Origin of the sequence: Vibrio sp. V15_P4S5T153, assembly GCF_963874485.1 — a bacterium.
Classification (GTDB): Bacteria; Pseudomonadota; Gammaproteobacteria; order Enterobacterales; family Vibrionaceae; genus Vibrio; species Vibrio anguillarum.
Map to the genome: position 1 here is coordinate 173,015 of NZ_CAWNHR010000020.1, position 57,671 is coordinate 230,685.

Genomic DNA, 57,671 nt, shown 5'->3' on the forward strand with positions numbered 1-57,671 from the left:
TTATTCGATAAATCGCAGAGATAACTCTTTTTGCCCCTGTTTTGGGGACCCAATGTTGCGTTTACGGGTTTAAGTCGCTTATCGCGAAGCGTCAATGGGTATGACTATTAGATTGGCTAAGGTATACTGACCCCAATTAATCGCCGAACTAGCGAAGAGACAAAGATGTTTGAAAATTTAACGGATCGACTATCCAAGACGCTGAAAAATATCAGCGGCAAAGGCCGTCTCACCGAAGACAATATTAAAGAAACCCTACGCGAAGTGCGCATGGCGCTGCTTGAAGCGGACGTTGCACTGCCTGTAGTGCGTGATTTTGTCGCGCGCGTTAAAGAGGGCGCAGTGGGTGTTGAGGTGTCTAAATCGCTGACACCGGGACAAGAGTTCATCAAGATTGTTCAAGCGCAGCTTGAAGCGGTAATGGGCGAATCCAACGAAGCGCTTAACCTTGCAGCCCAGCCGCCAGCAGTGATTTTAATGGCGGGTTTACAAGGGGCGGGTAAAACCACCAGTGTTGGTAAGCTTGCTAAGCTGCTTAAAGAACGCGATAAAAAGAAAGTACTGGTGGTTTCGGCTGACGTTTATCGCCCAGCGGCGATAAAACAGCTTGAAACGCTAGCTAACGATCTGGACGTTGAATTTTTTCCTTCTTCAGCCGACCAAAAACCGATTGATATCGCCAATGCGGCCATTGACCATGCGAAGAAGAAATTCTTCGATGTGCTGATTGTCGACACTGCAGGCCGTCTTGCTATTGATGAACTGATGATGGCAGAGATCCAAGATCTGCATGCGGCGATTAATCCGATTGAAACATTGTTCGTTGTGGATGCCATGACGGGGCAAGATGCCGCGAACACCGCAAAAGCCTTTGGTGATGCGCTGCCGTTAACGGGGGTTATCTTAACCAAAGTTGATGGTGATGCTCGAGGTGGTGCCGCACTTTCCGTTCGTCATATCACCGGTAAACCGATTAAATTCTTAGGGGTCGGTGAAAAAACTGACGCGCTCGAGCCTTTCCATCCTGATCGTATTGCATCACGCATATTGGGAATGGGCGATGTTCTCTCATTAATTGAAGATCTACAACGTAATGTTGATCACGAGCAAGCAGAACGCCTAGCTAAAAAATTCAAGGAAAAGAAAGGATTTGATTTAGAAGATTTCCGCGAACAGCTCGGGCAAATGCAGAATATGGGCGGCATGATGGGCATGCTCGATAAATTGCCTGGCATGGCAAACCTACCAGCGAACGTGAAAGATAAGGTCGATGATAAGATGTTCAAGCAGATGGAAGCGATCATCTGTTCGATGACCATGCACGAGCGTCAGCACCCAGACATGATAAAAGGTTCACGTAAAAAACGTATCGCGACGGGTTCTGGCACCCAAGTACAAGATGTTAACCGCTTACTGAAACAGTTCACCCAAATGCAGAAAATGATGAAAAAAATGCAGAAAGGTGGCATGAAAGGCATGATGCGTAATATGCAAGGCATGATGGGCGGAATGGGTGGCATGGGCGGCGGCGGTTTCTTTGGTCGTTAACCTAACTCATTGCGATGCTTAAAATTTACTAAAGCGTGATGCTCATCACTGCAAAAGCATAATGCTTCTGCTGGTGAAAAAATAGCTAAACCCCTTGCAAAGCCTCGGAATAAGAGTAAAATTCCGAGGCTTTATTTTGGCACGAGACCCCAGACTGTTTTTCGTAAATGGTTTTTGGGGTTAATTTTATTATTGAGAAAGCAAAGAGGACGACATGGTAACCATTCGTTTGGCACGTCACGGCGCTAAAAAGCGTCCATTTTATCAAATCGTAGTTGCGGATAGCCGTAACGCAGTAACTGGCCGTTTCATCGAGAAAGTAGGTTTCTTTAATCCTACGGCTACTGGCCAAGAAGAAGGCCTACGTGTTGATCTAGATCGCGTTAACCATTGGGTTGGTCAAGGCGCATCTCTATCTGATCGCGTAGCTAAGCTAGTAAAAGACGCTCAAAAAGCGGCTTAATTCTTACTTTTATAGAAGAACATTAGCTTATGTCGATGAAAGGTAAAGAAACAATGAGCAAAGAAAACGAAAAGATTGTTATGGGCAAGTTTGGTGCTACCTATGGCATTCGTGGCTGGCTCAAAGTTTTTTCCTACACAGACGAAGCTGAAAGTATTTTTGATTACAGCCCTTGGTTTATTAACCAAAAAGGCCAGTGGATCGAGTACAAAGTAGAGAGTTGGAAGCGCCATGGTAAGAGTATGGTGGTAAAACTTGAAGGTTTAGATGTTCGAGAAGACGCACATCTACTCACCAACTTTGAAATTGCTATTGATCCCGCATCATTACCAGAATTGTCAGCAGATGAATTCTACTGGCGTGAATTGTTCGGTATGCAAGTTATTACCACCAAGGGGTATAACCTTGGTGAGGTCACTGACCTATTAGAAACTGGCTCCAACGATGTTCTGGTTGTGAAAGCGAATTTGAAAGATGCTTTTGGCCAAAAGGAACGGTTGGTACCGTACCTTGAAGAGCAAGTGATCAAGAATGTTGATCGCGAAGCTCGACGGATCGAAGTTGACTGGGATCCGGCATTCTAACTCTAAAATTTCAGAGCGAGAGAACACATGTGGGTTGGCGTTATAAGCCTATTTCCTGAAATGTTCCGTTCTGTTACTGATTTTGGAGTAACAGGTCAAGCGGTTAAAAAAGGTTTGCTGTCTATTGAAGCTTGGAATCCTCGAGATTTCACTCATGACAAACATCGCACCGTCGATGACAGACCTTACGGTGGTGGTCCTGGAATGCTCATGATGGTTCAGCCTTTGCGCGATGCCATTCATGCAGCAAAACAAGCCGCACCGGGAAAGACGAAAGTCATTTACCTTTCTCCTCAAGGTCGAAAACTCGACCAAAAAGGAGTCGAAGAGCTGGCGACGAATGAGAACCTAGTTCTTATTTGCGGACGCTATGAAGGGGTAGATGAGCGTATCATCCAATCAGAAGTTGACGAAGAATGGTCGATTGGTGATTTTGTGATGACAGGCGGCGAACTGCCAGCCATGACGTTGATTGATTCTGTCTCTCGGTTTGTTCCGGGAGTATTAGGAGATTTCGCATCAGCAGAAGAGGATTCTTTTGCAAATGGCTTGCTAGATTGCCCGCACTATACGCGTCCTGAAGTGTTAGATGGAAAAGAAGTACCTGCGGTACTGAAATCCGGTAATCACGAGGATATTCGTCGCTGGCGACTGAAACAGTCGTTGGGCCGAACTTGGCATAGAAGGCCAGAGCTCCTGGAAAACCTAGCTCTGACTGACGAACAGGAACTATTACTGGTTGAGTTCATTAAAGAAACTCAAATACATCAGTAACCTATTTAATTTAGTATCAGTTTATTCTAGGAATTTTTAAAATGAGTAACATCATCAAGGCTCTTGAAGAAGAGCAAATGAAACAAGGCCTACCTAAATTCGCACCAGGTGACACTGTTGTTGTTCAAGTTAAGGTAAAAGAAGGTGATCGTGAGCGTCTACAGGCTTTTGAAGGCGTTGTAATCGCAATCCGTAACCGTGGCCTACACTCTGCATTCACTGTTCGTAAGATCTCTAACGGTGAAGGTGTTGAGCGTACGTTCCAAACTCACTCTCCAGTGGTTGATAGCATTGAAGTTAAACGCCGTGGTGCAGTACGTCGTGCCAAACTGTACTACCTACGTGAGCGTTCTGGTAAGTCAGCTCGTATCAAAGAGAAACTTGCTAAGAAGTAATGCTATAAACTAGCGTTCTCATAGTAATAAACAGGGGTCGAGTAATCGACCCCTGTTTTTATTGTCATCCCTAAACCACCGCCTTGGGCGGTGGTGATTGAACCTTGGGGCTATTGCCCGAAGGAGTGCCCATGCTAGAAGTAAACCACTTATTCACCACAAGTAAGAGGAAACTAAAAACATGGGCGATTATAGAAGTTCATCACATGTATATTGGCGTTGCAAATACCATATAGTTTGGACTCCGAAATACAGATTTAAGATCTTGAAAGGGAATGTAGGTAAGGAGCTTTATCGCTCAATCTATATTTTGTGCAANGTGCAGGGATGCCCCCTTATAGGGGGCTATAAACCAAAGCCGCCTTCTAAGAAGGCGGATTTTTACATGTGCGCTAATATTGATCTTCTGACCAACCATCACTGTCTGACATATCCGGTGCACCGGGAATACTTTTTTCCTCATCGGCCCACTCGCCAAAATCGATCATCTGACACTGTTTGGAACAAAAAGGACGATAAGGGCTCTGTTCTCCCCATTCGACATCGGCTTTGCACTGCGGGCATTTTACAATGGTAATTTTCTTTGACATAACGGACTTCAAGTAACGATGGATAGGCGTAAGTGTATTACCTAACGCAATGGAAAGTAAGAGTCAGTCGGGAATTGAAGCGGAATTGATTAACAGCAGACGGCGAGATCAAACTCGATATCGCGCCCTGTTGCTTGGCCTGATTGGAATTCGATAAACTTAATCGCGAAGCGATTTTTATGTCCAGAGATCATGGGGTATACCCCATACTCAAGTGGGATCGACAAGCGCAAGATATTGGCGTCTTCTGCATCGCTTTGATAAAAACCTAATCGTGCTAGGCGTGCTTTAAAATGGCCCGTTTCGCGGGTTAACTTCAACCAAAGTTGCAACGCATCTGATAACGGTCGCAGCGTTTCCATCCATTGGTGCGCATCTTGGGTCTTCTTTTCTATCGGAATGTGTAGCCAGTAGTGCAGGGCTGGCAGGTCAAAACAGCACGACCCGCCCGGTAAATTAAAACGTTGGCGAATCGTGCTTAAGAAACGATCTTCTTTGAGTGATTGACCAAAGCGTTCAGCGCTCATTAAATTACGATGGACCTCGTCGATCTCTTCAAGGAGCGATAGCAACATTTCTTGATCAACACCATCCACATTGAGCCAGCTACGGTAGTTCAAACGCTGTTTTTCAATATCTTTAGCCAACTCGCTTTTGAGTTGGATCTGTTCGAAGATTTCGAGTAAATCAAACAATGAACGAAAGAAGAGTTGGTGTTGAATACCGTCACGAAACTGAGCGGAATGCATCAACTGGTTAAGCAGCGCTTCGACTCTTAAATAGATACGAGTTTTTTCGTTCAGTGGGTGTTCAAACTTATGCGTGGTCATCTAGCTAGCCTTAGGTCCGGTCTGGGTTATTCTTACAGACTTAGGCTGCATATGGCTAGATACTTTTTGTGTAATTCTGTGATTTGAGGCAAAAGTTTTTGGTTTTCTGCGCTATTTTTAATCACATCGTCAGCGTATTGCAATCTTTGCTCACGGCTCGCTTGAGCGGCTAAGATCGAACGGACTTGTTGCTCTGATACCTTGTCTCTTGCCATAGTGCGAGCGATTTGGGTTTTTAGATCAACATCAACCACTAAGATGCGATCGACTAAGGTTTGTAGGTTATTTTCTATCAATAATGGCACAACCAATAAAGCATAAGGCGAGGTGGTTTTTGCTAAATCAGCAATCATTTTTGCACGGATCATTGGGTGAAGAAGCTGATTAAGCCAAGCCTTTTCTTGCTCATCAGCAAAGATCTTTTCTCTTAACGCGGTGCGATCTAATTGTCCATCGGGCTTTAATATGGTGAGGCCAAAGTGCGCGCAAATCGCCGTTAATCCTTCACTACCGGGTTCGACGACTTCTCGAGCGATGATGTCAGCATCCACGACATCAATCGAGAAATGCTGCTGAAATAAATGAGCAACGGTGCTTTTTCCGCTGGCAATCCCGCCTGTTAAACCCACCACTAACCCCATGACGATAACCCCATAATTGAACCTAAATACCAACTCATAATATCGTTACCCCACAACAAGGTTAGCCAGCCAGCAATGGCGAGATAGGGGCCAAAAGGAAAGGCTTTGTCGATCCCTTTTTTTTGCAAGCGCAATTGAATTAGGCCAAAGACAATGCCAACCACAGATGACATGAGAATGATGATGGGCAGATATTGCCAGCCCAACCAAGCGCCGAGAGCAGCCAGCAGTTTGAAATCGCCATAACCCATTCCTTCTTTGCCTGTGACGAGTTTAAACAGCCAATAGACCGACCATAAGCTCAGATAGCCAGCAATGGCGCCGATCACCGCATCTTGCAAACTGACTGGGCTAATGTGCATCAATGATAAGCTGAGGCCCGCCCACAGCAGTGGCAGTGTCAGCTTGTCGGGTAACAGCATGGTATCGAAATCGATAAACGTCGCCGCAATGAGCACAAAAGTGAAAAACAATAGCGCTAGTGAAAAATAACTAAAACCGAAGTGGCTAGCCACGACAAAGCTCATAGTGGCGGTGAGCAGTTCAATCAAAGGATAGCGTGCACTGATCGGGCCTTGGCAACGGGAACATTTCCCTTTTAAAAAGAGCCAACTGAGTAGCGGAATATTATCAATAATACGGATTGGCGTATCACAGTGTGGGCAGCTAGAACGAGGGACACTGAGCGTGAGTTGCCCTTCCGGTGGCGCAATGTGATGTTCGGGAAAGCAGTCAGCGCACTCTTGTCGCCATTCTCGCTCCATGATTTTGGGTAGACGATAAATGACCACATTGAGAAAACTCCCCACGATTAAGCCAAACAACGCTGCAAAAAGTGGAAAGAGCCAAGGGTAATAAATAAAAACTTCCATGCACAGACTCGATAAGTAAAAGATTAGCAGTGCTAATACTATCCTAATACACTCATTAAGTTAAAGATGGGCAAGTACATTGCCACCACCAAACCGCCGACCACCGTACCCAAAAAGACAATGATCAATGGTTCGAGAATTTTGCCTAAGTTATCGACGGTATTATCGACTTCAAATTCGTAAATGGTGGCGACTTTATTGAGCATGTCATCCAATCGGCCTGATTCTTCACCAATCATCACCATTTGCAGCACCATTTCGGGAAAGGCTTCGGTATTACGCATCGCAATATACATTGGCATACCGGCTGCCGTATCACGATAGACCTCATTAATCGCCGTCTCAAAATGGACATTGCCAGCGGTTTTGGCGGTGGTTTTTAAGCTGGCTAAAATCGGAATGCCTGCACTAAAACTGGTGGCGAGTGTGCGACTGAATTTAGCAATAGAGGCTTTGCCTATCACCCCGCCAAGAATGGGAAACTTTAATCCTAATCGGCTGGTTTTTAAGCGTATTAAAAAAGATTTTTGGCGTACTGCTTTCACGGCAATTGTGGTGAGGATTATGATGATGAGTACCCACAAACTGTAACTTTGCACCCAATGAGAGAGTTTCAATACTTGCTGTGTAAACCAAGGTAATTCGGCTCCGAATCCTTTGAACATGCTTTCAAACTCAGGGATCACCATAGTAAGCATTAAGTAAGAAACACCTAACGCGACCAACACCACCATGGTTGGGTAGATGAGCGCTTTAATGACTTTAGCGCGCAGTTGTTCACTTTTTTCTCGATAAGTCGCTAGCCGCTCAAACACTTCAGCCAAGTTACCTGACTGTTCGCCTGTGTGAATGAGATCAACATACAAGGTATCGAAATGAATGCTGGCGGTACGCATCGCTTTGGAAATTGGCGTTCCGGCTTCAACCCCTTTGGTGACTTGCGCCAAAATGGATTTCATTTCGGCTTTGCGATGGTTATCTCCGACCAGTTTTAAGGCTTGCACGATGGGCACGCCCGTGGTCAGCATGGTCGCCAATTGGCGTGTCAGAATGGTGATGTCTCTGGCCTTCACGCGATGAGTCAAGCGGGTGATAAAAGAGACGCCCCCTTTTTTGATTTTTTTGATCTGAATGTGCTGCTCTTTAAGTTTGTCACGCACTTCCAGTTCGGTTAAAGCGAGAGTTTGGCCAGATACTTTTTTGCCCGAACTATTGATGCCTTTCCAACGATAATTTTTGAGTTCTGATTTGATTTTTGTGTTCATACAATAGAGTCACTCAATGGCTAGCTAAGAGGGATCAAAGCGTTAGAAATAGAGCACGCGTTGCAGCTCTTTGAAGCTGGTTACGCCGTTTTTGAGCTTTTCAATGCCTGATTCTTGTAGTGTCTGCATTCCGTTGGCTTTCGCGATCTGCTCTATTTTATGAATGCTTGCTTTTTGCATAATCGCTTCGGCCAGCAGTGGGTTAAACGCCATCACTTCATAAATGCCGACTCGACCTGAATAGCCCCCTGTGCATTCGTTGCAACCATGCGGGTTCGCTTCATAAATGGTTTCCGTCGCTAGCAGTTGAAAATGTTGCTGCAACTGTATTGAGGGCTCGACGGCAATTTTGCAGTGCCGACAAAGGCGACGAGCCAAACGCTGGGCAATAATCAAACTGAGTGAAGAGGCTAAGTTAAACGCTTCAATTCCCATATTACTCAAGCGAATTACCGTTTCGGCGGCGGAGTTAGTATGCAAGGTAGAAAGAACTAAATGCCCGGTTTGTGCCGCTTTCACGGCGATTTCGGCAGTTTCTAAATCGCGGATTTCGCCAACCATCACAATGTCGGGATCTTGCCGTAAGAAGGAGCGTAATGCTTGCGCAAAGCCAAAGCCAATTTTTGGCTGCACTTGAACTTGGTTGATACCGGATAAGTTAATTTCAACCGGATCTTCAGCGGTAGAAATGTTCACTTCAGCAGTATTTAAAATGCGTAGCCCCGTATAGAGCGAGACGGTTTTTCCGCTGCCCGTCGGGCCCGTCATTAAAATCATCCCTTGTGGTTTTTTCAGCGCAGCTAAGTAGAGTTGTTTTTGCTGGTCGTTATAACCCAATTTGTCGATATCTAAGTTAGCGGCGCTGCTATCAAGTAGGCGCAGTACGATTTTTTCGCCCCATAAAGTGGGGAGGCTGGAAACGCGCATATCGATGGCGGTGTCTTGATTCAACCGCAGTTTAATTCGTCCATCTTGTGGTAAGCGCCGCTCGGCAATATCGAGTTTGGATAAAATCTTGAGCCGCGCGGCAAGCCGGCGACTTAAGTTGCTTGAGGGACGCTGCGTTTCCACCAAAATACCATCACAGCGCAATCGTACTCGGTAAAGCGCTTCGTACGGTTCGAAATGGATATCGGATGCGCCTTTCCGCACCGCATCAAGCAGAATTTGGTTAATAAAACGGCTGACTGGGGCGTCATCTTGACTGAGGTCTTCAATCGATTGAATCTCATCATCAGACAGCTTAACTAAGTTCGCCAGTTCATCTTGGCTGATCTCTTTCCCTGAAGGAGAGGATCCTTGAATCGTTCGGCCATACAAGCGCCGAATGGCTGCTTGCAGCGCTTTGTAGTCAGCTAAAACCAGTTCGACTTGTAAGCCTGTCGCAAAGCGAAAATCATCTTCCACTTGTAAATGGGTCGGGTCGGAAACCGCGATGGTCAGGGTTTGGCCATTATTGGCAATCGGCAGTGCTTGGTAACGGGTGATGAGATCACGCAAACCAAGCTGTTGGCAGAGCTGTGGGTAGTCGTAGCGGGTTAAGTCGGTGTCCGGTAGGCCGAAAAGGGTACTTAACTGCTCAGTCAGATCATGAGGATGGAAAAAATCCAAAGCGAGCAAAGCTTCTGGCACACTCGCACCAGACGCTTTGATATGTTCAATAACTGCGTGTTCTTGCGTCGGGCTCAATATCTGAGCCTGACGCAGAATCGCAGGTAGGTTGGTTAGCATTTATGGAATTGTCGCACCTGAGGTACAACCTTTTGGAGAAAATTCACTTAGGGCTGTCGTGTCACATGTCCACAGGCCATTTGCGTCTCGAATTAATCTGACTTTGTGAGTATTTGCCACACCAGCCTCAAAGGTATATTTAATTGTGCCAGTTAATGAGCCAGCAGACGTTGGAGTGACCAATACTTTCCCATCGCCCATATCTTCAACGGTTCCTAATCTAGTAAATCCTGTTGCTGTCCCAGCAGTAGTGGTAGGGAAGCTGCCTTCAGTTGCAATAAAATCTTCAACATTTGTTTTTAATGCCGTGATATTTGCCAAACCGACCGCTACAGATGATTTTTTTACGTAATTTTGGTATTGAGGCACTGCAATCGCAGCTAATACACCGATTACTGCTACAACAATCATCAATTCAATTAAGGTAAAACCACTTTGTTTCGTTTTCTTATTTGTGTTCATTATTTGATTTGCTCCGTTTGAACGCATAAGGATGGGCAGAGCATAAGAAGCTTGTGGGTTGGTGTGAATGAGATAAAGAGCAGTGCGCGAGCGATTTGGATTTTTTACCTGTTTAGTTGCATATATCAATCACTGAAATACGACTGACTTAAAAATGCCGTCTTGCTTTTGATACGCAAGCAATAAAAAAAGGAAGCTCGTCCGGCTTCCTTAACTATTTGAAATTTTTGATCTTTATTCCAATAATTGATGTAATTAATTACTGAAAGCGCATTGAGAGATCGAGTGCTTTAATGTGCTTAGTCAGCGCGCCGACTGAGATGTAATCGACACCGGTTCGCGCGTAATCGCCAATGGTTTCTAATGTGACGTTACCAGAATTTTCTAAAGCCGCGCGGCCTGCGTTAATTGCTACCGCTTCGCGCATCATCTCAATGCTAAAATTATCCAGCATAATGATGTCAGCGCCCGCTTGAATCGCCTCTTCTAACTCTTGCAGGCTTTCGGTTTCGACTTCGACAGGTTTACCGGGGTTGAGCTGTTTAGCGGTGCTGATGGCTTGGGTAATACCGCCACAAGCAATGATATGATTTTCTTTAATTAAATAAGCATCAAACACGCCAATACGATGGTTAAAGCCGCCGCCACACGCGACAGCATATTTCAGTGCGCTGCGCAGGCCAGGGATAGTTTTGCGTGTATCAAGTAGTCTGCATTCGGTGCCTTCTAGCTGTTTGGCATACTGAGCAGTAATGCTGGCGCAACCTGACAAGGTTTGAATGAAGTTCATCGCATTGCGTTCACCAGTCAGCAGCGCGCGAGCTGGACCTTCAAGAGTGCACAAAATTTGGTTTGGCTTAACTTGATCACCATCTTGGACATGCCAGTCAATTTTCACTTCACCACCAAGTTGTTTGAAGACTTCCTCTGCCCATGCTTGGCCACAAAATACGCCATGTTCACGGGTGATGAGAGTCGCGGTATTACGCGCATCCGCTGGAATAAGGTTTGCGGTGATATCAGCAGTTGCATCCAAGCTGCCACCGAGATCTTCTCTGAGTGCATCGCTAACGGCGCGAGTAATTTCCAATGGGAGTTGCTGTTTCAGATAATCGAGGCGTTGTTGGCTGTTATGTGTATTTTTCATCGCAAATCTAATATGGTGTTGAACAGAGTGAGAATGATACGCTGAGTTTTACTCAAATTCAGCCACTAATCTCGCATTTCCTCTGGCTAAGGTTCATTTTTGTTTGAGTGTAAGGGGTCAACTGATGATCGATAAAAAGGGTTGGTATCAAAGCGCACGTCGAGTGCCATCGCCGTTTTATGATCAGCGAAGCGATGCGCAAGATATTTCATTGCTGGTGGTACATAATATCAGCTTGCCTCCGGGCCAGTTCGGCGGCCCATATATTGAGCAGTTTTTCACTGGCACGCTTGACCCAAATCAACACCCTTTTTTTCAAACCATCCACCAGATGCGCGTCTCGGCTCACTGCCTTATTCGGCGAGAGGGAGAAGTAGTGCAATTTGTGCCATTTAATGCCAGAGCTTGGCATGCGGGCCAGTCAAGCTTCGCTGGCCGTGCAAAATGCAATGATTATTCGATAGGGATTGAATTGGAAGGGAGCGATGAGACGGCTTATACACCTGCGCAATATCAAGCCTTAGCGACTTTGACGTGTGCATTGCAGCGGCGTTATCCGCTCATCACCAATCAACGCATTACCGGGCATCAATACATTGCACCACTACGCAAAACTGACCCCGGTTTGGTATTCGATTGGCGTTGCTATCGAGCCTTGTTGGCAGCAAATGACTAACAACAAATAGCGAACAACGAATTAAATCGAATCGTGATATTCCACTAAAATTTGCTCAACCCAGCATTGAATGCGTTCGTCGCTTTGCTCGTATTGCGAATCTTCATCGAGTGCGAGACCAACAAAGTGGCGGCCATCTTTCGTTAGGGCTTTTGACGCTTCAAAATGGTAGCCTTGGTTGGGCCAGTAGCCAATCAATTGAGCGCCAATTTGTTTTAGCTCATCATGCAGCATCCCCATAGCATCGAGGTACCATTCGCCATAACCTTCTTGATCGCCTAAGCCGAATAATGCGACGTACTTGCCGTTTAGCGACACGCCACCGATTTGATCCCATATTGCGCTCCAATCTTCTTGGATTTCGCCAAAGTCCCAAGTTGAGATGCCCAGTATTAAAAGATCATAGTTGCTCATCAAAGAGAGTGGCGTTTCTTTCACATTGTGAATATCCACCAAATCCTCACCGATGAGCGCACGGATCTTCTCTGCTGCCATTTCGGTATAACAAGTTGTTGAGCCGTAAAAAAGACCGATCTTCATAATTTTGTGTTCGTTTTAAATCAAGAATAGTGAATTCTAACCATAAAATGACGCGCTTTGCAGCGATTATCCTGCCGATGATGTTTTTTTATGGTATTAAACCAGTGGCTCACATAACCTGAGCAACTCGATTTTCACCACAGAGGTTTGATGTGTCTGAATATATTTCTCCTGATCAAGGGGTAGTGGAACAGTTTTTAGATGCGATGTGGATGGAGCGTGGTTTAGCTGAAAACACGCTCTCATCGTATCGCAATGATCTGACGAAATTGTTGCAATGGATGCAGCACAATAATTATCGCCTCGATTTTATTAGTGTCACTGGTTTGCAGCAGTACCAAACGTGGCTCGCTGATCAAGACTATAAGCAAACCTCGCGGGCGCGCATGTTGTCGGCGATTCGTCGTTTATTTCAATATCTGCACCGTGAGAAACTCCGCGGCGATGATCCGAGCGCGCTCTTAATTAGCCCTAAATTGCCACAGCGTCTGCCTAAAGATTTATCTGAGCAGCAAGTGGAAGATCTATTGAATGCTCCCGATACTAATAATCCTCTAGAATTACGTGACAGAGCGATGTTGGAACTCTTGTATGCAACAGGGCTACGGGTGACCGAATTGGTTTCACTGACCATGGAAAATATCAGTTTACGTCAAGGCGTAGTAAGAGTGATTGGTAAAGGTGGCAAAGAGCGTCTTGTACCGATGGGCGAAAATGCCGTTGATTGGATTGAAACTTTTCTTGAACAAGGGCGGTCTACTCTGCTGGGCGAACAAACGTCGGATGTGGTTTTCCCTAGCCGACGAGCAAGGCAGATGACTCGTCAAACCTTTTGGCACCGAATTAAACACTACGCAGTGATCGCACAAATCGATGTGGAAAAACTCTCTCCACACGTATTAAGGCATGCTTTTGCCACGCATCTACTCAATTACGGTGCCGATTTGCGTGTAGTGCAAATGCTGCTCGGTCATAGTGACTTATCGACCACGCAAATTTATACTCATGTTGCGACTGAGCGACTTAAACAATTACATAGCGAGCACCATCCAAGGGCTTGAAAAGGTGAATTTAATGAGCGTATTACGCCAACTGACTCTTCTTACATTGCCACTTTTTGCTGTGGCGTGTAACGCCGAAACCACAGAGCAAGTGACGTCAACGGCTGTGCAAGCGGCTGCGCTTGATAAAACGGTTTTTGAACAACGTTTTTCTAAACTCGGATTGGAAGTACTGAGTGTTCAAGCCTCTGATATTCCTGGAGTGATTGAAGTGCAAACTTCCGGTGGCGTGCTGTTTTCTGCCCCTGACGCGAGCCATTTTATCGCTGGAACCTTGTATGAATTAGACAAAAATGGTGGTTATGTCGATGTGTTAGCCAAACGCCAAGCGCCCGTTAATGCGGCGAAGATCGCGCAGTTTGAATCGAGTATGATCGAATACAAAGCCGCCAATGAAAAATACGTGGTGACTGTTTTTACTGATATTACCTGTGGATATTGCACTCGATTGCATAGTCAAATGAAAGGGTATAACGACCTAGGGATTACCGTGCGCTACATGGCTTACCCACGTCAAGGCGTTACGGGGCAGGTAGCTGATCAGATGGCCGCTATCTGGAATGCAGATGATAAAATGGCAGCGATGAATGAGGCAAAAACCAATCATAAGTTGCCAGAAGCAGGGCAGAACATCCAACAAGCTAAGCAGTTGATTACCAAGCACTATCAGCTCGGGCGTGAGTTAGGCATCAACGGCACGCCTGCGATTTTCCTACCGAATGGCGAAATGGTTGGCGGTTATTTACCACCAGAGCAATTGTTGCAACGCCTTCAGCAGATTCAATAACTTTAGGAGTCGGGCTTGAGTGTTCTTGAGCCCGCTGATTTATGATTGAAATAAAACAAAGACCAGCCCCCGATCTTTCGCAACTCCCTGACACGATTCCTACACTGCTTAAACGTATCTATATCAACCGTGGTATCACGAACCTTGAACAACTCGACAAGGCCGCTAAAGCACTGCATTCCTACCAACAATTAGGTGGTATAGAGCAAGCGGTACAACTACTTTTTCACGCCATTGAGCATCAGCAGCGTATCATAGTCGTCGGGGATTTTGATGCTGATGGCGCAACCAGTTGCGCCTTATCTGTTTTGGCGTTGCGAATGTTGGGATCGCACAATGTGGACTATCTCGTGCCTAACCGTTTTGAAGATGGTTATGGCTTAAGCCCTGAAGTGGTCGATCAAGCGATTGAGCTTGGCGCGCAGATGATCATGACGGTCGATAACGGCGTCTCCTCTATCGACGGGGTGCGTTATGCCAAGCAGCAAGGGCTGACCGTCTTGGTAACTGATCACCATTTACCGGGACACGAGTTGCCAGAGGTTGATGCGATGGTCAATCCCAATTTGGCTAACTGCCCGTTTCCCTCGAAGGCATTAGCCGGCGTAGGGGTGGCTTTCTATTTGATGATGGCGCTGTGCGTGCATATGCGAAAAAACGGCTGGTTTACTCGACAAGGTATGAGTGAACCCAAGTTGATGGAGCTGATTGACTTAGTCGCACTGGGTACTGTCGCTGATGTTGTGCCGCTCGATGAAAACAACCGCATTTTAGTGTATCAAGGTTTGCAACGTATTCGCGCCGGGCATGCAAGGCCGGGTATTCAAGCTTTGATTGAGGTTGCTAAACGTGACGCGAGGCGTTTAGTTGCCTCGGATTTTGGCTTTGCGTTAGGGCCACGCATCAATGCGGCAGGGCGCTTGGATGATATGTCATTTGGCGTTGAGCTGTTAATGTGCAATGACATTCACGCTGCGCGTAGAATGGCCAGTGAGCTGGATGGCCTTAACCAAACTCGTAAAGAGATTGAAGAGGGGATGAAGCAAGAGGCGCTGGCTTTTTGTGAGCGCTTACAACTGAGTGAAAATAGCGAATTGCCGCACGGTTTAGTGCTGTTTCAACGCGATTGGCACCAAGGTGTGATTGGTATTTTAGCCTCACGTATTAAAGATAAATATCATCGCCCTGTGATTGCGTTTGCCGATGGTGGCGATGGCAGTATTAAAGGGTCATGCCGCTCTGTTGCTGGGTTACACATGCGCGATGTGCTGGATCGCATTGATACACAAAACCCCGGTTTAATCGCCAAATTTGGCGGTCACGCGATGGCGGCAGGTTTAACTATTGCCGAAAAAGCGTTTGAGCGTTTTGCTGAGCTGTTTGATCAAGCCGTACGTCGCGAGTTAGATGAAAGCGCGCTCAAGGGCGTGATTTTATCCGACGGGGAGTTAACACCTGAAGAGTTCTCGATGCACACCGCTGAAACCTTGCGTTCCGGCGGCCCATGGGGGCAGGCGTTTCCTGAACCTCTCTTTGACGGTGAGTTCAAACTATTGCACCAAAAGCTGGTGGGAGAAAAGCATTTGAAACTGATGCTTGAGCCGTTATTCAAAGGCCACCCAACCAACATTATGATCGATGGCATTGCTTTTAATATCGATTTAAGACGCTGGCCAGATGCGTCGGTGAAAACGGTGCGTCTTGCGTATAAGCTTGATATTAATGAGTTTCGCGGCAATCAGTCATTGCAATTGATGATTGATCACCTCGAAGCGAAGTAACGGCTTGATATTTCTCTTCTTTCGATGCGTGACATAACCTTCCCTCCCTTAGAAAGGGGAGATCTCAACGAATGTTTGCTCTTACATTCCCTCCCCTTCAAGGGGAGGGCTAGGGTGGGGTATATCTTTTGATTGATATTGTGTTTTTCGAATTACACCTCCTCCCAGCCTCCCCCTAGAAGGGGGAGGAGCCAAAGAATGTTTCCTCTAGAAAGGGTAGATGACAACGAATGTTTCCCCATTTCTAGCCCATCATTTCCCCATCTGTATTCATTTTGTAATTGGTCTGACCAATTATATTGCTGTTTTAATCGACTATTGTTATCAAAGTGTTTAGGCGTGGGCTGTTCTATGATTTAGGTCAACTTTTGGCTGGACAGCTACGTTTTAATTATGTTAATTTCTGCACCAACTTGAAATTGGTATTACCAATTGACTGCAAAGAGTAGAAGAATAATAAATTATGGCTTATCAAAGGATTCGTCAGCCAAAACTCTCTGATGTAATTGAACAGGAGTTAGAAAGGCTGATAGTGGAAGGAACACTCTCTCCGGGGCAACAATTGCCTCCAGAACGAGAACTGGCAAAACAGTTCGAGGTGTCTCGTCCATCCATTCGTGAAGCCATTCAACGCCTCGAAGCCAAGCGTTTATTAACCCGCCGTCAAGGTGGAGGTACGTTTGTCAGTGAGAACATTTGGCAGAGTTTTTCTGATCCTCTGCTAAATTTATTGTCTAGCCACTCTGAAACCCAGCTCGATCTATTGGAATCGCGCCACGCGATGGAAGGTATTTCAGCTTATTTCGCAGCATTGCGTGGTACTGAGGAAGATTTTGCTCGCATTCAAGCCTGTTTGGCGAGAATTGGTGAACAACAAGCGAAAAAAGAGGTCGAAGCAGAAGCGTCTGCGGTGGTCGCGTTTTTAGTCGCTCTTACTGAAGCGGCCCACAACGTGGTGCTTTTGCATATTGTTCGCAGCCTCGCTCCTTTGCTTGAGCAAAATGTTCTACAGAATTTAAAACTATTACACCGCCGCCATGAAGTGGTGGAGAAAGTAAGTAGACACCGAGCTAATATCGTGGATGCGATCGTTTCTGGTCAGCCGGAAAAGGCGCGCGAAATGTCCCATTCTCACTTAGCTTATATCGAAGAAACATTGCTGGATTTGACCAAAGAAGAGTCTCGTCGTGAGCGTTCGTTGCGCCGAATTCAGCAGGGTAATGAGTCGTAACCTACGGCGAATTGCTTGTTTTATAGATCCAACCAATAGAAGGATAGATCGCCATGTCTGACATGAAGCATGACGTAGATGCACTGGAAACTCAGGAATGGCTAGCCGCCCTTGAGTCAGTTGTACGTGAAGAAGGTGTAGAACGCGCTCAGTTCTTACTTGAGCAAATTCTAGATAAAGCACGTCTAGACGGTGTTGATATGCCAACCGGTATTACCACGAACTACATCAACACCATTCCAGCTGCGCAAGAACCAGCATACCCAGGTGACACAACGCTTGAGCGTCGCATTCGCTCAATCATCCGTTGGAACGCGATTATGATCGTTCTACGTGCATCGAAAAAAGACCTCGATCTTGGCGGCCACATGGCGTCATTCCAGTCTTCTGCTTCGTTCTACGAAACATGTTTTAACCACTTCTTCCGTGCGCCTAATGAAAAAGATGGCGGTGACTTGGTTTATTATCAAGGTCACATCTCTCCAGGGATCTACGCACGTGCGTTCGTTGAAGGCCGCCTAACGGCTGAGCAACTTGACAACTTCCGCCAAGAAGTGGATGGCAAAGGTATTCCTTCCTACCCACACCCGAAATTGATGCCTGAATTCTGGCAATTCCCGACCGTATCTATGGGTCTGGGTCCAATTTCTGCAATCTATCAAGCGCGTTTCCTCAAATATCTTGATGGCCGTGGTATGAAAGACACTTCTGAACAGCGTGTATACGCGTTCCTAGGTGATGGCGAGATGGATGAGCCAGAATCACGCGGTGCGATTTCATTCGCCGCTCGTGAGAAGCTTGATAACCTATGTTTCCTTATCAACTGTAACTTGCAACGTCTAGACGGCCCTGTCATGGGTAACGGTAAGATCATCCAAGAACTTGAAGGCCTATTTAAAGGTGCAGGTTGGAACGTTGTTAAAGTGATTTGGGGTAACAACTGGGATTCTCTACTGGCGAAAGACACCACAGGTAAGCTGCTTCAGTTGATGAACGAAACCATCGATGGTGACTACCAAACATTTAAAGCGAAAGATGGTGCTTACGTGCGTAAACACTTCTTTGGTAAATACCCAGAAACAGCGGCGCTTGTTGCTGATATGACTGACGATCAAATTTTCGCGCTCAAGCGTGGTGGTCACGAGTCTTCTAAACTGTACGCAGCCTTTACTAATGCTCAAGACACGAAAGGCAAGCCAACCGTGATTCTGGCGAAGACCGTTAAAGGTTACGGCATGGGTGAAGCGGCAGAAGGTAAGAACATCGCTCACCAAGTGAAGAAAATGGACATGACTCACGTGCTGCAATTGCGTGATCGTCTTGGTCTACAAGATCTTCTAACAGATGAAGCTGTGAAAGAGTTGCCATACCTAACATTGGCAGAAGGCTCGAAAGAGCACGAATACTTACACGCTCGCCGTAAAGCGCTAAAAGGTTACACACCTCAACGCTTGCCTAAGTTCACTCAAGAACTTGTGATTCCAGCGGTTGAAGAGTTCAAGCCTCTGCTTGAAGAGCAAAAACGTGAAATCTCAACCACAATGGCGTTTGTCCGTGCGTTGAACATTTTGCTCAAAGATAAGAGCATTGGTAAAAATATTGTGCCAATCATTGCAGATGAAGCACGTACTTTCGGTATGGAAGGTCTGTTCCGTCAAATCGGTATCTATAACCCACACGGTCAGAACTACACTCCTCAAGACCGCGACATCGTTTCTTACTATAAAGAAGCGACTTCAGGTCAGGTACTGCAAGAAGGGATCAACGAGCTGGGTGCTATGTCTTCATGGGTTGCTGCTGCAACTTCATACTCGACAAACGATCTGCCAATGATTCCGTTCTACATCTACTACTCTATGTTTGGTTTCCAACGCGTTGGCGACATGGCATGGATGGCAGGTGACCAACAAGCACGTGGTTTCCTATTGGGCGCTACCGCTGGCCGTACGACGCTGAACGGTGAAGGTCTACAGCACGAAGATGGTCACTCGCACATATTGGCGGCAACGGTTCCTAACTGTCTTTCTTACGATCCAACATTTGCTTACGAAGTTGCAGTCATCATGCAAGACGGTATTCGCCGCATGTATGGCGATCAAGAGAACGTGTTCTACTACCTAACGCTGATGAACGAGAACTACGCAATGCCTGAAATGCCACAAGGCGCTGAAGAAGGTATTCGTAAAGGTATCTACAAATTAGAAAGCTACGCTCCACAAGGAACGACTGGCTCTAAAGGTAAAGTTCAGTTAATGAGCTCAGGTACGATCATGAACGAAGTGCGCAAAGCGGCTCAAATCTTAAGTGATGAGTACGGTGTGGCTTCAGATGTTTACTCAGTAACATCATTCAATGAAGTGACTCGTGATGGCCAAGCATGTGAGCGTTACAACATGCTTCACCCTGAAGCGCAGCCGCAAGTACCTTATATTCAAACGGTAATGGGTAGCGAGCCTGCCATCGCAGCAACTGACTACATGAAAAACTACGCTGAGCAAGCGCGTGCGTTTATCCCGGCTGAATCATACAAAGTACTAGGTACTGATGGTTTTGGTCGTTCTGATAGCCGTGAAAACCTACGTCGTCACTTCGAAGTGAACGCAGGTTACGTGGTGGTTGCCGCGCTAAGCGAACTAGCGAAACGTGGTGATGTTGAGAAATCAGTTGTGGTTGAAGCGATTAAGAAATTCAACATCGATACTGAAAAAACAAACCCGCTATACGCTTAATTAAGGTAGGAAAGAATAATGGCAATCGAAATTAATGTACCGGATATTGGTGCGGATGAGGTTGAAGTTACTGAGATTCTTGTCAGCGTTGGCGACAAGGTTGAAGAAGAGCAATCTCTTATTACTGTAGAAGGTGATAAGGCTTCTATGGAAGTACCTGCTTCTCAAGCGGGTATTGTAAAAGAAATCAAAGTAGTCGCTGGCGATAAAGTATCGACCGGTTCACTTATCATGATTTTTGAAGCAGAAGGCGCAGCGGTCGCAGCGCCAGCAGTGGAAGCTGCACCGGTTGCGGCTCCTGCTGCCGCGGCTGTCGCTGAGCTTAAAGAAGTTCACGTGCCAGATATCGGCGGTGATGAAGTGGAAGTCACTGAAATCATGGTCGCAGTCGGCGATTCAATCGCAGAAGAGCAATCTCTACTGACGGTTGAAGGTGACAAAGCCTCAATGGAAGTACCTGCTCCATTTGCTGGTGTACTGAAAGAGATCAAAGTGGCCGCGGGCGATAAAGTATCGACAGGCTCACTGGTGATGATCTTTGAAGTGGCGGGTTCCGCTCCGGCGGCAGCCTCTGCTCAAGTGGCAGCACCTGTAGCCGCAGCACCAGCCGCTTCGGCAGCAAAAGAGATCCACGTACCGGATATCGGTGGTGATGAAGTCGAAGTGACGGAAATCATGGTGGCGGTTGGCGATACCGTGAGTGAAGAGCAGTCTCTTATCACCGTTGAAGGCGATAAAGCATCAATGGAAGTTCCTGCGCCGTTTGCTGGTGTTGTGAAAGAGATCAAAGTTGCAGCTGGCGATAAAGTGTCAACAGGCTCTCTTATCATGGTGTTTGAAGTTGCCGGTGCAGCGCCCGTTGCCGTAGCGGCCCCTGCGCAAGCAGCGGCTCCAGCCGCATCAGCGCCAAAAGCGGAAGCGGTAAAATCAGCTGTGGCAGCACCTGCCGAGTTTGAAGAGAACAATGAGTACTCTCACGCATCACCAGTTGTGCGCCGTATTGCGCGTGAATTTGGTGTTAACCTAGCGAAAGTCAAAGGTTCTGGCCGTAAGAGCCGCATCCTAAAAGAAGACGTGCAAAACTACGTGAAAGAAGCGCTTAAGCGTCTTGAATCGGGTTCTGCCGCAGTGGCTTCTGGTAAAGGTGATGGCGCCGCGCTTGGCTTGCTACCTTGGCCAAAAGTGGACTTCAGCAAGTTTGGTGACACAGAAGTAAAACCGCTTTCACGTATTAAGAAGATCTCTGGTGCTAACTTGCATCGTAACTGGGTGATGATCCCACACGTTACCCAATGGGATAATGCGGATATCACCGAGCTTGAGAACTTCCGTAAAGAGCAAAATGCGATTGAAGCGAAGAACGACACTGGCATGAAGATCACCCCACTGGTGTTCATTATGAAAGCGGTAGCGAAAGCACTAGAAGCATTCCCATCGTTTAACTCTTCACTTTCTGAAGATGGCGAAAGCTTGATTCTGAAGAAGTACGTGAACGTGGGCATTGCTGTTGATACGCCAAATGGTCTTGTTGTTCCTGTCTTCAAAGATGTGAACAAAAAAGGCATTTATGAGCTATCAAGAGAGCTGGCTGAAGTATCGAAGAAAGCCCGTGCAGGTAAACTGACCGCTGCAGACATGCAAGGTGGCTGTTTCACTATCTCTAGCTTAGGTGGCATCGGCGGTACAGCGTTTACGCCTATCGTTAACGCGCCAGAAGTCGGTATCCTTGGGGTATCTAAGTCTGAGTTTAAGCCAGTGTGGAACGGTAAAGAGTTCGAACCACGCCTACAACTGCCACTATCACTGTCATACGACCACCGTGTGATTGATGGTGCGGAAGGTGCGCGTTTCATCACATTCCTAAATGGCGCGCTATCAGACATTCGTCGTCTGGTTCTGTAAGCCAAGTTTAGTGAAAGAGAGGGCGGCCGTTAAAGCCGCCCTTGTTAACACGAATAATTGAACAATTGGATTATGAAGGGTTTTTTCTTAATCGAATTGTCGTCTAGCTCACAGGCTAAATGGATTTACTTTTCACACCATTAACATCTCTGTAAACTGTTGCGGTCTGAAAATAATTTGTTTTAATTCATTTGTTTTAAGTAATTGGCTCAGTCATGGGTTTAATTCATTGGATTAAACACTAAAAACAACGAGAACATCCACTCAGCCTGTTAGGGATAATGACTACAAGAGGTCAAAATGAGCAAAGAAATCAAAGCCCAAGTCGTCGTACTTGGTGCCGGTCCTGCTGGTTACTCCGCTGCATTCCGCTGTGCAGACTTAGGTCTTGAAACAGTACTTGTTGAACGCTACAGCACCCTTGGCGGTGTGTGTTTGAACGTGGGTTGTATCCCATCAAAAGCGTTGCTGCACGTTGCAAAAGTTATCGAAGAAGCGAAAGCATTGGCCCAGCACGGTATTGTGTTTGGTGAACCACAAACGGACATCGATAAAATCCGCCTTTGGAAAGAAAAAGTTATCAACCAGTTAACGGGCGGTCTTGGCGGCATGGCGAAGATGCGCAAAGTGACTGTTGTGAACGGTTTCGGCAAATTTACTGGCCCTAACGCCATTGAAGTTGAAGGTGAAGACGGCAAAACCGTGGTTAACTTTGATAACGCCATCGTTGCAGCTGGCTCTCGTCCAATTAAACTGCCATTCATTCCTCATGAAGACCCACGCATTTGGGATTCAACGGATGCACTTGAACTGAAAGAAGTTCCTGGAAAACTGTTGATCATGGGTGGTGGTATCATCGGTCTAGAAATGGCGACGGTTTACCACTCGCTAGGTTCTAAGATTGATGTGGTTGAGATGTTTGACCAACTTATCCCAGCGGCGGATAAAGACATGGTTAAAGTCTACACCAAACGTATCAAAGACAAATTTAACCTGATGCTTGAAACCAAAGTAACCGCTGTTGAAGCAAAAGAAGATGGTATCTACGTTTCAATGGAAGGCAAAAAAGCACCAGCGCAAGCTGAGCGTTATGATGCCGTTCTTGTTGCTATCGGCCGCGTACCAAACGGTAAGCTGATGGATGCTGAAAAAGCAGGTATTGAAGTGGATGAGCGCGGCTTTATCAATGTTGATAAGCAAATGCGTACTAACGTTCCTCATATCTTCGCGATCGGTGATATCGTTGGTCAACCAATGTTGGCGCACAAAGGTGTGCATGAAGGCCACGTAGCGGCAGAAGTAATATCTGGTAAGAAGCACTACTTCGATCCTAAAGTTATCCCTTCAATTGCATACACTGAGCCAGAAGTGGCTTGGGTTGGTAAAACTGAAAAAGAAGCCAAAGCAGAAGGCATTAACTACGAAGTCGCGACATTCCCATGGGCAGCTTCTGGCCGTGCTATCGCTTCTGATTGTGCTGACGGTATGACTAAGCTTATCTTTGATAAAGAGACTCACCGCGTGATTGGTGGCGCTATTGTTGGTACTAACGGCGGCGAACTGCTTGGTGAAATCGGTTTGGCTATCGAGATGGGCTGTGATGCAGAAGATATCGCTTTGACGATTCATGCTCACCCAACGTTACATGAATCGGTAGGCCTTGCTGCAGAAGTATTTGAAGGCACGATTACTGATCTGCCAAACGCAAAAGCGAAGAAGAAAAAGTAACTTCAACGCTGATGCGTTAAATTGCCGGTTCGTTAAATTGCTGGTTAGTTAAATAGTAAAAACCGCTGAATTCAGCGGTTTTTTTATGCTCATAATTCAGAGACTAGGAAGTTAAGCCTAGTGATCTTTTTTATAGATGCAGAGCATGCTGAGGTAGCTTTTCACGAGTACACCCATGCTGGCTTCGTCTTGTATGCGATTTGCTTGTACAAATAGTGAGTAGAAGATACCAAGAAAGAGCGTAGCAAGATGTTCTGGCTCATGTTGATCGCACACTTCGCCACGTTCAATGGCTTTGATAAACATATTTTGTACCAAAAGTTGATTAGTACGGTTGGTGGAGACAAAAAGTGGCCACACTTCTTCGCGCGTTGAAGCGCTCCATTCAAACCATACTTTTAACCAGTGACAATCTTCAATCACAAGAGAAATCATCTTAGTGGTGATGTTGGTTAAGTTATCTTTCGCATGCAAATCAAGATCAATATTATCTGCGAGGAAGTTTGAAAACTGACGTACAACATGAGTGAGTACGTCGTCGACTAAATCTTCTCGGGTTGGAAAGTAGTTAAAGACAGTAGCGACTGAAACTTGGGCGATTTCAGCAATATCTGCGTGGCCACCTCGGCCTATTCCCCGTGTTGCAAACACTTCAAGGGCGATTTCCATCAGTTGAAGTTTGCGTTTTTGTGGTGATAAGCGAGTTCTGGGGCGTTTTTCTATCGATGTTTCCATGAGTTGTTAATCCTTGCCAATGACTGTTGAATTGAGCTTTTCGCTCTAATGATTATTTTGTTAGTTGCTTTAAAGCTTTATGAGTGTACTGCTGCATATGGTTGAGGTCAACGTTTCGAGTTTGTTTTTTGTGCGATCGTGTTAAATCCCATCAGATTCAACGTGTTTTATTGTAGCTTTTATTGATGTGGCGTATTTGTGGTGAGCGTATCTGCGGCATCGTAGGAGCTTTATTTCATCATATCCAGAGTTTTGCTAATTATTTAACTATCCTGTGTGGCAGTGGTACTATACGCGCCAAGCTAGTTACGCGACGCCATCATTAAACTGCGATGATCGTAGCGTGTCGCATCACCCGAAAAGAGAACAGTATGAAACATACAGTTGAAGTGATGATTTCTGAGCAAGTGGTTCAGGAACGAATTCGTGAATTAGGCAAACAAATCACAGAGCATTACCAAGGTAGTGAAGATCTGGTGCTGGTGGGCTTGTTGCGCGGCTCATTTGTCTTCATGGCAGACTTAGCTCGCGCGATCGACTTAGTTCATCAAGTCGATTTTATGACCGCGTCAAGCTATGGCAACACGATGCAAAGCTCACGTGATGTGCGCATTCTGAAAGATCTGGATGATGACATTAAAGGTAAAGATGTGTTGCTGGTAGAAGACATTATTGATACGGGTAATACACTAAATAAAGTAAAAGAAATTTTGTCTTTACGTGAACCTAAATCCATTCACATTTGTACTTTACTGGATAAGCCTTCACGCCGTGAAGTACCTGTAGAGGTCAAGTGGATCGGTTTTGAAATCCCAGATGAATTTGTCGTGGGCGTAGGTATCGACTACGCGCAAAAATATCGTCACCTACCTTACATTGGTAAAGTTGTGCCGCAAGCGTAATTTTGCCAGCGATAATAGAATGCCCACTAAATAGTGGGCATTCTGTATTTTTAACTATCAGTTTTAACGGCAATTAACACGCTGTTATCGACACAGCAAGTTATGTTGCGCATTAAGAATTTTTTCCATCGCTTTTTGATAGGTGTCGTTGACTCGCTCACGTGAATCGCAGCGAACGCCTAAGTATTCCAAACGTCCGTCTTCAATACCGTAGACCACGCCATGCAGCTCGACATCTTGGCCGCGCTCCCATGCGTTTTGCAGTACGGTTGAGTTACCTAAATTATACACTTGCTCGGCAACGTTGATTTCGCACAATTTGTCGGCTTTATCTTGTTCTGGCATTGCATCTAAGTAGGTACGGTGCTTAAGGTATAAGTCACGCACGTGCAGTAACCAGTTGTTGATCAAGCCCAGCGGTGGGTTATCAATCGCTGCGTTGACGCCACCGCAGTCATAGTGCCCACAGATGATGATGTGCTTGACCTTCAGTACGTCAACCGCGTACTGCACTACAGAAAGGCAGTTAAGGTCGGTGTGAATCACTTGGTTTGCAACGTTGCGGTGTACAAACAGCTCACCAGAATAAAGCCCAGTCAAACGCTCGGCCGGAACTCGGCTATCAGAACAACCAATCCATAGAAAATCTGGGTCTTGCCCGCGAGCGAGTTTTGCAAAGTACTCAGGACGTTCAGCCTTAATCGATTCAGACCAACGTGAGTTATTTTCAAAAAGCTGTTTCAGTTCTGGCATCTCACTTCCCTTAAAAATAGTTCAATCGCATCAATGGTAATGCGCAAGAATAGGCCTGACTATACACAATGTTACAATTCTGTTCTCTTATAAAATGACAAAACACTCACTCATCTGACGAGTTTTCCTAGTAAAAAAATTAAACTGCTTCCATCGCTATTTGGATGGTCAACAGAGAATCAATCACATGTAAAATAATGGTTAATGATTAGAATGATGATTTGTTAGAGTGAGACAACCTATTTTGAGTATGAGGAAAAGCATTGTGTTTAGAGGCCGTTTTGCCGATATCGACCTAAAAGGAGACGTCTTTGGTGGCGTCACGACCGCGATTATTTCACTGCCACTTGCCTTGGCTTTTGGTGTGGCGTCTGGTGCGGGTGCAGAAGCAGGGCTTTGGGGAGCAATATTGGTGGGGCTGTTTGCTGCCTTGTTTGGTGGTTCATCTACATTAATTTCTGAACCCACAGGGCCAATGACGGTCATTATGACGGCCATTTTAACCAGCATGGTGGCGCGTTACCCTGAAACGGGGCTTGCAGTTAGCTTCACGGTTGTCATGATGGCAGGTGCTTTTCAGATTGTACTTGGCACTTTAAAACTCGGGAAATACATCACCTTAATGCCTTATAGCGTGATCTCCGGCTTTATGTCAGGAATTGGGGTGATTTTGATTATCCTGCAGTTGTCACCGCTGCTTGGTCAGGCGGCCCCCGCTGGGGGAGTGATGGGAACGTTAACCGCGTTGCCCGAGATCATTAGTCAGATGAAGTTCAGTGAGCTCTTTCTTGGTTTGTTAACCTTAGGCATTTTATTTTTTCTCCCGGCTCAATATCGCAAACAAGTGCCCGTTCAATTGGTCGCTTTAGTCGGCGTGACGCTTGTTTCGGTACTGTTATTTGATAGCGAAGAGATCCGCCGTATTGGTGTGATCCCTGCTGGCTTACCCTCTTTTGTTATTCCAACCTTCAATGCCGAGATGTTCACCACCATGGTGATTGACGCTTTAGTACTCGGTACGCTCGGCTGCATTGATACGTTGCTCACCGCGGTAATTGGCGATTCTCTAACGCGTAAAGAGCATGATTCCGATAAAGAACTGCGAGGGCAAGGGCTGGCTAATATGATCGCGGGTTTATTGGGTGCGTTGCCGGGTGCCGGTGCAACCATGGGTACGGTGACCAATATTCAGGTCGGCGCGCGTTCTCCTCTGTCTGGTGTAGTTCGTGCCTTAGTATTAGCCTTAGTGGTGTTGGTTGCGGGAGGCTTAACCGAACCGATCCCAATGGCGGTATTGGCAGGGATTGCAGTGTATGTTGGTTTTAATATTCTTGATTGGAGCTTTATCCAACGCGCGCATAAAGTGAGTGTGCAGGGGATGGCCATCATGTATGGCGTGATGCTGTTAACTGTCTTTGTCGATTTGATTGTTGCGGTTGGCTTGGGCGTTTTTATCTCAAATATTTTGATCATAGAACGCTTGAGCCGCGAGCAAGCTCGCCAAGTGAAAGCCATTAGTGATGCTGATGAAAACGATGTGCCATTGACTGATAGCGAACGAGCTTTATTGGATCAAACCAATGGTAAGGTGCTGTTTTTTTATCTCTCAGGGCCGATGATTTTTAGTGTATCTAAAGCGATCGCTCGCCAGCACAATCACATCAGTGACTATGAAGCGATGATTTTAGATCTTACTGATGTACCTATGATTGATGTGACGGTTGGGCTTGCTTTAGAAAACGCGATTAATGATGCCTTAGATGCCCACTGCGCGGTCTACTTACTTTGCCCAAATGTGCACACCAAACAGCAACTGGAAAAGTTTCATATTTTGGATCTGGTGCCAACCGAGCAGACTTTTTCGTTTCGTTATGAAGCGCTCAATGCTGCGGTTAAGCAGGTAGCCCAAAATCGTTAAGCGTTAAGGTTGTGCAAGAATAAAAAACGCAGATCGCTGGATCTGCGTTTTTTATTTTATCAATTTCTAATATTGGGTTGAAAAACGCGAGCCTTAGCAGCACATTGGATAGGTTAATATCACAAAGAGTGATCCGTCGAATGTACGCATTAGAAATAGAACAATTACGAAAAACTTACGCTGGTGGGTTTGAGGCCCTAAAAGGGGTGAGTTTACAGGTTGAAAAAGGCGATTTTTACGCACTGCTTGGGCCCAATGGGGCTGGGAAATCAACCACCATTGGCATTATCTCTTCGCTGGTCAATAAAACCTCTGGCACCGTTAAAGTGTTTGGTTTTGATATTGATAAAGATCTTGAGCTTGCCAAACAACACATTGGTTTAGTGCCGCAGGAGTTTAACTTCAACCAGTTTGAAACGGTTGAGCAAATTGTGTTGCAGCAAGCTGGGTATTACGGCGTGACGAAAGCGTTAGCGAAAGAGAGGGCAGAGAAGTACCTCTCAAAACTCGATTTGTGGGAAAAACGTAAAGAGCGTGCGCGTAATCTTTCTGGTGGTATGAAACGCCGTTTGATGATTGCTCGAGCCTTAATGCATGAGCCTAAGTTACTGATTTTAGATGAACCCACCGCCGGTGTGGATATTGAACTGCGCCGTTCGATGTGGGAGTTCTTAACCGAAATTAACGCGCAAGGGATCACCATTATCTTAACCACGCACTATTTAGAAGAAGCGGAGATGCTGTGCCGCAATATCGGCATTATTAACCGAGGTGAGCTTATTGAAAATACCTCGATGAAGGATTTGCTGGCCAAATTACAGCTCGAAACCTTTATTCTAGATATCGCAGAGAATTCTCCGCCAGCGCCACAACTCAGTGGTGTGATCTCGCAAACCATGCTCAACGGTTCGTTACAAATTGAGTTGGAGAAAACGAAAGGGCTAAATTCAGTCTTTTCACAGTTAACAGAACAGGGAATTACGGTGCTTTCTATGCGCAACAAAGCGAACCGCCTTGAAGAGCTGTTTGTCAGCATTGTTCAACAGCAAAGCCGAGGATAATAATGATGTATCGTTTATATTGGACGGCTTTTTGCAGTTTACTGACTAAAGAAATCAACCGTTTTACGCGTATTTGGGTGCAAACCTTAGTACCGCCAGCCATCACCATGACGCTCTATTTCATTATTTTTGGCAACCTAATTGGTTCGCGTATTGGCCAGATGAACGGCTTTAGCTATATGGAATATATTGTCCCGGGCTTAATCATGATGTCGGTGATCACTAACTCATACTCGAACGTCGCCTCTTCTTTCTTTAGTGCGAAGTTTCAGAAAAACATCGAAGAGTTGTTAGTTGCGCCTGTCCCTAACTACGTCATTATCGCCGGATTTGTGATGGGCGGGGTAGTGCGTGGCTTGCTGGTGGGCACGATAGTAACCCTTGTGTCGCTGTTCTTTGTTGATCTCAAGGTCGATCATTGGGGAATCATTGCGGCGACGGTTTTTCTCACCTCTGTTGTGTTCGCTTTAGGCGGCATGATTAACGCCATTTTTGCTAAAACCTTTGATGACATTTCGATTATTCCTACCTTTGTATTGACGCCATTAACCTACTTGGGTGGGGTGTTTTATTCGATCAGCCTATTGCCTGATTTTTGGCAAGCGGTATCGAAAATCAACCCAATCGTCTACATGGTTAATGCCTTCCGTTACGGTTTTCTTGGCGTGTCAGATGTGGGAATTGTTACCTCGTTCAGTGTGCTTGGTATTTTTGTAGTGGCCCTGTATGGCGTTGCGCATTATCTGGTTTCACGTGGTATTGGGTTAAGGACTTAATAGTTCCTCCCCCTTTTAGGGGGAGGGAATTAGTTTTGTGAGCGTTTGGAGTAAGCCATTAATGACAAGGGATGCAGTTTGCTAAAATAGTTTTTGTCCCATTATCATTTTCGCTCATTACAGCAATATTCACTCTGGTTGGTAATTATCATAAATAAAAAGTTATCCATCAGCCTTATCGACCTGAAGTCGGGAAATTAGTCATCTATTGTTGCCACTTTTTCTTTAAGCCATTGTGAAAATGCACTAAATCTTGGGCGGACTTCATGTCCTTTGGGACATATCAAATCATAGCCAAACCCTGAAGGCACACGTTTGAACGGAGCAATCAGTTCTCCGGAGTCCAGATAGGGTTTTATCAAATAGTAACGGCCCATCGCGATTCCCATCGATTGTCTAGCTGCAACCATGGTTAACTCTTCATGATTGAACACATATTTACGTTGCAAAATACTGATATCTCGCCCCGTATGTGTTAACCAGAGTTGCCATTCCGCTAATGGTGATAAAAACTCTAACGACTCAGTACAGTGTAGGAAACAAGCTTCACGCAACCGACTATCATCATTAAGTAGGTTGAACTTTTGTGCATATTCTGGCGTACAAACGGGAGTAAGGTATTCATCAAAAAGACGGTAATGATAGAAATCTGCATGTGTGTTGTCACCATAATATATAGCGAGATCAACCGGCTGATTTTGAAAGTCTAACTTGCTGGCTTTGACCCGGATCTTAACGTCAAGATGTGGATACATAGTCTGAAACTCCGCTAAACGGGGAACTAACCATGCATGAGCGAACGTTGGGGCTGCGCCCAAATATAGCTCCCCACGAAGTTCGTTGAAGCGAATGTCTTCAATCTCCGCAAACAGGTTATCAAGCGAATAGGTCAATGTTGCCAGAATACGTTTCCCTTCGTCTGTCATTTCTAACTTACGAGTGAGTCGCACAAATAGCTTGAATCCCAGATCTTCTTCCAGCTTTTTGATTCGCTGACTGACTGCCCCTTGTGTTAAGCACAACTCTTCTGCTGCCAGAGTAAAGCTCAGAAACTTTGCTACCACACTAAAAGTATAAAGGTGAGCAAGCAGGTGTTCTTTATGTTCCATATTCAGCCTATGTATTATTTTGGCTAATGCATGTGGGCGATTATTTAGTTTGTTAAACCTTATGTATTAGCATGAAATTAGCACAGCTTATCCAGACGAGGAAATAGAAATGGACAAACAACTAAAAATTACTGTGATCGGTGGCGGCTCTAGTTATACCCCCGAGTTAATTGAAGGCTTACTAAAACGTAAAAATGAACTGCCAATTGGTGAACTGTGGTTAGTCGACATCGAAGATGGTCGGGAAAAAGTGGATATTATTGCAGGCTTGGCTCGCCGAATGATCAAAAAGGAAGGATTGAATATTGAGGTCCATGTGTCGCTGGACCGACGTCCGGCTCTTGAAAATGCTGATTTCGTCTGCTCTCAGTTTCGAGCGGGCTGTCTGGAAGGCCGTATTAGGGACGAACGTATCTCTCTCAAATATGGCATGATTGGTCAGGAGACCAACGGACTCGGTGGTTTTGCTAATGCGTGCCGCACAATCCCCATTACTTTGGAAATTTGCCGAGACATGGAAGAGCTGTGCCCTGATGCCTGGCTACTGAATTTTACCAACCCATCGGGTATGGTGACTGAAGCGGTTCTTAAGCATACCAAGGTCAAAGCGGTTGGCTTGTGCAATGTTCCTGTCATCATGCAAAAAGGCATTGCACAAATACTGAAAGCTAGAGAAGACGATTTTATAATGCAAGTCGCCGGATTAAACCACCTCATTTGGGCACGTAAGATTTTGCACGAAGGGCAAGACAAACTGGACTACGTGATGAATGAAATTCTCAGTGGTAACGATCCTTTAGTGCCTGCAAACATTCCTCCATTTAAGTGGCCAAAGGATTTGCTACAAGATATGGGGATGATTCCTTGTGCTTACCTGCGTTATTACTACACCAGTGACGATATCATGAAGCAGGAACAACACGAAGCCGATGGTGAAGGGACTCGTGGGGAAGTGGTTAAGGCGATGGAAAAACGTCTATTTGATATCTATAAAAATCCAGATTTGGCAGAAAAGCCTAAAGAGTTGGAAAAACGAGGCGGTCAGTATTATTCAGAAGCGGCTTGTGAACTAATGGCATCAATCTATAATGACAAACGTACCATCATGCATGTCAATACGCGTAATAACGGTGCGATTAGTGGGTTACCTGATGATTGCGCAGTCGAAGTCAGCTCCTTGATCACCAAAAATGGTCCACTACCTCTTAATGTTGCGCCATTCCCAAGTGATACTTTGCGACTTATTCAGTTAATGAAAGAGTTTGAAACTCTGACTGTTGAAGCAGCAGTCACAGGTAACTTGGTTGCGGCTAAACGTGGCCTGATATTGAACCCTATAGTTGACACGGGAACCGTACTGGATGAAGCATTGAAAGAAACAGTGAAAGAGAATCTGGACTATATGCCTCAATTTCACTGGATGTTTGAAGATTAATTGGTAAATTCGTGCAAATGACCACTGACTGTAAGAACAGTGGTCATTTACCTTTTAAGATACTAAAAGTTATCCAAAGGTTAGGAGCATACGTTGTAAACGTAGCACAGAGTTGTCCCAAAATGAGCTAGAAATTAATCTCTATTTATTATTGTCATTTCGTCAATCTTAGTAGTAACGAACCTCAAAAATGATCAAACTATATTGTTCTCCGACAATCGCGTTCACCTCAGTTAAATAACGAGACAAAAAAGGTCGCTCCTTATGGGCGACCTTTGCAATATAGGGTTTTGAAGTGAGAATGAGTCATCACTTCATCACTTGAAATAGCAATTACTCTTCTTCAGGGTCCGCTTTCGTTTCGGCGCTAAATTCCAACACTTGGTTGTCAATTAAGCGTACTTTACCCAGAAATGCAGACACTAAGATCACCGCTTGTGTGGTCTCATTCGAGATCAGTTGCAGCGTTTTGGCATCGCGAATAAACAACTCATCAGGTTGTAGCCCAGCAGCACGCAATTGGTCACTGGCATCTTCAATGATCGAGGCGTAATCGTCGCGGCCACCACGCAGTGCACTACTTATCCAACGCATGGTACGAGCAAGGACAGGCGCACGTTGGCGTTCATCCAACGTCAGCAGCCCGTTACGTGAACTCATCGCTAAGCCATCCATTTCACGGACGGTAGGGACGCCGACAATCTCAATATCCATACAAAGATCGCTGACCATTTGGCGGATCACCGCTAACTGTTGAAAATCTTTTTCACCAAAACAGGCAACATTCGGCTGCACTATGTTGAACAGCTTAGCGACTATGGTTGCAACGCCACGGAAATGCCCTGGTCTTGATGCGCCTTCGAGCATATGAGAAAGCCCCGGTACTTCAACAAAGGTCTGTTTTTCTAATCCTTGCGGGTACATTATTTCTGGGGTTGGGGTAAAGACCAAATCAACCGCTTCCGCGTTGAGTTTACTTAAGTCTTCATCCAGTGTTCTCGGGTAGTTATTTAAGTCATCCGCGCGGTCAAATTGCATCGGGTTAACAAAAATACTGACCACGACCACATTGCCCTCTTCACGTGCTTTACGCACTAGGGTTAAGTGGCCTTCATGTAAATTGCCCATGGTCGGTACAAAAGCGACTCGGCGGCCTTCACGCTTATACTGTTTGATCTGCTCGCGAAGAGCTGAAATGTCAGCAAAAGTTTGCATGAATATCTCCTTTAGGCGATGGTATGAGCGTCATCAGGGAAAGCGGCACTTTCTACATCTGCGATGTATTTTGCGACGGCTTTACGCATATCCCCTGTTTCAGCAAGAAAGTTTTTCGAGAATTTTGGCATGTAATTCGCCGAAATTCCGAACATATCGTGCATTACTAGAATTTGTCCATCGGTCACGTTACCTGCGCCAATGCCAATCACTGGCACATCAAGCACTTCGGTAATTCGCGCTGCTAGGCTGGCCGGTACACACTCTAATAACACAATTTGTGCGCCCGCTTCTTGGAGCGCCAACGCGTCTTTGACCATTCGGTCTGCTTTTTCTTGGTCGCGGCCTTGTACTTTATAGCCACCAAAAATATTGACCGATTGTGGTGTTAAACCAAGGTGTGCGCAAACCGGAACCGCGCGTTCAGTCAGCATTTTCACCGTCTCGACCAGCCAATCACCACCTTCGATTTTGACCATATTTGCACCCGCTTGCATCAATTTAGCGGCGCTTTCACAGGCTTGTTGTGGTGTGGCATAGCTCATAAAAGGCATATCAGCCATCAATAAACAGTTAGGGCTACCAGCACGCACGCTGCGTGTGTGGTAGGCAATCTCTTCAACGGTGACGGGTAGGGTATCTGTGTGACCTTGTAGCACCATGCCTAGAGAATCGCCCACTAATAATACAGGCATCTCTTGGCTTTCAAAAAGCTGAGCAAAGCTTGCGTCATACGCGGTGACGGTTGCAAATTTACGACCTTGTTGTTTCCATTGGATCAGATCGTTTATGGTGATTTTTTTCATTAAATGTCCTTACGAGGCGCTGGCGAGTGCCAAATACCGAGCCCGTTACGTTCGACGAGCGGTAACAGTTGATTAAGCTCAGTCCCATCAGGGAGTTGTAAACTTGGTGCAATTTCGGCGAGCGGATAGAGCACGAATTCACGTACTTTCATTCCGTAGTGAGGAATGGTCAATCGCTCGGAATCGATCACCTCATTGCCGTAAAGAAGAATATCCAGATCGAGTGTTCTTGGCCCCCAACGTTCTTCTTTGCGAACACGCCCCTGTTCTAACTCGATGCTTTGGGTACAATCGAGCAGTTCAAGTGGCGTTAAATCGGTTTCTATCGCAACCACCGCATTGATGTAATCGGGCTGGTTTTGTGGCCCCATCGGTGTACTACTGTACAAGGATGAGGCGCTTAAAAATCGAGAGTGTGGCAAACATTTCAAGGCTTCAATGGCCTGCTCAGCTTGCGCGATTGGGTCGCCTAAATTACTGCCAACAGCAATATAAACGAGAATCATGATTCTGGGCGGCTCTTTTTATTACGTGGGCTTCTGCGGCGGCGTACATTGGGTTTGTTACTTGCGCCACTTTCCAAATCATTTGCCATCGCTTGGCGCATATCTCGTCCTGCGCTTTCAAAGGTTGTCCACCAGTCAGCCAGCTTTTTCGTCTCTCCGCCTTCGATCTCGCCACGCATTTGTAGAAAATCAAAACCCGCTCGGAATTTGTTGAGCTCCATAAGGCGGAAGGCTCGTTTCCCATTGCGACGTGGTAAGCGCAACTGCAATTGCCAAATTTCGCGAATTGTCGCGGTATGACGACGAGGTATCGCAAGGGTTTTCACCACTTGGTCAAGGATGAGGTTACTCGCTTCCATGACGGCGTCGTAATAGGCGAAATTACGCTGCTGCATTAACGCATCAGCCAGTTTCACTGTCGGGTACCAGAACATGGCAGCAAACATGAAGGCTGGGTTGATGCGTTTACCTTCTTCAATACGCAGGTCGGTTGAATCTAAGACCAGATCCAACATCTGTTCTGTGTGCGAGTCGTAGTCTGGAGTGAACTCTTGAGCTATCACAGGGAACAACTGCTGGAACAGGTTGTACTCACGCATTAAGTGGTAGGTTTCTAAACCGTGGCCGGTTTGCAGCATCTTTAGCGATTCTTCGTACAAACGTGCCGCAGGAATATCTTGCAGTAAAGGAGCAAGATGTTCGATTGGGTCGGCTGTTTCTTCTTCGATATCGAAATCGAGCTTGGCCGCAAAACGAATCGCACGCAACATGCGCACTGGGTCTTCACGGTAGCGCGTTTCAGGATCGCCAATTAAGCGGATGAGCTTATCTTCTAAGTCGTCCATGCCGCCAGCATAATCATGAATGCTGTAATCACCGATGTTGTAATACATGGCGTTAATCGTGAAGTCCCGGCGTTCTGCATCTTCATCAATGGTGCCGTAGACGTTATCACGCAGCAGCATACCCGCTTCAGATTGTGCTGAGACGTTTTGGCTCGGCTCTTGATGGTGTCCACGGAAAGTCGCCACTTCCACTACGTCGCGGCCAAACATGATGTGCGCTAAGCGAAAGCGACGGCCGATCAAGCGGCAATTGCGAAACTGTTGGCGTATTTGCTCTGGTGTTGCATTAGTGGCGATATCAAAATCTTTTGGTGTCTCACCTAATAGTAGGTCGCGTACTCCACCACCGACTAAATAGGCGTCAAAACCTGCGCCATGAAGTCGATATAGCACCTTGAGCGCATTATCGCTGATTTGCTTGCGCGAAATATTGTGTTCATCACGAGTGATAATATTTAGAGCTAAGTCTTGGTAAACGCGATTTTCGCGTGGTGTATAGTCGTTTTTATTCATGTGCATCTGGCAATAATTGGTTTTTGCCAACCTTGCTTTTGTTATTTAAAGTGCCCGTTCGGGACGATTTTGCGGCTAATCATAGCGTAAGGATAGCCTTTTGAGAATCACGGTGTGATCTCGGTCTCCCGAGGAAGTTGTTCAACGTGCCAATTCTGACTGCCCCAAAAGATAATTTCATCGATGGAAGCGTCGCTAATCTCTTGTTTTATCTCAAACCCTAAAAAGCGCATTGCCTTAAGCAAGGTAGGTTTAGGATTTTGAATATCAATGGCTGTGGCATGATTCTGTTTGGATAATTTATTGCCATTACCATCCATCGCGAGCGGCAGGTGAAGGTAGCTTACCGGAGTTTTATGTAAGCAATGATACAAGCTGATTTGTCGTCCTGTTGGTTCAATTAAATCGGCTCCCCGCACCACTTCCGTCACTCCTTGATCGATATCATCGAGCACTACGGCAAGATTATAAGCAAATAAACCGTCACGTCGCTTAATGATGAAGTCTTCCTGTGCTAATGCTTTAGGAATGTGAATTTCGCCATGTTTTTGGTCGAAAAATGACTCTACCGGTGTATCAACACGCAACCTAACCGCGCAATCTTCGGTTAATGTTGGTTTTTTATAGCGGCATGTACCGGGATAAAAGCCACCTATCTGTTTAATTTGTTTACGCGTGCAATCACAATAATAGGCTTGCCCTGATTCAAGCCAAGCCTCAATTTGATCTTGGTATAAAGTGTGGCGCTGGCTTTGATAAACCACCTCGTCATCCCAATGCAAACCATAGGCTTCGATGGCTTGAAGTATCAGGGTGGAGGCTCCTGGCATTTCCCTTGGCGGATCTAAATCTTCGATGCGAACCAACCACTTACCTTGCTGTGATTTTGCTTGAAAGTAGCTGCCAAGTGCAGCGATCAAAGAACCAAAATGAAGTGGGCCTGAAGGTGATGGGGCAAATCGGCCAATATAGTGCATTGCGATTCATCCAAGTTACAAGTTATTTGGGTATCGAGTGAAAACAAAAAGGGAGCTTTAGCTCCCTTTTTTAACACAAACAAAAGGTAAGATTAACCTTGCATCTGTTTTTCTTTAAGTTCGGCTAGCGTTTTGCAGTCAATGCAAAGGTCCGCTGTTGGTCGAGCTTCTAAGCGACGAACGCCGATTTCCACGCCACAAGATTCACAAAAACCAAAATCATCCTCTTCAATTTTGCTTAATGTTTTTTCAATTTTCTTGATCAAGCGACGTTCACGGTCACGGTTACGCAATTCCAAGCTGAATTCTTCTTCTTGAGAAGCGCGATCAACGGGATCGGGAAAGTTTGCGGCTTCATCTTGCATATGGTGAACGGTACGCTCAACTTCTTCACGAAGTTGGTTGCGCCAAGCACTTAAAATTTTTGTAAAGTGAGCTATTTGCTCAGGTGACATATACTCTTCACCTGGCTTTTCCTGATACGGCTCAACACCTGCAATGGCTAGGATGCCTATCGCTTTTTTCTTTAATTCCGGCATGCAGCATCTCCTACTAACACCTAGTCAACTGCGCGAGCAGCTAATTTTAGGCGGGTATCTATAGCAAAAAGATCTATAGGAGGCAAACACTCAATCGTAAACTTATTGTCAATGTGAAGGCGCCATCAATTTTTTGTCACTAATGGGCGAATTCTACAGTGTTAACGAGCTTGATTTCATTCCTTGAAAGTACAGCCTTGTAGCACAGTACTTCCACCCCTTCTTTTTGCGCTTGTTTCAATAATAGTGAATAGTTTGCGTCTATATGGAGTGCAGGCGAGACTTTTTCAATCCCTGAATGCAAAACAGCAAACAAAAGTACTGCTCTGCTTCCACTTTTTGCCATTTCCGTTAATTCACGCAAATGCTTTTGTCCACGCGTTGTAACGGCATCGGGGAAATAACCTTGTCCTGAATTGCAGGCGACATCGTCGTGTGGAGAGTAACGCTCATCCAATAAGGTGACGCTTTTCACTTCTATATAGCACGTCGGTTTAGAGGGTGATTTGAGCAAGATATCAATTCGGCTATTTTCTTGGCCGTAGCGCACTTCAGTTTGTAATTGCTCATACCCTTGCAGCTCTTTGATGATGCCGTTTTGAATCGCTTCTACTGCCAGCGTATTCGCCCGAGCCGTGTTGACGCAAATGCAGTGGCCTTGCTGGGTTTCAGTTAGCTCCCAACTTTGTGGGTATTTACGTTTAGGGTTGTCTGAGGTGGAGAACCAGACACGATTACCCGCCTCGGCGCAGCCCGTCATCGCGCCAGTATTGGCGCAGTGAATAGTCTCTTGTTGACCATCGGCAAACTCAATGTCGGCCAAAAAACGCTTGTAGCGTTTGAGTAAGATCGCGGATCGAAGTGGAGGATTGAACTGCATTTATCTACTGTTTTTATGTACAATGTTGCCGCCATTTAACCATAAGGATTGCACATTGTCACAATTGCCCATTCAAGCTGTGATGCCCGAGCTGCTGGCGGGAGTACAAGCTCACCCACAGATGATTGTCAAAGCCGCTCCTGGTGCGGGTAAGTCGACCCATTTCCCGTTACAGCTATTAAAAGCGCAATTATTCACGGGTAAGATCATCATGCTTGAACCGCGTCGTTTGGCGGCGCGCAGTATTGCTTGCTATTTAGCACAGCAATTAGGTGAGAGTGTTGGGCAAACCGTCGGCTATCGTATGCGTGGTGAGAGTAAAGTCAGCGCAGCGACGCAGCTTGAAATTGTGACAGAAGGGATCATGACACGTATGATCCAAACCGATCCTGAGCTAAGCGGAATCGATCTCTTGATCTTCGATGAGTATCACGAGCGGAGTATTCACGCGGATACGGCTCTCGCACTCAGTTTGGAAGTGCAATCAGCGCTGCGAGAAGATCTTAAAATCGTCGTAATGTCAGCAACCTTAGATCAACTGGCACTGCAGTCATTATTACCCCAAGCGCTTTATGTGCAATCTGAAGGTCGCGCTTATCCAGTTGAAGTGCGCTATGCACCGCTGCGAGCCAATGATTATCTTGTGCCGACGATGAGCAAACAGATTGAAGGCTTGATGCGAGCTGAAAGTGGCTTTCTGCTGGCATTTTTACCTGGCGTTTCAGCCATTAAACAGCTTGAACAGCAGCTCGCACACTTAGCCGATGAGTTTGATATTTGTCCTTTATACGGGCAGTTGAGTCTACAAGCGCAGCAAAAAGCGATTGCGCCTGCAGTGGCAGGCAAACGGAAAATTGTGCTAGCGACTAATATTGCCGAAACATCGCTGACCATTGAGGGGATACGCTTAGTGGTGGATGCAGGACTAGAGCGGATAGCGAAGTTTGATCTTAAAACGGGCATCACTCGTTTAGAGCAAGTGAAAATTGCCCAGTCATCGGCGCAGCAACGCACGGGGCGCGCCGGACGCCTAGAACCCGGCATCTGTTTGCGCCTTTACAGCGAAGCACAATATAAGCAGCAACCCCAAGTGCCGAGCGCGGAAATATTGCACAGTGACTTAGCGTCTTTAGCGATGGAGCTTGCGCAGTGGGGTGTGGTGTCGGTCAACGATTTGCCTTGGCTGGATACACCACCACCAGCAGCGATGCAGCAAGCTTGGAGTCTATTGCATACGCTTGGTTTGATGGACAGCAAACAGCAGCTCAGCGCATTGGGTAAAAAAGCGCAGTCACTTGGTGTGGAACCAAGGCTGGTGAGCATGCTGCTCAAAGCCCATGAAACGGGTGATTCAATGCTCAATACGGCGCTCGCTGTGACCGCTTTATTAGAAGAGCCTGAGCGTAATGTGCTGGATTTACAACATAGCTTAATGCGTTGGCAGCAAGCGACTCACCCTAAAACACAAAACCTACATCAGCGTGCCACGATGCTTGCGCGCGCACTCGGTGGCCAATTTCAGCTAAAAAAAGTGGATGAATCATTGCTGGCGTTGGTGCTGAGTTTGGCTTTTCCCGATCGCATTGCCCAGCGTCGCAGCGAGTCGCAACGGGGGCAGTTTTTACTGGCGAATGGTCACGGCGCGCAAATGCGTGACGATGAACGCCTCGCGGGCGCGCACTATTTAGTGGTGGTGGATTTAATGCGCAGCGGCTCACAAGCGAGCCAAATCTTTGTTGCGACAGAGTTGGATATGGATGCACTGCAAGCCCATTTCCCTGAGCTATTTAGTACACAAGAACGAGTCGATTGGGATGAGAAAGCAGGGAAACTGTGCGCGGAAAGGCTAACCCTGTGCGGTAAATTGGTCATTGAGCGTGAAGCACTGCAAGAGCCTGCTCATGAAAAAATGACGCAAGCCTTGCTCAATTATGTCCGTCGCAAGGGGTTATCGGTATTACAGTGGAGCGAAGCGGCGAGCGCTTTATTAACGCGCATGCGTTGCGCTGCGCAATGGCTACCGGAAGCGGCGTGGCCTGCTGTCGAGGAACAAGCGCTGCTTGATGATCTTGAAATTTGGTTAGCCCCCTATTTAGTCGGAGTAAAATCGGTCAAAGCGTTAGCGAAAGTACCGCTTTTTGATGCGCTCAATGTCTATTTAGGTTGGCCATTAAACCAAGAGATTGATCGCTGGCTTCCAACTCACCACCCGCTACCCACAGGCAATCGAGCCGCCATTCGTTATCAACTGGGCGCGGAGCCGATGCTGTCGGTCCGTATGCAGGAGATGTTTGGTGAGCAAGATTCCCCTACCATCGCTCAAGGGCGCAAAAAAGTGGTGATGGAACTGCTCTCACCTGCGCAGCGGCCTTTGCAAGTAACTCAAGATCTCGCCGGTTTCTGGCAGGGCGCTTATAAAGAAGTACAAAAAGAGATGAAAGGGCGTTACCCAAAACACGTTTGGCCTGATGATCCTGCCAACCACATAGCGACGACGAAAACTAAGCGGCAATTAGCACAATGACAACCCAGAAAAAGCCTACGGGCACTCAAAAAAATAGCGTAAAAAAACCTTCACGTCGCCCGGCTAAGAAGCCTTCACCGCCACGCAAAGCATGGTGGAAAATTGTGTGGGGTATTGGCTGGAAACTGAGCCTTGCACTGGCCGCGGTGCTGTTGTTTGTTGGTATTTACCTAAATAGCGTGGTCAAACAACGCTTCGAAGGCCAGCTTTTTGATTTACCGACCGTCGTGTATGCGCGCATTTTGAATTTAGCACCCGGTGATAACATCCCGCTGCAAGAGCTGCGCAATGAGCTTGATGTACTCAACTATCGCAAAGTGAACCAGCCACGCTATGCTGGCGAGTACTCTTCATCATCAAGCAAAATTGAGATCATCCGCCGCCCTTTTGAGTTTGCCGATGGCCCTGAGCCTGACCGCCATGTGATGCTCCATTTTAATGACAGCGGTTTAGTCCGTATCCAATCTCTTGAGCAAAAAGGGGATTTAGGTTACTTGCGTATTGAGCCAAAAATGCTCGGCATGCTTGAAAAAGGCAACGATGAGCAGCGGCTATTTTTACGTCGTGATCAGTTTCCTGAAGTGATGGTGGATGCGTTGCTTGCGACCGAGGATCGCTATTTTTATCAACATGATGGCATCTCTCCATTTGCGATTGCCCGTGCTTTAGTGGCCAACATTAAGGCTGGGCGCACCGTGCAAGGCGGCAGCACGTTAACTCAGCAGCTGGCAAAAAATATTTTCTTATCTAGCGATCGAACCTTATGGCGTAAAGTGCGTGAAGCTTATATGGCGCTCATTATCGACTATCGCTACAGTAAAGATCGCATTTTAGAAGCCTACCTAAATGAGGTCTATTTAGGGCAAAGTGGCGGTGAGGCGATTCACGGTTTCGGCCTCGCCTCACGGCTTTATTTCGGTCAACCATTGCAAGAATTGCGCATTGATCAATTAGCGTTGTTGGTGGGCATGGTTAAAGGGCCTTCTTATTATAACCCTGCGCGTTACCCTGAACGTGCTAAAGAGCGTCGTGACTTGGTTTTAAAGCTGATGATGCAGCAAGATATTTTGACGGCCAAACAGTTTGAACAAGCGGCAAGTCGACCGTTAGATGTGCAAAAGCATCCTCACATTGCCAGCCGACAGCCAGCGTATTTTCAGCAGTTAAAAATAGAACTGAAAGAGAAAGTGGGTGAGACCTTCAAAGCGGATACCGGCTTACGCGTCTTCACCTCGCTCGATCCTGTTTCGCAAGCCAAATTGGAGCTGGCGATTGATCGACAAATTCCAGTGCTTTCCAAAACGGCGGGGAAAAACTTAGAAGCCGCAGCGATCGCTGTTGATCGAACCAGTGGTGAGATCCGTGCCATGGTTGGCGGTAAACAGACCGGTTATGATGGCTTTAACCGCGCTTTAAATGCAAGCCGTCCTATCGGCTCGTTAGTCAAACCAGCGGTCTATCTCACCGCACTCGCACAGCCAGATAAATACAACTTAGCCAGCACGCTTATCGATAAACCCATCACACTCAAAGGGAACAAAGGTGAAGTGTGGTCACCGCGCAACTTTGATCGTCAGTTCCGTGGTGAAGTGCCGCTGTATCTCGCGTTAGCCAAATCACTCAATGTGCCCACGGTACAATTGGGCATGCAGCTTGGGATTGAACAAGTTTCTGACACTTTGGTGCGGCTCGGTGTCAACAAAGAGGAGATCCGTCCTGTACCGTCGATGTTTCTTGGCGCGTTCTCTCTGACGCCTTATCAAGTGGCGCAGATGTACCAAACCTTAACCAACTCGGGTAAAAAAGCGCCCTTATCGGCGCTGCGCTCGGTACTGGATTTAGAGGGCAATGTGCTCTATCAATCAATTCCCAAAGTATCCCAAGCCGTTGAGCAGCAAGCGGCGTGGCTTACAACTTATGCGATGAAGCGAGGAGTACTTGAAGGGACCGGGCGCTATCTCAATAACCAGTTCGCTTGGGCGGCATTGGCGGGGAAAACTGGTACCACTAACGATAGCCGCGACAGTTGGTTTGTCGGGGTGGATGGTCGTGAAGTCACCACGGTTTGGCTTGGCCGCGATGATAATCAGCCGATCAAACTTACGGGTTCGAGTGGTGCATTACGGGTGTACGCGGAATATTTACAACATCGGATCCCAGAAAAATTACTTCTTCCTTGGCCGCAAGGCATTACCACGATTGGCTTTAAAACCAGTGCCGAGGGTGAATTAGTCCAAGATTGTCACAACGAATTTAAACTGCCCATGTGGGATAAAAACGGCGCATTGAAACAGAGCTGTGATAAACAACCAGGACAATGGTTAAAAAATCTCTTTCAGTGGTAGCTGGGGGAGTTTATATTGAATTGATTTCAAAGGGATTTAAGGAAGAGTCGTGAAACAGTTTTTAAGTAACTTATTGTTCTTGGTATTCATGTTTCCTGCGACTTTCGCGGTGGCTGATGAGCCACAAGCTGAAAAACCTATGCTGGACAGTGCTGCGCGCCCCAAAGTTGCCGTCGTTCTTGCGGGAGGAGGGGCAAAAGGTGCAGCGCACATTGGCGTTCTCAAAGCGCTGGAAGAGATGCGCATCCCCGTTGATTTCATTACTGGTACCAGCATGGGCGCTTATGTGGGCGGCCTCTATGCCAGTGGTATGAGCGCCGATGAAATTGAAAGTTTAATTTACAGCGTGGATTGGAATGAAGGCTATCGTGACCGGGTCAACCGTAGCCAACGTCGTGTTCGGGATAAAGAGTACGAAGACCGCTATCAACTGACCACCGACCTTGGACTGCGTTGGGGGGAGATCCGCGCACCACGCGGTGTGGTGCAAGGGCAGAATATGTTGCGTATTTTGCGAGAAACGTCGGGCAATCTCTCTGAATTTCACTCCTTTGATCAACTGCCTATTCCTTATCGCGCGGTAGCAACTGATATCATTGCTCTTGAGGAAGTGGTGTTGGATCGTGGCTATTTAGTGGATGCGATGATGGCGAGTATGTCAGTACCCGGAGCACTGCCACCTTACGAAGTTGATGGTCGTTGGTTAGTCGATGGTGGTGTGACCAATAACATGCCTGTTGATGTTGCACGTGCCTTAGGGGCTGATATTGTTATCGCGATCGATATCAGTACCGATTACAAAAACCAAGAAGCTTTCACCACCTTTCTGACGGTAGCCGATCAGCTTTCCAACTATCTCGTACAAAGAAGCACTCAAAAACAAGCACGTTTATTGAATGAGCGAGATGTATTTTTACGCCCTGATGTCGGCAGTATGGAAACCACTGAATTTGATAAAATGCCTACGGCTTATAGGAAAGGGTACGATATCGCAATGGCGAACCAATCGGTATTGGCTTCGTTGTCATTATCGAGTGCTAGTTATCAACGCTATGTGGAAGCAAAACAAGCTCGCCGCAGGGCTTTAATTTATGGCGATGATGTAAAGGTTGATGAAATCGTACTCAACAACCGCAGTCATTACAGCGATCAATTGTTAAAAAACCGTTTACATTTAAAGACAGGACAACCGCTATCAACCGAGCAGATTGAAGCGACGGTCGAAAATCTCTATGCATTGGATCGCTTTGAGTTAGTGACCTATGAATACCGAGAATTTGAAGGAAAGAACCAACTGGTCATCGATGTAAAAGAGAAATCTTGGGGGCCCAATTACCTCAATTTTCGCTTTTTCTTAGAAGATGATTTTCATACGGATAGTCAGTATGCGCTGGGTATCTCTTCCAATTTCACTAACTTAAATTCGTTTGGTTCTGAATTACGTTTCAATTTAGAAATGGGCACCGATAAGATCATCGAAGCGGAGCTTTTTTCTCCTCTTTTTTCTGGACAAAAAGCGTTTACCTCAGCTTTGATTTCGTTTAGCAATGATAAACGTAATAAGCCAATGCAAGGGTTTGATGACACCAGTCTAGAAGCCAGTAAAGATTATTTGCCGATCAGCTATTTAGAATGGATTGGAGAATTGTCGCTTGGTTATCAAGATAAATTATGGCGAGAGTTTAAGTTAGGGATCCGCTATACCGATGGGGAGGCTGAAGTGTCAAATTGGCCATCCATGGGAAATATGGATTACACCCGTGCTGGTGTGTTTGCTAACTACCGCATTGATACCTTAGATGACTTCAGCTTGCCTACCCGCGGTGTTTATCTTGATCTTGAGTACCTTGCATCGCACGATAAAGTTTCTGGTGTCTCTTCCGATCTTGAATCAAACGATACCGTGTATGAATTTTCCGGTGAACTGATCGCCGCTTACAGCTTTGGTCGCCATACTTTGGTCGGTAATCTTGATTACGGTGTGGTACAAAGTAAAAATTCCAGTGAACCGATAAACCCTAAATCGATTGGTGGTTTCTTAAATTTATCGGGTATCCCTCGTAACAGCTTAATTGGCCAGAACAAAGCGTTCACCAGTTTAGTGTATCGTTATCGCTGGTTTGATAATGACTTTGGCCTGTTCAGTTCCCCATTTTATGTCGGTGCATCAATAGAATACGGCGGTGTATGGTCTGATCCTGATCTAAGCTTTGATACCGCCCCATTATACGGTGCGGGATCGGTGTTTGCTGGTGTTGATTCGCCGATTGGACCGATTATGTTTGCTTATGGTCGAACCGAAGATAATTTTGATTCGATATACTTGAGTATTGGCACTACCTTTTAGCGAGAATTGAGCTGAAAAGTGGGCGGTAAGTGACTCAAAAATCATAGAACTTTAGTCTTAAGTTGCTATGTTGGTCAAAATGATAAGATTTTAATTTAAAGTTAAATTTGCTATTCTTCGTCCCACAGTTTGGCCTCTCTGCCGCTGATTACATAAAAATATCTGGCAATGGAGAGCCAAGTTTCCAAGGATGTTTGCCCATCATGTCAATAATAATGGGGTAAACCGCAATGAGAGGAAAAAGTCGTGCTTGAAGCCTACCGTAAACACGTCGCAGAGCGTGCTGCAGAAGGAGTTGTTCCTAGACCCCTAAATGCTGAACAAGTCGCAGGACTTGTTGAACTGTTGAAAAATCCCCCTCAAGGTGAAGAAGCGTTCATGCTTGATCTCCTTGAAAATCGAATTCCTCCCGGTGTGGATGAGGCCGCTTATGTTAAAGCGGGCTTTTTAACCGCCATCACTAAAGGTGAGGTCTCTTCACCGTTAGTGAGCCGCGCAAAAGCTGCGCAACTACTCGGAACTATGCAAGGTGGTTATAACATCGAGCCGCTAGTCTCATTGCTTGATGATGCTGAGCTGGCACCGATTGCGGCTGATGCACTATCGCGTACTCTACTGATGTTTGATGCGTTCTATGACGTTGAAGAGAAAGCAAAAGCGGGTAATGCACATGCACAAAAAGTGTTGCAATCATGGGCAGACGCGGAATGGTTCCTTTCAAAACCGGCGCTTCAAGAGAAGATCACGCTAACCGTATTTAAAGTTACTGGTGAAACCAATACTGATGATTTGTCACCAGCGCCAGATGCATGGTCACGGCCAGATATTCCAGTGCACGCACTGGCTATGTTGAAAAATGAACGTGAAGGCATTCAACCTGATAAAGCAGGCAGCATTGGCCCTATCACTCAAATCGAAGCTCTAAAAGAGAAAGGCCATCAGCTAGTCTATGTGGGTGATGTGGTCGGTACAGGCTCGTCTCGTAAATCCGCGACTAACTCTGTTTTGTGGTTTATGGGTGACGACATCCCATTTGTGCCCAATAAACGCGCGGGTGGCTACGTGCTCGGCGGTAAAATTGCACCTATCTTCTTCAACACCATGGAAGATGCCGGCGCGTTGCCGATTGAAGTTGACGTTACCAAACTCAACATGGGTGATGTGATTGATGTTTACCCATTTGAAGGCAAAGTGTGTAACCACGACACTGGCGAAGTGCTTGCCACGTTCAAGCTTAAAACCGACGTATTGATTGATGAAGTGCGCGCTGGCGGCCGTATTCCACTGATCGTTGGTCGTGGTTTAACGGATAAAGCACGCGAAGCACTAGGCTTAGAAGCGTCAACAGTATTTCGTCGCCCAGTTGCAGTGGCTGATACAGGTAAAGGTTATACACTGGCTCAGAAAATGGTCGGTAAAGCATGCGGCGTGACGGGTGTTCGCCCGGGGACTTACTGCGAACCTAAAATGACCACGGTTGGATCGCAAGATACCACTGGCCCGATGACACGTGATGAATTGAAAGATTTGGCGTGTCTTGGTTTCTCTGCTGATTTAGTCATGCAATCTTTCTGTCATACCTCGGCTTATCCAAAGCCTGTCGATGTGAATACCCACCATACCTTGCCTGATTTCATCATGAACCGTGGTGGTGTTTCACTGCGTCCGGGTGATGGCGTTATTCACTCATGGCTAAACCGTATGTTGTTACCTGATACCGTCGGTACTGGTGGTGACTCGCATACACGCTTCCCGCTTGGCATTTCATTCCCAGCCGGTTCTGGTTTGGTTGCTTTTGCGGCCGCAACGGGTGTGATGCCACTGGATATGCCAGAATCTGTCTTGGTGCGTTTCAAAGGTGAAATGCAGCCGGGCATCACGCTGCGCGATCTAGTGCACGCGATCCCTTATTACGGGATTAAGCAAGGCCTGCTTACAGTGGCGAAAGCGGGGAAAATTAACGAATTCTCTGGCCGTGTGCTAGAAATCGAAGGGGTTGAGCACTTAACGGTTGAGCAAGCGTTTGAACTTTCTGATGCCTCGGCAGAACGTAGTGCTGCAGGTTGTACGGTTAAATTGTCACAAGCCTCAATTGAAGAGTACCTCAACTCTAACATCACTATGTTGAAGTGGATGATCGCCGAAGGTTATGGTGACCGCCGTACTATTGAGCGTCGTATTACGGCGATGGAAGCGTGGCTAGCCAATCCTGAGTTGATGCAAGCGGATAGTGATGCAGAATACGCACATGTGATTGAGATTGATCTTGCTGAGATTAAAGAGCCGATTTTATGTGCGCCAAATGACCCAGACGATGCGCGCTTACTTTCTGATGTACAAGGTACGCCTATTGATGAAGTCTTCATCGGTTCTTGTATGACCAACATTGGTCACTTCCGCGCGGCAGGTAAATTGCTTGAGAAGTTCAATGGTCAGTTAGATACGCGTTTGTGGGTTGCGCCACCGACTAAGATGGACAAAGATCAGCTTATCGAAGAGGGCTATTACGGCATCTTTGGTCGCGCTGGGGTACGCATTGAAACTCCAGGATGTTCGTTATGCATGGGTAACCAAGCGCGTGTTGCTGATAAAGCGACCGTCATGTCGACGTCGACTCGTAACTTCCCGAACCGTTTAGGGACTGGCGCGAATGTTTACCTTGCTTCGGCAGAGCTGTCGGCCGTGGGCGCCATTTTAGGCCGCATTCCGACACTGGAAGAGTATCTAGAGTACGCGAAGCAGATCAACGCAACTGCAGCTGACACCTATCGCTACCTCAACTTCCATCGTATGGCGCAATACACTAAAAAAGCAGACAGTGTGATTGTCCAGCAAGCGGTGTAAGAGCTATCCAAGCTAACCTCCTAATAAAAAAGCCACCGATTCGGTGGCTTTTTACCATTCTAGCTTCTCACTCAATGCTGAAATAGCATTAGATTAAGTTCGATTGGTGGCTGCAATGCTCCGCCAACAATGACTTGCCCCATAATTCATAACGTTGTTCTTTCAATGGAGTTAAAATGAGCGTGAACGTCATATGGTATTCAGCGAAATAGTTATTGCCGGTAAGACAAGCTAAAAACACACGCGACATTACGCGCGGTCATTTCTACATTTTGCGCCGCTTCGGCAAGGGCTGTAGGCAAGTCGACCGAGCGTGGAACGACACTGAATACCGCATCAATGCCATGTGGGTGAACAACGGCGCAGTCTGCTGACAAGCAGCCTGCAATGCCGATCACTGGCACGGAAAAAAGTTTGGCAGTGCGCGCAACACCGATTGGCGTTTTACCGTGAATGGTTTGGCTATCAATGCGTCCTTCCCCAGTGATGACTAAATCGGCATCCTTTACCACATCGCTAAGGTTCACGGCATCCATCACAATTTCAATGCCCGGACGAAGGCTCGCTCCTAGTAGACCAACCAGCGCCGCACCTAAACCGCCTGCCGCGCCAGCACCCGGCATCTCTTTAACATCACGACCTAATTGCGTTTTGATGATGTTTGCATAATGCGCAAGGTTGGCATCAAGTTGCGCGACCATCTCGGGTGTTGCTCCTTTTTGTGGGCCAAAGACGTGCGAAGCGCCTTGTACGCCGCACAGTGGATTATCGACATCGCAGGCGACCTCCAGTTTGATGCGGGCTAAACGTGGGTCCAGTAGTGTGAGATCAATCGAGGCCAGTTTTGACAATTCACCGCCACCAAAGCCTAATGGATTGCCATCTGAATCAAGCAGTTGAATGCCGAGGGCTTGCGCCATGCCGAGGCCACCATCGTTGGTTGCACTGCCACCAATGCCGATGATGATGTGTTCAACACCTTGATCGAGCACGGTTTTAATCAGCTCACCAGTACCGTAGCTTGTGGTGTTCATTGGGTTGCGTTGCTCTGGCGGCACCAGGTGTAAGCCCGATGCGGCCGCCATCTCAATGATCGCTGTTTTACCATCACCCATTAAGCCATAAAAAGCCTCGACTTGTTCACCTAGCGGCGCCGTCACCGTTGTGGTAACAATCGATCCATTAGTGGCATCAACCAGTGATTGGACCGTCCCTTCGCCGCCATCAGCCATCGGTAACTTAATGTAGTGCGCATCGGGCAACACTTGTTTGAATCCATTCTCTATCGCGGTGGCGACTTCCATTGCCGTTAGGCTCTCTTTATAAGAATCTGGAGCAATAACAATTTTCATTTTTTAACACCTTAACTGCGTTAAACAAACAGACCAAATACGCCAAAAATCATCACAGAAATGAAGGCAATCACTAAACCTACTGCCGATTCATAAGGAATTAAGGTGAGACGCTCACGAATGTCCATATGTACCGCTCCGCCCGTGGCGTGGAAGAAACTACCGTGTGGCATATGATCAAGTACGGTCGCACCTGAATGGATCATGGCAGCCCCTGCCAGTGCGGGTACGCCTAGTTCGAGTATAGTGGAGCTAAAGACGCTGGAGGCAACGGCTGTACCTGCGGTGGTTGAAGCGGTTGCCAGTGACATCATTGCACCTGAGATCGGTGCAAGCAGGTAAGAAGGTAACCCAGAAGCGGTCAGTACTTCGATTAAACCGCCTTTAAGACCTGAATTGGCGATGATGCCGGCTAAAGTACCAGTACCAAGCAGCATAACCGCAACCGGAGCCATGCGTGTTAAACCTGAAACCGCGAAGTGGTTAGTGTCTGCAAATCGTCCCATCACGACCGCACCGACTAATCCGCCTAATGGGAGTGCAATTAAAGGATCCACATTGATGCCAGCGATAGGGCGTAGTGCGAGTAACACAATCGCCACTAATGGTGCGATGATCGCTGAGCTAAAGCGGGGTAGCCTAGAATGATCCACCGCAACGACTTCACTGGCAGAGACTTTACTTCCTTTATTGACTAAACGTTTGGCAATCAAGTAAGCCACAATAAGCCCGCAGATCCCAGGAATAATACCCGCCGCCATTACAGAAGTAAGTGGCACGTTAAACGCGTCGGCTGCGGCAATCGCATTAGGGTTAGGTGACATTACGTTACCCGCTTTACCGCCGCCAATCATCGCTAGCAGAATGGCCGCCTTGGAGAGATCGGCACGGCGAGCGATCGCCAGAGCGATAGGAGATACGGTGATTACTGCCACGTCGACAAACACGCCGACCGCAGTCAAAATTAAGGTTGCTAAGGCCAAGGCAAATAAAGCGCGAGTTTCTCCAACCTTTTTCACTATGGTTTCTGCAATGGAAGTGGCAGCGCCTGATTCAATCAATACACCAGCCAAAATACCTGCTGCAAGAATGCGTAGTACTGCGGTCACAATGCCTTGTGCGCCACCAATCATCAGAGCAACGGTGTCGGTCAGCGATACACCGCCGATCACGCCACCGACCAACGCGCCGATGATCATGCCATAGGCGGGTGGTACTTTTTTTAGAATGAGCGTGATAGCCACGACTAATGCGGCCAGAGCTCCGAGAGTTGAAACTTCAATCATCTTCTATATCCATATTTTTTATCAGTGATTGGCTGCAATATAGGGAGCAAAAATAAAAGAGTCTTCAGTCTATTGCACAGATTACTGGCTTTGACGCGACTGATTAATTGTGCAAATGCACAATTTTATGTTTTTATTTGAAGCAAGATAAAGCCAAATAAAGGTGAGTAATGTCATTTAACTGATTGAATTTTAAAGCGGTTACTTGCTCAATTTTTTCAAGCCTATAGCGCAAGGTATTACGGTGAATATGCAGTGCTTGGCAAGTTTGATGGACATCGCAGTTTTGCTCAAAATAATGGCGGAGGGTTTTAATTAATATTCCCTTAGTGTCATACCGTTCCAGCAGGGTATAGGGTTGGCGTAACTGCTCGCGGCTCCATGGCTCATGCTGTACGCTATTGAGCAGTACAGGTAACTTATCATCTTGATAAAAGAAGACGTCTCCCTGTTTATGGTGGGAGGCTTGCATCGTCAACTTGGCGGTTTGATAAGATTGAGCCAGCCCTGAGAGCGTTGGAAAATAATCACCTAGTGCAATTTTGATGGTGAATTTGCCCTCTTTTTTCACTCGCTTCAACAGTTGATTGACTCGTTTCGTTTCGGCCTCTTGTGACCAACCTTTTTCGGTGAGTGAGATGGGTTTTAAAACCACCACTTCGTTGTGAGAAACTGAAATGATCCCCACCAAATTGTCCCGTTCAGGGTATTCCAGCAGATGCACTAACTGCTGTAAGTGTTCTAGCGATAAGGCGGTATCGTTATCTGGGATCAATTTGACCACGGCAGCGATACGCGGCTGGGAAAGGTCGAGCCCTAATCGCTCGGCGATTGAATTGAGCTGTGTTTCGTTGAGAGTGGCACCTTGAATTAGTTGTAATAGCAGCTCTTCACGGTGGCGCTTATTCCACTGTACTTGTGCCATCAGTGCGGCTTGTTCAACGATAAGCTCCGCCGTCATTTTGACCAGCTCGCCATAACGGTGAACCTCCGTTGGGTTACCGGAAATTCCAACCACGCCGATCACTCGTTGTTGATAAATGATGGGGAAATTGATGCCGGGTTTAACGCCTTTTAGGTAACTGGCGGTGGCATGATCAATTTCAACCACTCGATTTTCATTGATGGCTAAAATCGCCCCTTCGTGTTTCTGGTGCAAACGAGTGGGATCACCTGAGCCAATAATGCGTCCCTTTTCATCCATTACGTTGACTGAATAAGTGATGATCTTCATCGCTCTTTCTACAATCTGGCGTGCGGTGGTTTCTGTGATCTGCATAATCTCAAGTGGTTTCGTTAGCCATAATCACCGATAATAACAAAGTTATCCGTATCCCCAAGCACCAATATCGAGAACCCGATGGACTACGAATTTAAAAAAAATACCCTAGATGGCAGCTATTACTGCTCTTTTTCGATGGGGCACGAAATTATTGGCCGTTGGCTACAAGAGGAGATCAGCAACGATCTTCCCAAAATAGATCAAGTTATTGCGCTAATGGCAGCATCGAAACGTGCATTTAATCAAGAGCAGACGCTTGAGGGGCAGGAAATCAGCGTGATGATTCTTGCCGATGAGGTCACGGTTCAGGCCAATGTTTTGACGCATGGTGAAGCGCTTGATAGTGACAGTGAGTTTGATTTTTACGATTGTGAAAGCACCGCAATCTGCGGCATTGATGATTTTGCTTTGATGATCAAGCAGTGGTGCGAATTTGTACGTTACTCACCTGCGGACTTCACTTAGCGCTGCACAAAACTGGTGAAGATTAACCACTTCGCTTTATTTGTGGGAAAGGGTTGCACCTTATTTGTGCAACCCTTTTCTTTTTGGCATAAGAAATGGTTGCAAATCTTTTAAAATCATTAAGTTAAAAAGTTGGCACGCGGCTTGGATTGTATTGATCGTAAACGGACTACTGCTTGTGAGAGGATGCAATGAAACTGATCAACGCGATAATTAAACCATTTAAGTTAGACGATGTGCGTGAAGCTTTGGCCGATGTCGGCATCGAAGGGATGACGGTTTCCGAAGTGAAAGGCTTTGGTCGCCAAAAAGGGCACACCGAGCTCTACCGAGGCGCGGAATATCAAGTCGATTTTCTGCCTAAAGTGAAATTAGAAATAGCGACACAAGCTGAAAATGTCGATCGCGTGATAGAGGCGATCATCAAAGCGGCGCACACCGGAAAAATTGGTGACGGAAAAATTTTTGTGTATGACCTCAGCCAAGCTGTGCGTATTCGTACTGGCGAAATGGACAGTGAAGCACTGTAAAGATTCAAAGGATTGGAGATAACCATTATGGAATTAGCAGCAACGGTAACAGAGCTACGTTACGCACTCGATACGTTTTTTTTCTTGATTTCGGGTGCGTTGGTGATGTGGATGGCGGCTGGCTTTGCCATGCTAGAGGCAGGTTTAGTTCGTTCTAAAAACACCACTGAAATTTTAACCAAAAACTTTTGTTTGTACGCGATTGCCTGTACCACGTATTTAGTGGTTGGTTACAACATTATGTATGTTGATAACGCAGAAGCAGGCTGGCTGCCTTCATTCGGCTCCTTGATAGGTAGCCAAGCAGAAGGCGCGGATCACTCCCTTGAATCAGACTTTTTCTTCCAAGTGGTGTTTGTGGCAACCGCGATGTCGGTGGTTTCTGGCGCTGTCGCTGAGCGAATGAAATTGTGGTCGTTCCTTATTTTTTCCGGCATTTTGACCGCATTCATTTACCCAATGGAAGGCTATTGGACTTGGGGCGGTGGCTTTCTTTCAGCTGCCGGTTTCAGTGATTTTGCCGGCTCTGGTATTGTTCACTTAGCGGGTGCATCGGCGGCGCTAGCTGGGGTCATCTTGTTGGGAGCACGTAAAGGTAAATACGGTAAAAATGGTGAAATTTACCCTATTCCGGGCTCCAACATGCCACTTGCGACTTTGGGTACATTTATCCTGTGGTTTGGCTGGTTTGGTTTTAACGGTGGTTCACAACTAATGCTGTCTGATTTTGAAAACGCAACAGCGGTTGGTCAGATTTTCCTCAACACCAATGCCGCTGCAGCAGCGGGTTCTATTGCGGCTCTATTAGTGTGTAAAACCACTTGGGGTAAAGCGGATTTAACCATGGTACTCAACGGTGCGTTGGCCGGGTTAGTGGCTATTACCGCTGATCCTCTCTCTCCATCACCACTGTATGCGGTAGCGATTGGTGCTGTAGCGGGTGTGTTAGTGGTGTTTAGCATTATTGCCCTTGATAAAGTGAAAATTGACGATCCTGTGGGCGCAATTTCAGTACATGGCGTATGTGGTTTGTTCGGTTTAATGGTTGTGCCAATCAGCAATACTGATGCGAGCTTTGGCGCTCAACTACTTGGAGCCGCAGTGATTTTCGCTTGGGTATTTGGTGCAAGCCTTGTGGTTTGGGGCATCCTGAAGGCAACGATAGGCATTCGAGTTTCGGAAGAAGAAGAATTAGAAGGGATGGATATGCACGACTGTGGGGTGGGGGCCTACCCAGAATTCGTGACAATAAAGTAATATTTCCTTACAGATAACCTACCTAAAAACCTGCCGATTAAGGCAGGTTTTTTTATTGATTGAATTGTTTTTCAATCCATCATCAATATAATAACGAAACTGATAAACATTATCATTACCAATTTTAAAGGGAACTAGAAATGAAGAAACTGCTTACTCTGTCTGCGATGGCATGTAGTGTGATGGCTCCGAGCGCGATGGCGGCAGAAGAGGTCAACGTTTACTCATACCGCCAACCATTTTTGATTGAGCCGATGTTTAAAGAGTTCACTCAACAAACCGGTATCAAAGTGAATGTTAAGTTTGCGAAAGAAGGGATTGCTGAGAAATTGGTACAAGAGGGTGAGTACAGCCCTGCTGACGTGATTTTAACCTCAGAATTTAGCCGTCTTTTTGAGTTATCTGAAAAAGGTTTAGTCCAAGCGGTGGATAACAAAACCATTGAAACTAACATTCCTGCCCAGTATCGCGATAGCGCAGATGAGTGGTTTGCACTAACAATACGCACCCGTAGCGTCTACTCATCACGCGATCGCGTAGGCAAGCTGGGTGATGACTTCAACTACGCTGACCTCGCGAAGCCTGAATTTAAAGGCAAAATCTGTACTCGTAGTGGTAAGCACCCTTACAACGTGGCGCTGGTTGCATCCATGATTGCAGAGCAAGGCGAAGCGAGCACAAAAGTTTGGCTTGAAGGTGTCAAAGCAAATTTAGCACGTAAGCCTCAAGGTAATGATCGTGACCAAGTTAAAGCGATTAAAGAAGGTTTGTGTGATGTCTCATTGGGTAATAGCTATTATTTAGGGAAAATGTTAGCTGATGAGAAGCAAAAATCATGGGCTGAAGCCGTCTACATCAACTTCCCAGGTCAGAATGCGCAAGGCACGCATGTTAACGTGAGTGGTATGGCGATGGCGAAGTACGCGCCTAACAAAGAAAACGCAGTTAAGCTGATGGAGTTTTTGACCAGCGATAAAGCACAGCACATGTACGCTGACGTCAACTTTGAATACCCAGTAAAAGCAGGTGTTGAGCGTTCTGCACTAGTCGCTTCATGGGGTGATTTTAAAGCGGATCCACTGCCGCTCGAAAAAATTGCCGACAATCATGCCGCGGCAATTAAGCTGCTTGATGAAGTGAAATTTGACCTTTAATCGGTTCTAGGGGTATAACAGTGCCCCTATTCTATTGAAGGGGCATGAGATGTATTTGCAAACGCATTTATGTGTCAGTAAGCCTTATTGTAATTAGGCAATGAAAGAAAAAAATACATTATGGAAAACCAGTAGTGCCAGTGTCACTGTGCTACTGGTTTTGCCGATCTTAGCCATCTTTATTACCGCTGCGGGACAAAGTGATGAGGTTTTTTCTCATCTCATGTCAACCGTGATGCCCACCTATACCTTTAATACCGTCGTATTAACGTTCAGTGTGATGGGGCTTTCTTTGCTATTTGGCATTCCCAGTGCTTGGTTAATGGCGATGTGTAAGCTGCCTACCGAACGCATTTTACAATGGGCTTTGGTGTTACCACTTGCGATGCCCGGCTATATTATCGGTTACATCTTTACCGGTTGGTTTGACTACGCAGGCCCAGTGCAAGTGTTACTTAGAGATATTACGGGTTGGGGCGCAGGTGATTACTGGTTTCCCGACATTCGCAGTTTGGGCGGGGCAAGCATTGTGCTTGCGCTGGTGCTTTATCCATATGTTTACCTACTGTGCCGTGCAGCATTCATGGAACAAAACGTCTCCTTATTGCAATCCGCTCGTCTATTAAAATGCTCTCCGTGGCAGAGTTTTCGTCTGATTTCACTACCGCTTGCACGGCCCGCGATGGCGGTTGGCCTCTCCTTAGTGGCGATGGAAACGGTGGGAGATTTTGGTACGGTGAGTTACTTTGCCGTTAATACCCTAACGACTGCGGTGTATGACACTTGGCTCGGTTATTCTAATTTGAATGCGGCAGCGAAAATATCCGCCATCATGTTGGTGATTGTATTATTACTGCTGAGCGCAGAGCGCTATAGTCGTCGTAAACAGAAATTATTTCAAAGCCAATTTAACAGCCATGAAGATTTTCGCTATCAGTTGCAAGGTTGGAAAAAATGGGCCGCTTTGTGTTGGTGTTGGGGGCTAGTTGCGCTCGCGTTTCTGCTGCCTTTATTGCAGTTGGTCTCATTCGCTTATCACTATTTTGCGAAAAGTTGGACTTCGGAGTTCCAAGACTTTGCGATCAATAGCTTAACGGTTTCGTTGACGGCCGCGCTGGTGGCGGTGTTGATTGCTTTGGTCGTGAATTTTTGCCATCGGTTGAACGCCAACGGGGTGACTTTAGCCTTTATGCGCTTGTCTTCTATGGGGTATGCGGTTCCCGGAACCGTGTTAGCGATTGGTGTGATGGTTCCGGTGCTGTTTATGGATCATTGGGTCAATGATGTTGCTAAAGCGATGCAGTGGGGGCGACCGGGTCTTATCTTTTCTGGTTCGATGTTTGCTATTATTTTTGCTTTAGTGGTGCGTTTTTCGGCCGTGGCGATTGGTAGCATAGAAAGTAGTCTTAATAAAGTCTCACCTTCTTTGGATATGGCGGCTCGAACTATAGGTTATCGATCGAACGCTATGCTGTGGCGAGTTCATCTGCCATTGATCCGCCGTGGTACGCTTATCGCTGGGTTGTTGGTGTTTATTGAGTCAATGAAAGAGCTGAATGCCGCTTTGTTATTGCGTCC

Annotated in this window: 49 protein-coding genes and 1 pseudogene (1 of these 50 cut by a window edge); 28 read left to right on the plus strand and 22 right to left on the minus strand. The window is 46.4% G+C overall.

Features of this window, described 5'->3' with window-relative positions; genetic code table 11:
- The first annotated feature begins 165 nt into the window (after nt 1-165).
- The 6 genes and pseudogenes from ffh to AACT42_RS22045 all read left to right on the plus strand — a co-directional run.
- A complete protein-coding gene (ffh, locus tag AACT42_RS22020) occupies nt 166-1,548 on the plus strand; it encodes a signal recognition particle protein (RefSeq protein ID WP_019281904.1) in 1,383 nt (460 codons plus the stop codon).
- Nucleotides 1,549-1,762: 214 nt separating this feature from the next.
- Nucleotides 1,763-2,011 carry a 30S ribosomal protein S16 gene (rpsP, locus tag AACT42_RS22025; RefSeq protein ID WP_010319522.1) on the plus strand — a complete coding sequence of 83 codons (249 nt, stop codon included), beginning with the start codon at nt 1,763-1,765 and terminating at the stop codon, nt 2,009-2,011.
- A 29-nt stretch (nt 2,012-2,040) separates the two neighbouring features.
- Entirely contained in the window at nt 2,041-2,595 is a 555-nt protein-coding gene (gene rimM, locus AACT42_RS22030; protein WP_013857691.1) for a ribosome maturation factor RimM, read from the plus strand.
- Nucleotides 2,596-2,622: 27 nt separating this feature from the next.
- A complete protein-coding gene (gene trmD, locus AACT42_RS22035; protein ID WP_010319524.1) occupies nt 2,623-3,369 on the plus strand; it encodes a tRNA (guanosine(37)-N1)-methyltransferase TrmD in 747 nt (248 codons plus the stop codon).
- A gap of 41 nt (nt 3,370-3,410) precedes the next feature.
- Nucleotides 3,411-3,764, plus strand: coding sequence for a 50S ribosomal protein L19 (gene rplS / locus AACT42_RS22040; RefSeq protein WP_010319525.1), 354 nt, complete (start codon nt 3,411-3,413; stop codon nt 3,762-3,764).
- A gap of 181 nt (nt 3,765-3,945) precedes the next feature.
- A pseudogene (locus AACT42_RS22045) lies at nt 3,946-4,095 on the plus strand (transposase); the annotation flags it as partial.
- Between the two features lie 61 nt (nt 4,096-4,156).
- On the opposite strand, the gene yacG reads toward AACT42_RS22045, so the two are convergent.
- From yacG to nadC, 8 genes are all read right to left on the minus strand, one after another.
- Complete coding sequence (gene yacG / locus AACT42_RS22050; RefSeq protein ID WP_010319526.1) at nt 4,157-4,354, minus strand: DNA gyrase inhibitor YacG; 198 nt, start codon at nt 4,352-4,354, stop codon at nt 4,157-4,159.
- Between the two features lie 89 nt (nt 4,355-4,443).
- Nucleotides 4,444-5,184, minus strand: a complete 741-nt coding sequence (zapD, locus tag AACT42_RS22055) for a cell division protein ZapD (RefSeq protein ID WP_013857689.1) — start codon at nt 5,182-5,184, stop codon at nt 4,444-4,446.
- Between the two features lie 32 nt (nt 5,185-5,216).
- Complete coding sequence (coaE, locus tag AACT42_RS22060) at nt 5,217-5,825, minus strand: dephospho-CoA kinase (RefSeq protein ID WP_013857688.1); 609 nt, start codon at nt 5,823-5,825, stop codon at nt 5,217-5,219.
- The gene (locus tag AACT42_RS22065; protein ID WP_094133220.1) at nt 5,816-6,697 is read right to left on the minus strand and encodes a prepilin peptidase; all 882 of its coding nucleotides are present in this window, start codon (nt 6,695-6,697) and stop codon (nt 5,816-5,818) included. The genes coaE and AACT42_RS22065 overlap by 10 nt, the downstream gene beginning before the upstream one ends.
- Before the next feature lie 38 nt (nt 6,698-6,735).
- Nucleotides 6,736-7,962, minus strand: coding sequence for a type II secretion system F family protein (locus AACT42_RS22070; RefSeq protein WP_017047000.1), 1,227 nt, complete (start codon nt 7,960-7,962; stop codon nt 6,736-6,738).
- Nucleotides 7,963-8,004: 42 nt separating this feature from the next.
- Entirely contained in the window at nt 8,005-9,693 is a 1,689-nt protein-coding gene (gene pilB / locus AACT42_RS22075) for a type IV-A pilus assembly ATPase PilB (RefSeq protein WP_094133219.1), read from the minus strand.
- Nucleotides 9,694-10,155 (minus strand): pilin, encoded by a 462-nt coding sequence (locus tag AACT42_RS22080; RefSeq protein ID WP_088731712.1) that lies wholly within the window; start codon nt 10,153-10,155, stop codon nt 9,694-9,696.
- Between the two features lie 259 nt (nt 10,156-10,414).
- A complete protein-coding gene (gene nadC, locus AACT42_RS22085) occupies nt 10,415-11,302 on the minus strand; it encodes a carboxylating nicotinate-nucleotide diphosphorylase (protein WP_017043701.1) in 888 nt (295 codons plus the stop codon).
- A 124-nt stretch (nt 11,303-11,426) separates the two neighbouring features.
- Between nadC and ampD the strand changes: the two genes are divergently transcribed.
- On the plus strand, nt 11,427-11,978 hold the full coding sequence (gene ampD / locus AACT42_RS22090) for a 1,6-anhydro-N-acetylmuramyl-L-alanine amidase AmpD (RefSeq protein ID WP_234826552.1): 552 nt from the start codon (nt 11,427-11,429) through the stop codon (nt 11,976-11,978).
- A 21-nt stretch (nt 11,979-11,999) separates the two neighbouring features.
- Here the strand turns inward: ampD and fldB are convergent, their stop codons facing one another.
- Nucleotides 12,000-12,518: a flavodoxin FldB gene (fldB, locus tag AACT42_RS22095; RefSeq protein WP_017043699.1), complete on the minus strand. Its 519-nt coding sequence runs from the start codon at nt 12,516-12,518 to the stop codon at nt 12,000-12,002.
- A gap of 152 nt (nt 12,519-12,670) precedes the next feature.
- Here fldB and xerD point away from each other — a divergent pair, with 152 nt between their 5' ends.
- The 7 genes from xerD (at nt 12,671) to lpdA (ending at nt 23,737) form a co-directional block, all read left to right on the plus strand.
- Nucleotides 12,671-13,579 (plus strand): site-specific tyrosine recombinase XerD, encoded by a 909-nt coding sequence (xerD, locus tag AACT42_RS22100; protein WP_094133217.1) that lies wholly within the window; start codon nt 12,671-12,673, stop codon nt 13,577-13,579.
- A gap of 13 nt (nt 13,580-13,592) precedes the next feature.
- Entirely contained in the window at nt 13,593-14,366 is a 774-nt protein-coding gene (locus tag AACT42_RS22105; RefSeq protein WP_013857678.1) for a thioredoxin fold domain-containing protein, read from the plus strand.
- Between the two features lie 41 nt (nt 14,367-14,407).
- Complete coding sequence (gene recJ, locus AACT42_RS22110; protein WP_094133216.1) at nt 14,408-16,147, plus strand: single-stranded-DNA-specific exonuclease RecJ; 1,740 nt, start codon at nt 14,408-14,410, stop codon at nt 16,145-16,147.
- Nucleotides 16,148-16,610: 463 nt separating this feature from the next.
- Entirely contained in the window at nt 16,611-17,378 is a 768-nt protein-coding gene (gene pdhR / locus AACT42_RS22115; protein WP_013857676.1) for a pyruvate dehydrogenase complex transcriptional repressor PdhR, read from the plus strand.
- Between the two features lie 53 nt (nt 17,379-17,431).
- A complete protein-coding gene (gene aceE / locus AACT42_RS22120; protein ID WP_013857675.1) occupies nt 17,432-20,107 on the plus strand; it encodes a pyruvate dehydrogenase (acetyl-transferring), homodimeric type in 2,676 nt (891 codons plus the stop codon).
- Nucleotides 20,108-20,125: 18 nt separating this feature from the next.
- Complete coding sequence (gene aceF, locus AACT42_RS22125; protein ID WP_088731724.1) at nt 20,126-22,009, plus strand: pyruvate dehydrogenase complex dihydrolipoyllysine-residue acetyltransferase; 1,884 nt, start codon at nt 20,126-20,128, stop codon at nt 22,007-22,009.
- Nucleotides 22,010-22,309: 300 nt separating this feature from the next.
- Nucleotides 22,310-23,737, plus strand: coding sequence for a dihydrolipoyl dehydrogenase (gene lpdA / locus AACT42_RS22130; protein WP_013857673.1), 1,428 nt, complete (start codon nt 22,310-22,312; stop codon nt 23,735-23,737).
- Nucleotides 23,738-23,854: 117 nt separating this feature from the next.
- On the opposite strand, the gene AACT42_RS22135 is transcribed toward lpdA, so the two are convergent.
- Nucleotides 23,855-24,472, minus strand: a complete 618-nt coding sequence (locus AACT42_RS22135; RefSeq protein ID WP_017043694.1) for a LuxR/HapR/OpaR family quorum-sensing transcriptional regulator — start codon at nt 24,470-24,472, stop codon at nt 23,855-23,857.
- Between the two features lie 371 nt (nt 24,473-24,843).
- On the opposite strand from AACT42_RS22135, the gene hpt reads away from it, so the two are divergent.
- The gene (gene hpt / locus AACT42_RS22140) at nt 24,844-25,374 is read left to right on the plus strand and encodes a hypoxanthine phosphoribosyltransferase (RefSeq protein ID WP_010319544.1); all 531 of its coding nucleotides are present in this window, start codon (nt 24,844-24,846) and stop codon (nt 25,372-25,374) included.
- Between the two features lie 84 nt (nt 25,375-25,458).
- On the opposite strand, the gene can is transcribed toward hpt, so the two are convergent.
- The gene (gene can / locus AACT42_RS22145) at nt 25,459-26,127 is read right to left on the minus strand and encodes a carbonate dehydratase (protein WP_013857670.1); all 669 of its coding nucleotides are present in this window, start codon (nt 26,125-26,127) and stop codon (nt 25,459-25,461) included.
- Nucleotides 26,128-26,377: 250 nt separating this feature from the next.
- Between can and AACT42_RS22150 the strand changes: the two genes are divergently transcribed.
- The 3 genes from AACT42_RS22150 (at nt 26,378) to AACT42_RS22160 (ending at nt 29,882) form a co-directional block, all read left to right on the plus strand.
- The gene (locus AACT42_RS22150) at nt 26,378-28,045 is read left to right on the plus strand and encodes a SulP family inorganic anion transporter (protein WP_094133047.1); all 1,668 of its coding nucleotides are present in this window, start codon (nt 26,378-26,380) and stop codon (nt 28,043-28,045) included.
- Nucleotides 28,046-28,185: 140 nt separating this feature from the next.
- Nucleotides 28,186-29,106: an ABC transporter ATP-binding protein gene (locus tag AACT42_RS22155; RefSeq protein WP_026027559.1), complete on the plus strand. Its 921-nt coding sequence runs from the start codon at nt 28,186-28,188 to the stop codon at nt 29,104-29,106.
- 5 nt (nt 29,107-29,111) lie between these two features.
- On the plus strand, nt 29,112-29,882 hold the full coding sequence (locus AACT42_RS22160) for an ABC transporter permease (RefSeq protein WP_010319547.1): 771 nt from the start codon (nt 29,112-29,114) through the stop codon (nt 29,880-29,882).
- A gap of 197 nt (nt 29,883-30,079) precedes the next feature.
- Here AACT42_RS22160 and AACT42_RS22165 read toward each other — a convergent pair whose 3' ends face one another.
- Nucleotides 30,080-30,991 (minus strand): LysR substrate-binding domain-containing protein, encoded by a 912-nt coding sequence (locus tag AACT42_RS22165; protein WP_094133045.1) that lies wholly within the window; start codon nt 30,989-30,991, stop codon nt 30,080-30,082.
- Nucleotides 30,992-31,100: 109 nt separating this feature from the next.
- Between AACT42_RS22165 and AACT42_RS22170 the strand changes: the two genes are divergently transcribed.
- Nucleotides 31,101-32,426 (plus strand): 6-phospho-beta-glucosidase, encoded by a 1,326-nt coding sequence (locus AACT42_RS22170; RefSeq protein WP_094133043.1) that lies wholly within the window; start codon nt 31,101-31,103, stop codon nt 32,424-32,426.
- Nucleotides 32,427-32,759: 333 nt separating this feature from the next.
- On the opposite strand, the gene panC is transcribed toward AACT42_RS22170, so the two are convergent.
- From panC to sfsA, 7 genes are all read right to left on the minus strand, one after another.
- Complete coding sequence (gene panC, locus AACT42_RS22175; protein ID WP_010319549.1) at nt 32,760-33,641, minus strand: pantoate--beta-alanine ligase; 882 nt, start codon at nt 33,639-33,641, stop codon at nt 32,760-32,762.
- 11 nt (nt 33,642-33,652) lie between these two features.
- Nucleotides 33,653-34,447, minus strand: coding sequence for a 3-methyl-2-oxobutanoate hydroxymethyltransferase (gene panB / locus AACT42_RS22180; RefSeq protein ID WP_010319550.1), 795 nt, complete (start codon nt 34,445-34,447; stop codon nt 33,653-33,655).
- Nucleotides 34,447-34,953 carry a 2-amino-4-hydroxy-6-hydroxymethyldihydropteridine diphosphokinase gene (folK, locus tag AACT42_RS22185; protein ID WP_094133041.1) on the minus strand — a complete coding sequence of 169 codons (507 nt, stop codon included), beginning with the start codon at nt 34,951-34,953 and terminating at the stop codon, nt 34,447-34,449. The genes panB and folK overlap by 1 nt, the downstream gene beginning before the upstream one ends.
- Nucleotides 34,950-36,311, minus strand: coding sequence for a polynucleotide adenylyltransferase PcnB (pcnB, locus tag AACT42_RS22190; RefSeq protein ID WP_026028232.1), 1,362 nt, complete (start codon nt 36,309-36,311; stop codon nt 34,950-34,952). The genes folK and pcnB overlap by 4 nt, the downstream gene beginning before the upstream one ends.
- Before the next feature lie 107 nt (nt 36,312-36,418).
- Complete coding sequence (gluQRS, locus tag AACT42_RS22195; RefSeq protein WP_017043010.1) at nt 36,419-37,288, minus strand: tRNA glutamyl-Q(34) synthetase GluQRS; 870 nt, start codon at nt 37,286-37,288, stop codon at nt 36,419-36,421.
- A 92-nt stretch (nt 37,289-37,380) separates the two neighbouring features.
- Nucleotides 37,381-37,827 (minus strand): RNA polymerase-binding protein DksA, encoded by a 447-nt coding sequence (gene dksA / locus AACT42_RS22200; protein WP_013857662.1) that lies wholly within the window; start codon nt 37,825-37,827, stop codon nt 37,381-37,383.
- A 139-nt stretch (nt 37,828-37,966) separates the two neighbouring features.
- Nucleotides 37,967-38,707, minus strand: a complete 741-nt coding sequence (gene sfsA / locus AACT42_RS22205) for a DNA/RNA nuclease SfsA (RefSeq protein ID WP_094133039.1) — start codon at nt 38,705-38,707, stop codon at nt 37,967-37,969.
- Between the two features lie 55 nt (nt 38,708-38,762).
- On the opposite strand from sfsA, the gene hrpB reads away from it, so the two are divergent.
- From hrpB to acnB, 4 genes are all read left to right on the plus strand, one after another.
- Nucleotides 38,763-41,231, plus strand: coding sequence for an ATP-dependent helicase HrpB (gene hrpB, locus AACT42_RS22210; protein WP_094133037.1), 2,469 nt, complete (start codon nt 38,763-38,765; stop codon nt 41,229-41,231).
- A complete protein-coding gene (mrcB, locus tag AACT42_RS22215) occupies nt 41,228-43,576 on the plus strand; it encodes a penicillin-binding protein 1B (protein ID WP_094133036.1) in 2,349 nt (782 codons plus the stop codon). Before hrpB ends, mrcB begins: the two co-directional genes overlap by 4 nt.
- An 88-nt stretch (nt 43,577-43,664) precedes the next feature.
- Nucleotides 43,665-45,923: a patatin-like phospholipase family protein gene (locus tag AACT42_RS22220; RefSeq protein ID WP_176429072.1), complete on the plus strand. Its 2,259-nt coding sequence runs from the start codon at nt 43,665-43,667 to the stop codon at nt 45,921-45,923.
- Nucleotides 45,924-46,169: 246 nt separating this feature from the next.
- Nucleotides 46,170-48,767: a bifunctional aconitate hydratase 2/2-methylisocitrate dehydratase gene (gene acnB / locus AACT42_RS22225; protein WP_013857657.1), complete on the plus strand. Its 2,598-nt coding sequence runs from the start codon at nt 46,170-46,172 to the stop codon at nt 48,765-48,767.
- A 212-nt stretch (nt 48,768-48,979) separates the two neighbouring features.
- On the opposite strand, the gene AACT42_RS22230 is transcribed toward acnB, so the two are convergent.
- The 3 genes from AACT42_RS22230 to AACT42_RS22240 all read right to left on the minus strand — a co-directional run bounded on the left by AACT42_RS22230 (nt 48,980) and on the right by AACT42_RS22240 (nt 52,684).
- Nucleotides 48,980-50,119 carry a glycerate kinase gene (locus tag AACT42_RS22230; RefSeq protein ID WP_094133032.1) on the minus strand — a complete coding sequence of 380 codons (1,140 nt, stop codon included), beginning with the start codon at nt 50,117-50,119 and terminating at the stop codon, nt 48,980-48,982.
- Nucleotides 50,120-50,139: 20 nt separating this feature from the next.
- Complete coding sequence (locus AACT42_RS22235; protein WP_013857655.1) at nt 50,140-51,405, minus strand: GntP family permease; 1,266 nt, start codon at nt 51,403-51,405, stop codon at nt 50,140-50,142.
- A gap of 133 nt (nt 51,406-51,538) precedes the next feature.
- The gene (locus tag AACT42_RS22240; RefSeq protein WP_017048371.1) at nt 51,539-52,684 is read right to left on the minus strand and encodes a sugar diacid recognition domain-containing protein; all 1,146 of its coding nucleotides are present in this window, start codon (nt 52,682-52,684) and stop codon (nt 51,539-51,541) included.
- Nucleotides 52,685-52,765: 81 nt separating this feature from the next.
- Here AACT42_RS22240 and AACT42_RS22245 point away from each other — a divergent pair, with 81 nt between their 5' ends.
- The 5 genes from AACT42_RS22245 to AACT42_RS22265 form a co-directional block, all read left to right on the plus strand.
- Nucleotides 52,766-53,152 (plus strand): YacL family protein, encoded by a 387-nt coding sequence (locus AACT42_RS22245; protein WP_017043017.1) that lies wholly within the window; start codon nt 52,766-52,768, stop codon nt 53,150-53,152.
- Nucleotides 53,153-53,343: 191 nt separating this feature from the next.
- The gene (locus tag AACT42_RS22250) at nt 53,344-53,682 is read left to right on the plus strand and encodes a P-II family nitrogen regulator (RefSeq protein WP_010317537.1); all 339 of its coding nucleotides are present in this window, start codon (nt 53,344-53,346) and stop codon (nt 53,680-53,682) included.
- A 27-nt stretch (nt 53,683-53,709) separates the two neighbouring features.
- The gene (locus AACT42_RS22255; RefSeq protein ID WP_094133030.1) at nt 53,710-54,939 is read left to right on the plus strand and encodes an ammonium transporter; all 1,230 of its coding nucleotides are present in this window, start codon (nt 53,710-53,712) and stop codon (nt 54,937-54,939) included.
- Between the two features lie 140 nt (nt 54,940-55,079).
- Nucleotides 55,080-56,093, plus strand: coding sequence for a Fe(3+) ABC transporter substrate-binding protein (locus AACT42_RS22260; RefSeq protein WP_013857651.1), 1,014 nt, complete (start codon nt 55,080-55,082; stop codon nt 56,091-56,093).
- Nucleotides 56,094-56,193: 100 nt separating this feature from the next.
- Nucleotides 56,194-57,671 carry the 5' portion of an ABC transporter permease gene (locus AACT42_RS22265; RefSeq protein WP_094133028.1) on the plus strand. The gene runs 148 nt beyond the window's last position, so the window shows 1,478 of its 1,626 coding nt (coding positions 1-1,478); the start codon lies at nt 56,194-56,196; its stop codon lies beyond the right edge, outside the window.

Bases quoted from the DNA above. Each gene is read 5' to 3' on its own strand.
- ffh (WP_019281904.1), top strand. From the start codon at position 166: ATGTTTGAAAATTTAACGGATCGACTATCCAAGACGCTGAAAAATATC.
- rpsP (WP_010319522.1), top strand. From the start codon at position 1,763: ATGGTAACCATTCGTTTGGCACGTCACGGCGCTAAAAAGCGTCCATTT.
- rimM (WP_013857691.1), top strand. From the start codon at position 2,041: ATGTCGATGAAAGGTAAAGAAACAATGAGCAAAGAAAACGAAAAGATT.
- trmD (WP_010319524.1), top strand. From the start codon at position 2,623: ATGTGGGTTGGCGTTATAAGCCTATTTCCTGAAATGTTCCGTTCTGTT.
- rplS (WP_010319525.1), top strand. From the start codon at position 3,411: ATGAGTAACATCATCAAGGCTCTTGAAGAAGAGCAAATGAAACAAGGC.
- yacG (WP_010319526.1), bottom strand. From the start codon at position 4,354: ATGTCAAAGAAAATTACCATTGTAAAATGCCCGCAGTGCAAAGCCGAT.
- zapD (WP_013857689.1), bottom strand. From the start codon at position 5,184: ATGACCACGCATAAGTTTGAACACCCACTGAACGAAAAAACTCGTATC.
- coaE (WP_013857688.1), bottom strand. From the start codon at position 5,825: ATGGGGTTAGTGGTGGGTTTAACAGGCGGGATTGCCAGCGGAAAAAGC.
- AACT42_RS22065 (WP_094133220.1), bottom strand. From the start codon at position 6,697: ATGGAAGTTTTTATTTATTACCCTTGGCTCTTTCCACTTTTTGCAGCG.
- AACT42_RS22070 (WP_017047000.1), bottom strand. From the start codon at position 7,962: ATGAACACAAAAATCAAATCAGAACTCAAAAATTATCGTTGGAAAGGC.
- pilB (WP_094133219.1), bottom strand. From the start codon at position 9,693: ATGCTAACCAACCTACCTGCGATTCTGCGTCAGGCTCAGATATTGAGC.
- AACT42_RS22080 (WP_088731712.1), bottom strand. From the start codon at position 10,155: ATGAACACAAATAAGAAAACGAAACAAAGTGGTTTTACCTTAATTGAA.
- nadC (WP_017043701.1), bottom strand. From the start codon at position 11,302: ATGAAAAATACACATAACAGCCAACAACGCCTCGATTATCTGAAACAG.
- ampD (WP_234826552.1), top strand. From the start codon at position 11,427: ATGATCGATAAAAAGGGTTGGTATCAAAGCGCACGTCGAGTGCCATCG.
- fldB (WP_017043699.1), bottom strand. From the start codon at position 12,518: ATGAAGATCGGTCTTTTTTACGGCTCAACAACTTGTTATACCGAAATG.
- AACT42_RS22105 (WP_013857678.1), top strand. From the start codon at position 13,593: ATGAGCGTATTACGCCAACTGACTCTTCTTACATTGCCACTTTTTGCT.
- recJ (WP_094133216.1), top strand. From the start codon at position 14,408: ATGATTGAAATAAAACAAAGACCAGCCCCCGATCTTTCGCAACTCCCT.
- pdhR (WP_013857676.1), top strand. From the start codon at position 16,611: ATGGCTTATCAAAGGATTCGTCAGCCAAAACTCTCTGATGTAATTGAA.
- aceE (WP_013857675.1), top strand. From the start codon at position 17,432: ATGTCTGACATGAAGCATGACGTAGATGCACTGGAAACTCAGGAATGG.
- aceF (WP_088731724.1), top strand. From the start codon at position 20,126: ATGGCAATCGAAATTAATGTACCGGATATTGGTGCGGATGAGGTTGAA.
- lpdA (WP_013857673.1), top strand. From the start codon at position 22,310: ATGAGCAAAGAAATCAAAGCCCAAGTCGTCGTACTTGGTGCCGGTCCT.
- AACT42_RS22135 (WP_017043694.1), bottom strand. From the start codon at position 24,472: ATGGAAACATCGATAGAAAAACGCCCCAGAACTCGCTTATCACCACAA.
- hpt (WP_010319544.1), top strand. From the start codon at position 24,844: ATGAAACATACAGTTGAAGTGATGATTTCTGAGCAAGTGGTTCAGGAA.
- can (WP_013857670.1), bottom strand. From the start codon at position 26,127: ATGCCAGAACTGAAACAGCTTTTTGAAAATAACTCACGTTGGTCTGAA.
- AACT42_RS22150 (WP_094133047.1), top strand. From the start codon at position 26,378: ATGAGGAAAAGCATTGTGTTTAGAGGCCGTTTTGCCGATATCGACCTA.
- AACT42_RS22155 (WP_026027559.1), top strand. From the start codon at position 28,186: ATGTACGCATTAGAAATAGAACAATTACGAAAAACTTACGCTGGTGGG.
- AACT42_RS22160 (WP_010319547.1), top strand. From the start codon at position 29,112: ATGTATCGTTTATATTGGACGGCTTTTTGCAGTTTACTGACTAAAGAA.
- AACT42_RS22165 (WP_094133045.1), bottom strand. From the start codon at position 30,991: ATGGAACATAAAGAACACCTGCTTGCTCACCTTTATACTTTTAGTGTG.
- AACT42_RS22170 (WP_094133043.1), top strand. From the start codon at position 31,101: ATGGACAAACAACTAAAAATTACTGTGATCGGTGGCGGCTCTAGTTAT.
- panC (WP_010319549.1), bottom strand. From the start codon at position 33,641: ATGCAAACTTTTGCTGACATTTCAGCTCTTCGCGAGCAGATCAAACAG.
- panB (WP_010319550.1), bottom strand. From the start codon at position 34,447: ATGAAAAAAATCACCATAAACGATCTGATCCAATGGAAACAACAAGGT.
- folK (WP_094133041.1), bottom strand. From the start codon at position 34,953: ATGATTCTCGTTTATATTGCTGTTGGCAGTAATTTAGGCGACCCAATC.
- pcnB (WP_026028232.1), bottom strand. From the start codon at position 36,311: ATGAATAAAAACGACTATACACCACGCGAAAATCGCGTTTACCAAGAC.
- gluQRS (WP_017043010.1), bottom strand. From the start codon at position 37,288: ATGCACTATATTGGCCGATTTGCCCCATCACCTTCAGGCCCACTTCAT.
- dksA (WP_013857662.1), bottom strand. From the start codon at position 37,827: ATGCCGGAATTAAAGAAAAAAGCGATAGGCATCCTAGCCATTGCAGGT.
- sfsA (WP_094133039.1), bottom strand. From the start codon at position 38,707: ATGCAGTTCAATCCTCCACTTCGATCCGCGATCTTACTCAAACGCTAC.
- mrcB (WP_094133036.1), top strand. From the start codon at position 41,228: ATGACAACCCAGAAAAAGCCTACGGGCACTCAAAAAAATAGCGTAAAA.
- AACT42_RS22220 (WP_176429072.1), top strand. From the start codon at position 43,665: ATGTTTCCTGCGACTTTCGCGGTGGCTGATGAGCCACAAGCTGAAAAA.
- AACT42_RS22230 (WP_094133032.1), bottom strand. From the start codon at position 50,119: ATGAAAATTGTTATTGCTCCAGATTCTTATAAAGAGAGCCTAACGGCA.
- AACT42_RS22235 (WP_013857655.1), bottom strand. From the start codon at position 51,405: ATGATTGAAGTTTCAACTCTCGGAGCTCTGGCCGCATTAGTCGTGGCT.
- AACT42_RS22240 (WP_017048371.1), bottom strand. From the start codon at position 52,684: ATGCAGATCACAGAAACCACCGCACGCCAGATTGTAGAAAGAGCGATG.
- AACT42_RS22245 (WP_017043017.1), top strand. From the start codon at position 52,766: ATGGACTACGAATTTAAAAAAAATACCCTAGATGGCAGCTATTACTGC.
- AACT42_RS22250 (WP_010317537.1), top strand. From the start codon at position 53,344: ATGAAACTGATCAACGCGATAATTAAACCATTTAAGTTAGACGATGTG.
- AACT42_RS22255 (WP_094133030.1), top strand. From the start codon at position 53,710: ATGGAATTAGCAGCAACGGTAACAGAGCTACGTTACGCACTCGATACG.
- AACT42_RS22260 (WP_013857651.1), top strand. From the start codon at position 55,080: ATGAAGAAACTGCTTACTCTGTCTGCGATGGCATGTAGTGTGATGGCT.